At 39.8% G+C, this 52935-nt stretch carries 42 protein-coding genes and 2 pseudogenes; 16 read left to right on the forward strand and 28 right to left on the reverse strand.

What is annotated here, in order from left to right; genetic code table 11:
- Positions 1–108: 108 nt before the first annotated feature.
- From B5F77_RS11115 to B5F77_RS11140, 6 genes and pseudogenes are all read right to left on the reverse strand, one after another.
- Positions 109–294, reverse strand: a pseudogene (locus B5F77_RS11115) (helicase); the annotation flags it as partial.
- The gene (locus tag B5F77_RS16000; RefSeq protein WP_239446327.1) at positions 294–620 is read right to left on the reverse strand and encodes a hypothetical protein; all 327 of its coding nucleotides are present in this window, start codon (positions 618–620) and stop codon (positions 294–296) included. The gene B5F77_RS16000 and the pseudogene B5F77_RS11115, both read right to left, overlap by 1 nt.
- 47 nt (positions 621–667) lie before the next feature.
- Positions 668–970 carry a DNA-binding protein gene (locus tag B5F77_RS11125; RefSeq protein WP_087330772.1) on the reverse strand — a complete coding sequence of 101 codons (303 nt, stop codon included), beginning with the start codon at positions 968–970 and terminating at the stop codon, positions 668–670.
- 157 nt (positions 971–1127) lie between these two features.
- Entirely contained in the window at positions 1128–2066 is a 939-nt protein-coding gene (locus B5F77_RS11130; RefSeq protein WP_087330774.1) for a hypothetical protein, read from the reverse strand.
- Between the two features lie 10 nt (positions 2067–2076).
- Positions 2077–3273 carry a site-specific integrase gene (locus B5F77_RS11135; RefSeq protein ID WP_087330776.1) on the reverse strand — a complete coding sequence of 399 codons (1197 nt, stop codon included), beginning with the start codon at positions 3271–3273 and terminating at the stop codon, positions 2077–2079.
- A complete protein-coding gene (locus tag B5F77_RS11140) occupies positions 3270–4016 on the reverse strand; it encodes a helix-turn-helix domain-containing protein (protein WP_087330778.1) in 747 nt (248 codons plus the stop codon). Before B5F77_RS11140 ends, B5F77_RS11135 begins: the two co-directional genes overlap by 4 nt.
- Positions 4017–4929: 913 nt before the next feature.
- Between B5F77_RS11140 and B5F77_RS11150 the strand changes: the two genes are divergently transcribed.
- Genes B5F77_RS11150 through B5F77_RS11160 form a run of 3 tightly spaced genes read left to right on the forward strand, consistent with a single transcriptional unit; the run spans position 4930 to position 10479 of the window.
- On the forward strand, positions 4930–5556 hold the full coding sequence (locus B5F77_RS11150) for a hypothetical protein (protein ID WP_044231030.1): 627 nt from the start codon (positions 4930–4932) through the stop codon (positions 5554–5556).
- Positions 5553–6380, forward strand: coding sequence for a nucleotidyl transferase AbiEii/AbiGii toxin family protein (locus tag B5F77_RS11155; protein ID WP_087330780.1), 828 nt, complete (start codon positions 5553–5555; stop codon positions 6378–6380). The genes B5F77_RS11150 and B5F77_RS11155 overlap by 4 nt, the downstream gene beginning before the upstream one ends.
- A 46-nt stretch (positions 6381–6426) precedes the next feature.
- Positions 6427–10479 (forward strand): metallophosphoesterase, encoded by a 4053-nt coding sequence (locus tag B5F77_RS11160; RefSeq protein ID WP_162607990.1) that lies wholly within the window; start codon positions 6427–6429, stop codon positions 10477–10479.
- A gap of 249 nt (positions 10480–10728) precedes the next feature.
- Here B5F77_RS11160 and B5F77_RS11165 read toward each other — a convergent pair whose 3' ends face one another.
- The 6 genes from B5F77_RS11165 to B5F77_RS11190 form a co-directional block, all read right to left on the reverse strand.
- The gene (locus B5F77_RS11165; RefSeq protein ID WP_087330785.1) at positions 10729–11898 is read right to left on the reverse strand and encodes an IS4 family transposase; all 1170 of its coding nucleotides are present in this window, start codon (positions 11896–11898) and stop codon (positions 10729–10731) included.
- Positions 11899–12052: 154 nt separating this feature from the next.
- Complete coding sequence (locus B5F77_RS11170; protein WP_087330786.1) at positions 12053–13048, reverse strand: hypothetical protein; 996 nt, start codon at positions 13046–13048, stop codon at positions 12053–12055.
- 86 nt (positions 13049–13134) lie between these two features.
- A complete protein-coding gene (locus B5F77_RS11175; protein WP_087330788.1) occupies positions 13135–15096 on the reverse strand; it encodes a DUF262 domain-containing protein in 1962 nt (653 codons plus the stop codon).
- Between the two features lie 5 nt (positions 15097–15101).
- A complete protein-coding gene (locus B5F77_RS11180; protein WP_087330790.1) occupies positions 15102–16892 on the reverse strand; it encodes a DUF262 domain-containing protein in 1791 nt (596 codons plus the stop codon).
- A gap of 100 nt (positions 16893–16992) precedes the next feature.
- Positions 16993–18156, reverse strand: a complete 1164-nt coding sequence (locus B5F77_RS11185) for an IS4 family transposase (protein ID WP_087330828.1) — start codon at positions 18154–18156, stop codon at positions 16993–16995.
- A gap of 429 nt (positions 18157–18585) precedes the next feature.
- Positions 18586–19758: an IS4 family transposase gene (locus tag B5F77_RS11190; protein ID WP_087330792.1), complete on the reverse strand. Its 1173-nt coding sequence runs from the start codon at positions 19756–19758 to the stop codon at positions 18586–18588.
- A gap of 759 nt (positions 19759–20517) precedes the next feature.
- On the opposite strand from B5F77_RS11190, the pseudogene B5F77_RS16005 reads away from it, so the two are divergent.
- The 12 genes and pseudogenes from B5F77_RS16005 to B5F77_RS11255 all read left to right on the forward strand — a co-directional run bounded on the left by B5F77_RS16005 (position 20518) and on the right by B5F77_RS11255 (position 33056).
- Positions 20518–20783 (forward strand): annotated as a pseudogene (locus tag B5F77_RS16005) (transcriptional regulator).
- A gap of 90 nt (positions 20784–20873) precedes the next feature.
- Positions 20874–21068 carry a helix-turn-helix transcriptional regulator gene (locus B5F77_RS11205; RefSeq protein WP_087330793.1) on the forward strand — a complete coding sequence of 65 codons (195 nt, stop codon included), beginning with the start codon at positions 20874–20876 and terminating at the stop codon, positions 21066–21068.
- A gap of 6 nt (positions 21069–21074) precedes the next feature.
- Positions 21075–22406 (forward strand): DNA phosphorothioation system sulfurtransferase DndC, encoded by a 1332-nt coding sequence (gene dndC / locus B5F77_RS11210; protein ID WP_087251527.1) that lies wholly within the window; start codon positions 21075–21077, stop codon positions 22404–22406.
- Positions 22407–22409: 3 nt separating this feature from the next.
- Positions 22410–24551, forward strand: coding sequence for an AAA family ATPase (locus B5F77_RS11215; RefSeq protein WP_087330795.1), 2142 nt, complete (start codon positions 22410–22412; stop codon positions 24549–24551).
- Positions 24552–24553: 2 nt separating this feature from the next.
- Positions 24554–24952, forward strand: coding sequence for a DndE family protein (locus B5F77_RS11220; RefSeq protein ID WP_087251529.1), 399 nt, complete (start codon positions 24554–24556; stop codon positions 24950–24952).
- A complete protein-coding gene (locus B5F77_RS11225; RefSeq protein ID WP_087251530.1) occupies positions 24946–27144 on the forward strand; it encodes a DEAD/DEAH box helicase family protein in 2199 nt (732 codons plus the stop codon). The genes B5F77_RS11220 and B5F77_RS11225 overlap by 7 nt, the downstream gene beginning before the upstream one ends.
- 7 nt (positions 27145–27151) lie before the next feature.
- Positions 27152–27355: a hypothetical protein gene (locus B5F77_RS11230; RefSeq protein WP_087251531.1), complete on the forward strand. Its 204-nt coding sequence runs from the start codon at positions 27152–27154 to the stop codon at positions 27353–27355.
- Between the two features lie 11 nt (positions 27356–27366).
- Positions 27367–29520 (forward strand): DNA sulfur modification protein DndD, encoded by a 2154-nt coding sequence (locus B5F77_RS11235; RefSeq protein ID WP_087330797.1) that lies wholly within the window; start codon positions 27367–27369, stop codon positions 29518–29520.
- A gap of 6 nt (positions 29521–29526) precedes the next feature.
- A complete protein-coding gene (locus tag B5F77_RS11240) occupies positions 29527–29958 on the forward strand; it encodes a hypothetical protein (RefSeq protein WP_015532021.1) in 432 nt (143 codons plus the stop codon).
- On the forward strand, positions 29955–30746 hold the full coding sequence (locus tag B5F77_RS11245) for a restriction endonuclease (protein ID WP_015532022.1): 792 nt from the start codon (positions 29955–29957) through the stop codon (positions 30744–30746). Before B5F77_RS11240 ends, B5F77_RS11245 begins: the two co-directional genes overlap by 4 nt.
- Positions 30747–30760: 14 nt before the next feature.
- Positions 30761–32122: an ATP-binding protein gene (locus tag B5F77_RS11250; protein WP_087330799.1), complete on the forward strand. Its 1362-nt coding sequence runs from the start codon at positions 30761–30763 to the stop codon at positions 32120–32122.
- 1 nt (position 32123) lies between these two features.
- On the forward strand, positions 32124–33056 hold the full coding sequence (locus B5F77_RS11255) for an O-methyltransferase (protein WP_087330801.1): 933 nt from the start codon (positions 32124–32126) through the stop codon (positions 33054–33056).
- A 148-nt stretch (positions 33057–33204) separates the two neighbouring features.
- On the opposite strand, the gene B5F77_RS11260 is transcribed toward B5F77_RS11255, so the two are convergent.
- The 6 genes from B5F77_RS11260 to B5F77_RS11285 all read right to left on the reverse strand — a co-directional run bounded on the left by B5F77_RS11260 (position 33205) and on the right by B5F77_RS11285 (position 37924).
- On the reverse strand, positions 33205–33609 hold the full coding sequence (locus B5F77_RS11260; RefSeq protein WP_087330803.1) for a hypothetical protein: 405 nt from the start codon (positions 33607–33609) through the stop codon (positions 33205–33207).
- A gap of 35 nt (positions 33610–33644) precedes the next feature.
- Positions 33645–34583, reverse strand: coding sequence for a relaxase/mobilization nuclease domain-containing protein (locus tag B5F77_RS11265; protein ID WP_087330805.1), 939 nt, complete (start codon positions 34581–34583; stop codon positions 33645–33647).
- Positions 34573–34881 (reverse strand): MobC family plasmid mobilization relaxosome protein, encoded by a 309-nt coding sequence (locus tag B5F77_RS11270; RefSeq protein WP_005646264.1) that lies wholly within the window; start codon positions 34879–34881, stop codon positions 34573–34575. Before B5F77_RS11270 ends, B5F77_RS11265 begins: the two co-directional genes overlap by 11 nt.
- Before the next feature lie 168 nt (positions 34882–35049).
- Positions 35050–36093, reverse strand: coding sequence for a DUF6371 domain-containing protein (locus tag B5F77_RS11275; protein ID WP_087330830.1), 1044 nt, complete (start codon positions 36091–36093; stop codon positions 35050–35052).
- An 83-nt stretch (positions 36094–36176) separates the two neighbouring features.
- The gene (locus B5F77_RS11280; protein WP_087330832.1) at positions 36177–37544 is read right to left on the reverse strand and encodes a DUF3987 domain-containing protein; all 1368 of its coding nucleotides are present in this window, start codon (positions 37542–37544) and stop codon (positions 36177–36179) included.
- A gap of 11 nt (positions 37545–37555) precedes the next feature.
- A complete protein-coding gene (locus B5F77_RS11285) occupies positions 37556–37924 on the reverse strand; it encodes a helix-turn-helix domain-containing protein (protein WP_087330807.1) in 369 nt (122 codons plus the stop codon).
- Between the two features lie 240 nt (positions 37925–38164).
- Between B5F77_RS11285 and B5F77_RS11290 the strand changes: the two genes are divergently transcribed.
- Positions 38165–39100, forward strand: a complete 936-nt coding sequence (locus B5F77_RS11290) for a restriction endonuclease (protein ID WP_087330809.1) — start codon at positions 38165–38167, stop codon at positions 39098–39100.
- Between the two features lie 6 nt (positions 39101–39106).
- Here the strand turns inward: B5F77_RS11290 and B5F77_RS11295 are convergent, their stop codons facing one another.
- From B5F77_RS11295 to B5F77_RS11340, 10 genes are all read right to left on the reverse strand, one after another.
- Positions 39107–39874: a mobilization protein gene (locus B5F77_RS11295; RefSeq protein WP_087330811.1), complete on the reverse strand. Its 768-nt coding sequence runs from the start codon at positions 39872–39874 to the stop codon at positions 39107–39109.
- A 196-nt stretch (positions 39875–40070) separates the two neighbouring features.
- Complete coding sequence (locus tag B5F77_RS11300; RefSeq protein WP_087330813.1) at positions 40071–41177, reverse strand: site-specific integrase; 1107 nt, start codon at positions 41175–41177, stop codon at positions 40071–40073.
- A 92-nt stretch (positions 41178–41269) separates the two neighbouring features.
- Positions 41270–42166: a helix-turn-helix domain-containing protein gene (locus B5F77_RS11305; protein WP_087330834.1), complete on the reverse strand. Its 897-nt coding sequence runs from the start codon at positions 42164–42166 to the stop codon at positions 41270–41272.
- Positions 42167–42416: 250 nt separating this feature from the next.
- Positions 42417–43799 carry a tRNA uridine-5-carboxymethylaminomethyl(34) synthesis GTPase MnmE gene (mnmE, locus tag B5F77_RS11310; RefSeq protein WP_087330815.1) on the reverse strand — a complete coding sequence of 461 codons (1383 nt, stop codon included), beginning with the start codon at positions 43797–43799 and terminating at the stop codon, positions 42417–42419.
- Positions 43800–44921, reverse strand: a complete 1122-nt coding sequence (locus B5F77_RS11315; protein WP_087330817.1) for a DUF362 domain-containing protein — start codon at positions 44919–44921, stop codon at positions 43800–43802. It lies immediately after the preceding gene.
- A 204-nt stretch (positions 44922–45125) separates the two neighbouring features.
- Positions 45126–46148: a metallophosphoesterase gene (locus tag B5F77_RS11320; RefSeq protein ID WP_087330819.1), complete on the reverse strand. Its 1023-nt coding sequence runs from the start codon at positions 46146–46148 to the stop codon at positions 45126–45128.
- Between the two features lie 367 nt (positions 46149–46515).
- Positions 46516–47934, reverse strand: coding sequence for a hypothetical protein (locus B5F77_RS11325; protein ID WP_087330821.1), 1419 nt, complete (start codon positions 47932–47934; stop codon positions 46516–46518).
- Positions 47935–47970: 36 nt separating this feature from the next.
- Positions 47971–50586, reverse strand: coding sequence for a TonB-dependent receptor (locus B5F77_RS11330; RefSeq protein WP_087330836.1), 2616 nt, complete (start codon positions 50584–50586; stop codon positions 47971–47973).
- Between the two features lie 190 nt (positions 50587–50776).
- Positions 50777–51685, reverse strand: a complete 909-nt coding sequence (miaA, locus tag B5F77_RS11335) for a tRNA (adenosine(37)-N6)-dimethylallyltransferase MiaA (protein ID WP_087330838.1) — start codon at positions 51683–51685, stop codon at positions 50777–50779.
- Positions 51686–51796: 111 nt separating this feature from the next.
- Positions 51797–52360 (reverse strand): hypothetical protein, encoded by a 564-nt coding sequence (locus B5F77_RS11340; protein WP_087330823.1) that lies wholly within the window; start codon positions 52358–52360, stop codon positions 51797–51799.
- Positions 52361–52935 lie beyond the last annotated feature (575 nt).

Raw genomic sequence — 52935 nt, forward strand, 5'->3', positions numbered from 1 at the left:
AAATCAAACTATTCAGAGCAAACCTCAGAGGGGTTGCAGACAAGAAGTTCTTCTTATTCCGTATTGCAAAACTATATGCATATCCCCACTAAATTTCTACTGAGCCCAAACTTCGCCTTCATACCAAAGCGACAACCAAAGAGCATCCGGATTTGGTCTTAATGCCGCCTCTTTAATAGTTCGGTTAGCTGTCTTAATTGTCAGCATCCCTATTTGCTCTGGCACAGATGCCGCCAATTGGTCTGCTTTCTGGAGTTCTGCGCCGATTGCTTGATAAATGTTGAATCCACCCATCATCTATCCTCCCATAAATTATATTGTTTATCTTTGACTTTTCGGAACAAGGCTTTGTCCGTTGTATAATAACCAGCTCTAAATTTCGTATGCGAATCCTCTTTCTTGTAAAGCAATTGGATAATCCCTCTATCTTCCATATCCGCCACATACCTGCAAATGTTAGCTCTCAAAATCCCGGTTTGCAGGAACACGTCAAGCATTGTTTTCGGCCTTTCCAAAAAAGATTGATAAACTATTTGGTATTGCGTGCGAAAATCCATATCTTTGCCCTTGTCTTTAGGGGGATTGGTAGTCGATGAGGCTACCTTTTTTCTTATAGTCATATTTCAGTTGATTTTATGCGTTTTCAAATATTTGTTTGCTTCATCCCTCAGCTCGCTTCCACTTCTGCGTTTACCGTTTGATAACCATTTATCAATGTCGGATTGAAGGAAACGTAATTTTTCCCGCCCTTGTGATAGGGGATTTCCCGCCTGCTTACCCATCCATAAATGGTTGCTTTCGCGGGGTGATCGGGTAGGTAAGCTTTCAGTTCGTCAATGTTCAGCCACCTATCCATCGGAGCGGCTGGTGCTTCGCTCTTTTCCATTAACACTTTCTCCAAAGCCTCTACTTTGGTGATGAGGTATGCCATCGCTTTAGGCATGGTCTCGAAAGTAATCGTTTCGTTCATTTTGCTATCCTGCTGGCTGCGTTCAGGCTTTCAATTCCCGCCATGAAAGAAAAAGAAAACCGCTACCTCAAATGAGATAACGGTGCAAAAGAATAAATAAACCAAAAAGTTATCGCATAACCTATATTTAGCCTAAATAAGAAAATAGAGAGAACTATTACTTATTATAGTATTCTTCCCCTTTTCTCTTTAATTTGTCGAATATATCTAAGAAATTCGCATTACGTTTAGCCGTTGCGAGGAGTGGACTGTAATCATCGATTTTTACATTAAAGAATTGACCTAATGATTTGATGAGTTCTTTTTTATTTGTTGCAGTTCTCCCATCTGTTGTATTGAATATACGGCAATCATACATTGCACTAATGATTTTGATAAAATCAGTTTTTTTATCTTCTGATATTGTATAATTGCTAAAACCATCATTTACCTTTGTTTGCGTCGATTCTTCCCATTTCTTAAATAGAGTATTGATTCTTTCTCCAATTGAGCCAAGTTCCATAGCTATCCAGTCTAAACGAGACAGAACTATGTCTATTTCTGCGAAATCAAGGATACTATTATCTTCGACTTCGTGTATTACTTTGTATAACGGATGTTCCTTATTGTTATACGCTTCTTGGAAATAGCCAAATTTAACCGTAATATTCGGGATATGTCCTTTCCATTGTGCACGATAAATGTTGATTAAATTGATGATACTATCGGGATTATAACTTGATAGATTTTGAATAAATTCTTGCTCAATATGATCCATTCGTGGATTTTGTTCTCTTGCGATATCGAGCAACATTCTTTTATACGAATCGCTATAACCGCCATAGTTATTTTCTATTACATTGGGCAATTCTTCATCTGTACAATGAAAAATAATAGGAAAAGATAATCTCCATAAAATTCCAAGTAAATAATCACCTATTGATTGACTTGTATATTCATTAAAAGCAAGTTGTTTCCCATCTTCTACCCATTTACCCAAATCGTTTTTCGTGTATTTACTTTTAATTTTAAGCCAATATTCTATGTGGTTTAAAGCATCAACCGCATTATAGATGTTCTTTTGCAATCTTTTTGTCTGTTCAAAATTAATGGTCATAATATTATGTTTATAGGATTTTTATTTTCTCTGCCGCTTCTCTCTTTGCTTCCTCCAATGTCTTGGCATACACCAACGTAGTGCCGATGTTCTTATGTCCCAACATTTTCTGTATAGTGGTTATCTGCGTACCGCTGGCAAGTTGCAGGGTCGCAAAGGTGTGCCGAAAGCAATGGAATGTGGCGTTACGGGTGATTCCTGCCGCCCCAAGCCATTGAGCCAAAGCCTTGTTCGCGTATGCGGAATAAACCAAGCCCTCAAATACAAGGTCATCCGGCTTGCGTCTTTCCCCACATAGTTGCATGGCTTGTTCGGATATAGGAAGCTCATCGTATTTACTTGTCTTTTGGATGGTATATTTCAAAGTGAACTTGCCATCCTTTTCTTCGATTTCTCCCCACTTCATTTTGCGTATATCCGAATGTCTCAGACCTGTGAGCGCTGAAAAGAGAGCGGCACGTTTCAACACCGGGTTTGTACATGGAGTTTCTACCAGCCGTTTAAGCTCGTCAAGGCTTAGGAACTCCCTGCGGGTTTCCTTTTCTTTGATACCTTTCAAGTCCTCGTTGATGTTCTTAGGCAGATACCCGTACTTATAAGCCGATTTCAAAGCTATCTTGAATTTGAGAAAATAGGCAGCAGCCGTGTTGTTGGATAATACAACCTTGTCGCTTCTGTGCGTCCTTACGTTCAGGAGATAATCCCGAAATCGCTCGCACCAAAGCAAATCAATGTCGCAAAAACGCTTTATCGTTGCGTTGTCCGATTTCTTGGTGTAGTCCTGTAAATGCTTTAGCGCACTCATCCAGTTATTGTAATTGGATTCTTTCTTATCCTTAGCCAAATTGCGGAAGTAGGCAATAAAATCCCCCTTGCTGCGTTCTTTGGCTTTCAGCATCTCTGCTTCTGCATCCGTGTAGATTTCCGCTTTGCTTAGTTCGTTCTGCCTGTTGGCTCGTATGATTTCAGCAAGGCGTATCTTTTCCTCATCCGCTTCGCTGTACTTGTGTGAGCCGTCTTTGTTGGTTTGCAGTTCCCCGTTTCTTTTCTTCAAGGGAACAACGTACATGCCCAAATATTCCCGGCGCATCGTTTCGCCTGTCTTGGGGTTCGGAATGCCGGGATAATAATCAAGGTAAAGCGTTTCCTTTCCGGTGTTGAGCATCCGGAAGCGTAGCGTTACTTTTGTTGTCTTTGATTTCCTCATGATTCCTTATTTTTAAGTTTGTCAATATGCTGTTTACTGTAATAGAGCTTACCATTAAGCCGCTTCTTCGGGATTGAGTACCGGGAAACAAATACCCTGACAGCTTGCTCTGTCATACCGTAGATTTCCATTACTTCGGATGTCGTTATCCAATCTGCAAGGTTGGAGAGGGTGTAGTCAAATCCTCGTTTCTTGAAATACGCATCCATCCTGCTTTTGGCTATCAATGTCCGTGTACCTGCTTTCTTGGTAGGTACGTTCTCCGCATTGATAATCTTTCTTATCCGATGCCGGAGCAAACCGTATTTCTCCGTAACCTCGTCAATAGTGTACCATTCATCTATTGGCTTGCGTTCCCCGGTTGTCAGCACTTCGTAAGGTTCTACCTCATCGAACAAGGCTTCTATGTCCTTTTTGCGTATCAAAGTCGTGCGCTGCGATAGACGCTTTGCCGGGATGATACCTCTTACTACATTGCGATAAATAGTCCATCGGCTTACTCCCATAAGTGTAGCAGCTTCGGAGATAGAAATATAATCCTGTCTGGATAAGTCCACCTTTGCCCGTTCCCGTTTCGTCTTGGATGCCATAGAAGCGGATAAGGAAATAACCTCTTTGCGTTTGATAGCCCGGTATGCTTTACAATTACATTCATGTGAGCAATAACGGGCTGTTTGCGTGTACGCTTCAAACTCGCGTCCGCAAAACTCGCATACTTTCTTTATCGGTTCTTTCGCTTTCATATCCGTATCTTTTCACACCTATTTATGTTGCTCTACGTTGCTACACGTTGCAGTAAGTAGCAAATGGAGATTTTATATCTTATGTGCTATGTTGCAAACGGTGATTAAATACGCTTAAATGTGGTACAAATAATCCTCATTTTGCATCGTGGTACATAAGTGGTACAAATATACAATAAATAAATGGATAATAAAACGAAGTAACAATAAATTTACAGACAAAGAAAACCGCTATAATAGATAATATTATAACGGTTTTATGATAGATGCTATTTCTTTGTTTATTACCAATTACTTTCCGACGCAGTATGTGTACATTGTTGATTATCAATAGTATAGCGCTCTAAAAGGTACAACCAATAGGCTGGCAAGTATCTGAGAATGTGTAAGTTAGTGATTTTTAGCACCATTCTCGGCATGTACCTCCATTTTGGAAAGTAAAAGTAAGTGTAATTTCTTGAATATCAAAATGTGCGGTACAAAAACTTGTGAAAAATGCCGATTTTTGATGAGAAAAGGTACAAAAATAGCTCTAACCCGAGGGCCACATTATGATTATTTTGCGAAGTACTCACTCTTCATTAATAGGCATAAATCGGTCCTGTAACGAGATTTCACCAGCTTTATTATCCAATATATCATTCTTGATAAAGGCAATCTTTGAGCGGGATATTGAGGTCGTTGAAGAGATTTGATAGCGATGCATCACTTCGGTCGAACTGATGGCCTTTTCTCCAGCTATAAGAGCCTTGAGGTAGTTCAGTTGTAAGTGGTCAGTGTTTCGGTGATTGTTACAAACAACAGACCTATGTGACAGCGGTCGCTATTTTTAAGATTGCCTTAGTAGTAATATTCTGAATAGAAAAGGAAGTATTATTTCTTTTTCTGTTCAAATTATTGCTATATTTGCAGTATGGATAGAAAATTAACTGAAATAGGAACCATTCCAGTAACGACTTCAATCATTGAATCGTTGTATCCGGAACTTAAGTCTGCTGACAAGAAAGTAACCTGGCTCGAAAAGCAAGGGATTATCATCAGATTGAAGCGGGGACTTTATGTGATCAACCCCGAATATTCAGGAAAGACTCTATCGAGTGAGTTGATTGCCAATCATCTCTATGCACCTTCGTATATTTCAATGTCTACTGCACTACGATATTATGGACTTATCCCCGAGGCTGTATATGTTCATCAATCAATGACGGTAAAGCACTCGCGTAGCTTTCAAACTCCGGTCGGCTGTTATGACTACAAACATATCTCAAAAATGGCATTTCCAATAGGAGTAAGGAGTATGTATAAGGATAATTATGCTTTTCTTATTGCATCACCGGAAAAGGCTTTGTGTGATTTGATTGCCAATTCCTCGCAGGTCAATCTTCGCTATATGAAAGATGTGGAAACATATCTTGAACAGGATATTCGTATGGATATGGATGAGTTCAATAAGATGGATAAAACCATATTCGAAGACTACATAAAAGTTGGCAAAAAGGCCGATTCAATTTCGACACTTTTAAAATTCTTAAGACGATGAAAAATGAAATATTCGACAATATGCTCTCCCGTTATGATTTAACAACAGAGCAACAGAAGAGAAACGCTATATTTGAAGTGAACCAACAAGTGATACTTGCTGGCTTGTATGCCGGAGGCTTTTTTGAGTCGGCGGCTTTCTATGGTGGAACTTGCTTGAGAATCTTTCATGGCTTACAGCGTTTCAGTGAGGATATGGATTTTTCATTGCTTACGCAAGATGATAAGTTCGATTTTACGAAATACTTTCCTGCTATCGTTGATGCTTTTACAATGGTAGGCCGTGAGGTTGAAATAAAGAAAAAAGACAAGAGGAATTTCGGAAAGGTCGAATCGGCATTTCTTAAAGATAATACCAATGTGTATGATGTGACTTTCCAAACAGAGAAATCTATAAAGATAAAGATAGAAGTAGATACTTGCCCACCGTTGAACTTCAAGACGGAACAGAAGCTATTGCTTCAGCCATATTCATTTATGACCCGTTGTTTTACACTTCCCGACTTGTTTGCAGGCAAGATGCACGCCTTAGTATATCGTGCGTGGAAGAACAGAGTAAAAGGTCGTGATTGGTACGACTTTGAATGGTATGTACGCCATAATATCCCACTTGATTTTGCTCATTTGGCAGAACGATGCAAGCAGTTCAACAATGAGAATATCACTCCAGAGTTATTCAAGGAGAAACTCATTGAGCGTCTCTCTTCAGCTGATATAAAACAAGTGAAAGAAGATGTATTGCCTTTCGTGCGCAATCCAAAAGAACTTGATATTTGGTCAAATGATTATTTCGTACAGTTGGCTGGAATGATGAGAATGGGATAATCTTATATTTATGTAATGCATTTAGCGGTAAATAAAAATGACAAATATGATTAATTGGCTGCATATATCTGATTTACATTTAGGTAGTGAAGGTGCAATAACGAACATGATGCGCGATGAGTTGCCTGAATACTTAAAAGAACTAGGAGTAAAATGTGATTATGTATTCTGTACTGGTGACATTCGAACAGCAAATGTAAGTTCTAACGTATTTACGGATGAAATGGCCGATTATTTGAAATCTATATGCGATGCAGTCCAGACATCAGTGGATAGATTGTATATAGTTGCCGGTAATCATGATGTGGATAGAGATGTTGATGGTCGTCATGATGTTATCAGGAAAGTATTCCATGATAGCGAAAGGTACTATCACCCGGATAATGGCATTATAGAGCCGGAAGACCTGTCGGTCATTATGACAGGAGAGAAAGATTTTCTTTCTTTTCTTAGCAAAATATACGACGCAGACCGACTCAAATTATATGGCAATCCCAAAATGCCGCATTTTAATATAGAGACAGAACATTTCAATATTCTGCATGTAGATACCAATTTAGCATACACCAGCGGACAAGAACATAACGACTTGTTCGTTGGTACAAAGTTATTATATGACGCAGTACGTACGCTTAATAAGAATAAACCGACTATATTGCTTAGCCATTATCCGGTTACTTCGCTTATGCAAGGAGAGAAGAAAGTGCTCTCGACGATGCTGCAACATAATAGAGTGCGTCTATGGCTGGCTGGGCACGAACATGACCAAGTGCTACAGAAAGTTCATTATATCTATTCTTTACAAGCTGGTGTTTTGCGTAATGAACAAGATGTACGGTCTTCGGTCCTTTTAGGACGATACGACCCGACAACCTGTGCGTGTTTTGTAAATGCGCATACATGGTTTGAAGAAGGTTGGGCTAAGTATCCTTATGTTGATTTGGAGAACACGCCTCAAGATGTTTTTTCCATAAATTTAAGTCCTAAATTAAATGATAAGGTTGCTATTCCACAAGATCTGGAACAGGCGATGAACGGCCTTACATTAAGAGATGTTAATGTAGATTTAATTCAGCGGGAGCCGTTGCTCCCTGCAATTCAGAGCGATAATATCGTAGAACGTACAGCTTTGTTGGATCGTTGCCTTAATGCACTGGATGATGGTAAAATACTCGTGATTTTTGGTTCTTTGAAAATAGGAAAATCGACTTTAGCAGCACAAATACATCAGCACAGGCCAAAAACTGCCATATACGATTCTGTTTTGCAGACAGATCTGGAAAATAAGATAAAAATACTGCTAAAGGAAGGAAAGGGCGGTGAAAGTGTGTTGGTAAGCACGGGGGCATTAAATCTGAATATAGCAGGACTTGATGATAGTAGAGTTTGTCAGATTGAAGTACCTTTATTGACAGTCGCTGAAACCAAAGAACTTGTTGATACGTATAGACCAGAGCAGAACCCACATATGTTCATTTATGCACATAGTTGTGGACATCCTGTTCTTGTGCGAACACTTTGCGAATATTTGAAAGCTAATCATTGGCGATTAGATGAAAAACATTTTTCCAATCTTTTAGCATATAGTTTTGACTATAATCTGAGTAGAACAATGGCTGATTTGATGCGGACATTGTTAGCTGATACGACTGATCGCGCTTTGCTAAATCGTCTGTTGATTGTGAATGGTACTTTCACTGAAGAAGATGCCTGCAAATTAGCCGGAATTGATCCATCTATTGACGAACCAAGAATGCGTTTAAATGGATTAGTTCCTACATGGGTAATGCCATTAGATAATTGTTTTAAAGCGAACCCACTTATCAGTAAATTATGGAAGCCTGATGTGCCAGAACAAACTTTCAAAGATGCCAATTTATTATTAGCAGAAGGTATTTTGACTAAGAAAAAAGTACTTGGAGAACATGATGTACTGAATTATATCCTATACAGTATTAAAGGTGGTGCGGATAACAATGCTGGAAGAATGTACATCACAACCTTAATGAAATTGGATGATATTGGAGAATTGCCACATGGAAGCCTCCTTTGTAAATTATGGATAAATGTCCCCTTACCCAAAGGAATGTCTATTGATGTCAAGATAGGAATACGTTATCTTCAAATTGCACTTATCAAAGATCTGAGTGCAACTCAACGATCATTCTTGATAAAAGATTTAAAAGACAATGTCTCTAAATGTACTGATGCTGAAAAAATACCGTTCTATAGCAGCATGATTACAATGATTTGTTGGATGGAAGGTGACATTGAGGGTGGGTTGTCACATTATCATCGATACCTGGAAAGTAAAGGTGATGATAATAAACTATTAAAGACTATTGGAGATGCAAAACCATTTTTTGATAATAACATTTGGTTTTTCCTTCTGCGTTTGTCTAATGAACAAGATTTCATTAACTGGCTTGATGTATTCAAGGCAGATGATATTGAATACTCACATAACGACCATGTAATTTGCGAGTGTTGTTATCTTGCAATAGAACGACTTTGGAGGTATCATTTAGGGGGTAAACCCGTTAATGATCGTGTGAAGATATTATTCAGAATTTTGGAAAAAGCAGAACTTAAGCGCTGTTCAGAACTTGCTATCGCTTGTGTTTTTGCAATTATGGAGATTTTTAATTCTGAACACCGTTATGAAGAAGCTCGATCGCTATATGAAAGCAAGTATTCTAAGTATGAAGAATTGCCATTTGCGCAGTTGATTTTGAATGGTTCAATGGGGAATAGCTACTTCCGAGATGTTGCTGAAGTACATGGTCATGCTCTTGATTACTTTAAAAGGTCACTTTCGATTGCAGATACCGAGTTGATTCCTAATATTATGTTGCATGTTAAGCAAATGATGGCATACGTTCTGGCTGAGACTAATATTAATGTGGCAGTAAAAGAACTTGAAGAGGCACTACAATATGTTTCTGATGTTAAACATCGTATAGATATATATGAATACTATCAGTGCATAGGAGAGTTGTCATATGCATATTGGTGTGCGGGCAATAAACAGAAAGCTGTTGAAAAACTATCAGAATGTGTGCGTTTTGTCACGAATGACCTTCAAGATGGCAAAGAAAAATTTGCCAAGAGCTTTATCTGTTTATTAGGGTGTCTAATAATAAAGTATCAGTGCGACTTGGATAACAAACCTATGCCTAAAGATCAAGCAATTCCTCATCATGGGATGTTCACTGAAAATGACTTAAGTTCATTTGATGATTTATATAGCGAAGACCGTATCTATACATCCTGTTATCAGATGTGTCAACTGTGTAAAATGGTCAGCTTAATGGATTTTGCTCGCGAATGGGCGCATAGAACACTGGATGCATGTAAGAAAAGAGGCGAAGTTCGCGAGATTCATTATATACTCTTCCTGTTATTACCATATTTTATTGAGGATAATGATAAAGATGCCATACTTTTTGTAATTAATCATACATGTGAAGCGCAGCGTATTAGTTATGAGAATCACCCTGAACTGCATAAAGAAAATGCAGACTTTGAGTTTGTTGAGTTTCGTATAGTACCTCTTCTAATGGTGTCGCTTAGTCAGAATCTTCGTGGAGATGATAGTGGTTTGAAACTCATTAAGAAGGTATTGGACAATTATCATCCAGTGAATAATCCTGAAAAATTTGAACTAGTGAAATCTGTGTTTGATAGACCTTCGTATGATAAAGACTATATAGCGGAAATTAATAAGTTGGACATGAATGATAACTATGTTGTTTATATTTGTGCTTATCTGATGACAGCTTATCAAAGTGAGGCAGATTATGCATTTTCACTTCTAATTGCACTTTTGCCTATGTTGGAGAAACAATTGATTCAAATCTTGGGTGAAGATATAAAACCTATTATTAATCATTTTGTGACTGATTTTTGGAAGGCTAAAATTCTAACAGCTCCTAACGAATTCAAAGATTACGAGTTCCTTCGAGAAAAGGGGCTTCCACTTATTGAAAAGTATGAAGGAAAAATAAATCAGGCAAATCATACGATGCTTATCGTGAGCAATCATATAAATAAACTAATTAAGCTTAATGGCTTACAGGAGGATTGGATGGATAAGTGATCTTTTTTGCTTATCAATATTCCTACACTAAATGCAGAAAACCGAATCAGGCTTGAAAGTAAACCTACCAGGGTTATTATATATTTATAGACTATAGTCTTGCTAGCCCAATAATAGGAATTGTTATTTTGGCTTATCCCCAAGTCAACGCTTAGGGGGGTAAGCCGTTTATCGTTTATTTAAGTCTGCCCCATTTTTCCTGCAAGCTCTATAAATACATCTCGTACAACACTGCTGTCCGGAGAAATTTTACCATAAAGTAGGTTGCTCGACAGAACCCGCCTCCGGAACACAAACGGGAGTTGTCGGCTGATTATAAATTTCACGGATATCCGCCCTCTGGAAGAGGACTTGTCCGATTGAGTTAGAGATAGAATGAAGACTTGGATCCAACCCGTATCGCTTCTTCGCAATGATGAGCAGAAGATAGTCCCAAATGGCTATCCATATCTGCGTGTACACGGCGTTCTTGGAAGTGCCGTAGAAAGTCTTGATGTGAAGATGCTGCTTGATCCATTTGAAGAACAGTTCTATCTGCCAGCGTTCACGGTAGAGTTCCGCAATAGTCAGCGGATCGTCAATCGCAAAGTTGTTGGTCAGAAATCGATATACTCTTCCAGTCTCAAAGTCTTCATACACAACAAGTCTCAATGTGTCTGGATACTTTCTGGTAGAGTAATATCCAGCAAGTCTGATAGTCTCATCCGAAAGAACGCCCGAGTCTTTGTTGACAGGTCTGGACTCAATAACCTCATAAGACATATTGTCCTTGGCGCGTGTAACAAAGTAGGCGCCCTTTTGCTGGAAATGTTTGTAAAGTTTCTCAAAGGCAACATACCCCCTATCCATCAGGTAGAAAGCACCTGCTTCAACAGGAATCTTGTCCATCATCCTGGCATCGTTAACCTTGCCTGGCGTGAGCATGACAAATGTGGGAATCGAGCCTCGCAGATCCATCAGTGTATGTATCTTGAACGCGCCCTTACCATGATGAAACTCGGCCCATGGACACAACTTAAGACACAGTTCAATGGTACTGCTGTCAAACGCATATATCATCTCCTCAAGACCAATTCGCAGCTTTTCATCCTTGTAAAGCATCGTGGCTTCCTTTACCAAAGTCATCGCAAAGTCTTGATATATACGCCAATCCTTCTTCTCGTTGGCCTCCGCAAGCGTGGATCGAGGTATTGCCTTGATTCCGGAGCGATAGAGGTCGCCGCAGAGGTTAAGTGTAGTCTCTATATCTCTCAAACCATCTCTGTCAGTGAACTGTGCAAAACTCATCACCATGAACTGGTCACGACAATTGAATTTGATAGCATGCCGGTCACCTTTGTAGCGGTCGACACATTTCTTGAACTCGTATTCGTTAATGAGAGACATAATCTGAGCGAAGATTGTTTTTCCTTTGTTCATGGCTTGCGGATAACCTCTTGATGGCTACCGCAAAGTTACTGATGTTCTAATCGAAAAATTTTCTGATGCTTGTAACTTATTGATGTTTAATAATTAAAACATTGTCGGAGAATTTTTCTCCGGACACTAGTGCTCGTACAATTAAAAATAGTACTTAGAGAAGTTTCTCGCTCTTTCTAAGTGTTCCATCATTAATGCATGTGAACGTCTCGATATCTGGACAGAAGATTTCCTTGGCCTTAATATATCGTGAACATATCTCTTCGGAAAGATTCTCTTCTTCTCCTACTATGACCCATGATTTAATCTTTCCGGAAAGAGATTTAGGGATAGATCGTCCCTCTGGTATAGTTACAAGACCAAGACTAACTTTCTGTTTCAACATGCTAGCGATATTCTTGTATAGATCAGGATAATCCTCCAACACTTGGGTCAGAAGACGTTGATAAAATCCTACTTGAATTGGTGATGTGAATATTTTCTGTGGATCGTCTCCCTTCAATTCAATAATTATTAAATCACCATCCCAAGTCAGACCGAGAAAGTCCACTTCTCCGTAAGTTGTTGCTACATTCTTCCTCAGGCTCTTCAATGACGGCCTGAACTCGTTTTCTAAAAGATTTTTGAGCTCGGCATCTATTTTGTCAAGTATTCTCTTCTTGGTTACTTCATTTCTGATCCCAATCACAAATTCCTTGTCAATTATAATGAAGTCATCATCCGGTTTGTTCAAGAAAGTGTACCTACGGGCAATCAGATTCTGGTAATATCCTTCTGCCTTTTTCCCTGTCGATTCATTCCCATAATATCTGGAAAGATTTGGATCTGCTTTCAGTTTGTCCAAAAGAGTATTCAAATAAACGGATTTAGTTATGTCTTCATAATATTCCGGGCAGAGGTCATAATACTTTTTCTCATATGAAATTTTGCTTTTCCCACTCTTCTCTATTTTTATGATTTTACTTGTTCCGCGGTAAACGGAAAACCAAGAGTTGTTTTTATTGCTTCCTGTTTGGAAATCTAGCTCAGGATGGTCCTTGACATACTGTATCATCCAATGGTATTGTCCACCTTCCTTGAATTGATTATAAATTACTGGATCCATTGTCCTGTTATAATAGAAGTCTGATGTTATGTTCTGCTTCGCCATGTATTGAAATTTTGATTATAAATATAACCTTTTTTGATGTCATTATACACTTGGCAGTGTAGGTGATTTCTCGTTTAATATAAAAATCATTCCAATTGTTTTTCTGAAAACAAAGCCTTACTGATTAATTCTTTTGCTTCTTGTTCTTTTTGTGCAATTTTCGTTTCGTCCCACCTTTCTCCTTTCTTAATAGTATTCATCATAGATTTTAATTTGAGACTATAGGTTTTCATAGCCTTAGCGTCACCAAAGTTTTCATATTTTGCTCCCGGGAGATTATTGGTAAACTTTGAATTCATACCTCTACTGACAAGACACAGATTTCCAAAACTATGTAGATGGTTAAAATCCATTGGATCTTTATCCGTTGGATGTTGTGGGTAGAAATGTTCTACAGAAGTTCTGTACGAAAACTCAAAATCTGTATCCTTTGTCTCTTTCAATAACAGGTAATCGTAAAAGTTAAATACAAAATTCTCCACATGTTCTCCTTTTTGTGGATACTCGTCTATATTGATATTTGACCATAGGATATCTTTATCATGATTTACACTCTTTCCATTATTCTCGAATATAATAGTCTCAAATGGAACCTTATTTTCAGGGATTGCTAGGTATCTATCTAACATATATACTTTTGACAAATTCCATAAATATTCCGCATATTCAGTGGCATTTGTATTCCTATGATTATAGACATAGTATAAACTGGCATTCATCCAATGCTTATATATCTGAGTCGGTGCTGACACATGAAACATCGATAGGAGCATAATTATATTACGGTTTTGTCCAGATCCATCATCTTCGTATTCTGTTTGTGAGAAGGTGTCTTTGTAATAATATTTATCTTTATCTGCTTTTTGAGGTAATAATTTCTTCAGACTCCATTTATCTTGTTTTCTTTTAATGATGTATTTATCAAAGAGAAGACGTAAATCAAGGAGTTTCATAATAAATTCTATGCTGAAACTAGCAGTATCTTTTTCACTTTTGATTACGCTTTTGAAAATCTTTGTCAACCTTTTGTCATCCAACACAACTTCTTTATTGTCAGGACGGATTATTTTTAGAACATGAAGCAGGAAGTTGGAAAAAGTAATCAATGAATGGTAAGTTTCTGATTGGTCTTTGTCGGTACTTTCTTCCCATGGCTTTCTATAAGGTGTGTTGTTAGCAGCATCTACGAATAACCGCTCTAAAGAATGATTTTTTTCTTCGTCACCAAGATCGGAATTTTTATTGTATAATGCAGCTAAATCATTGAATGAAATTTTAATATTTTCAGTGCCATAGTTGTCAAACATTTGTTCTCTTATGTCTTTTGAGAAATTTAGCTGAACATATCTATCCATATTTGAACAGGCTTCCCAAATCAGATTAAATGCAGCCATGGCAGACTGATTTTCCTTAATTGGAGACATAAGATGTGCTTTCACAATTTCGTGTTGTTCAAGTTGCTCTCCCCTGGAGTTCATTATCTCAAAATAGTGATTAAGGTTTGTGTCTTTCGGAACACTTATCCGAAGAATGATTACCTTATTAAGTAGATAATCAATAAAAGTAGAAACGGAAATCTCTTTATCCTGACAAATCTTATCAATTATACTCCACGCTTTGTTATACACAGCCATAATATTAGCATCAACAACTCCATGATTAACAGTTTCAGGATTGTTGTACAATGCAAATAACGTGAGGTTTGATTTTTCTCTATGATCAAAAGAGAGATTTACCTTAGAATACCATGATAAGTCATATTTTAAATAATTGTGTTTAAGCGCACATAGGAGAATTGTTATGGTTGTTGTTCTCTGTTGTCCATCAATTGTCTCGAAATACAAACTATTGTCCTTATGCCTTGGAAATACAATAAGATTTCCTATGTAATAGTTATTTGTGGGAGAATCTTTCGCATAGTCAGCTATATCCTGAATAAGTTGGGTTGTTTCGTCCAGTCCCCAGGCATAGTTTCTTTGATAAATAGGTATGCGGTATTCATTACTGTTAAGCAATTCTTTTATGGTAAGTTCTTGTATATCGTTCATAATAATCAGAAATAGAGTTGTTTGATTTGAGTGTCTGCATTTGAAGCTAATGATCCGATTTGTGGAGTCATGAGATTTATAATGTCATACGGAGATTGAGCATCACGAATAGTTTTAAACATGATTCCGCTAGTGGCACTATTATCTATAGTTGGAAGCTGAACACTGTAATGTATCAGGCGAATTTGATATGCATATCTAAAGATCTTTCTCACTACCTTATTTATTTCAGCGAAGCCAAATCTATCAACATAATAAATCAAGAGGCAATTAAATAACTGTCGGACATAGGTATCACCAGTACGATTTCTATTAGAATAATTATTTAACATCCGAATGATTTTATATGCTGATTTTTCATCTTCTGTTGAGTCATAATTTTTGTATTCATTTTCGTCTATGATTTTATTGTACAAGGCATCATAGTAGCGAATCATATCAAAAAAACGGCTTCCGTTAATACATATTTGATCTATCTGGAAAGGAAATTCCATTTTTGACTGGTCGATTTTTCTATATGGTTCATTAGCATAAAAAGATGAGAAGAAATGACATATAATTTGCTGCATATAAAAAGGATACCGTTTATCCTCCAAGGATATACCCTTAAAAGCATCAATATTGTCTTTCGTAAATTCCTTTCCACTATTATTTTTGGCCCATCTTTTGACTCTATATAAAGTCAAAAACAATTCAACTAATCTTTGTGGATCAAGATCCTGCCATTTAGTGATGTTATCGCTGTCCTTCTCAGAGAGTTTTTTGATTTCTCTAAGATGAAAAGCCTTCAATAGATCATGTGGCTCCAAATCTTTTCCTCTTGCATTTTGTGAGTCAAAGAATTGGAAAGCTTCAGATATTTCGGGTAGGCGAACTACAACAAACTGACATTTGTTTAAAAGAAAATCTAAAAAATTATCATCCAAATCATCTAATCTATCTTCAATTGCTGTAAGGTTTTCTCTCACATGTCCAATTGAATGCTCGTTTGTAAATTCCGTACGTTTACAAAATGTTTTAATTCTATCTTGTACTTCCTGATAAGGATTCTTGGCCCTTATTTCTTTTTTGTTGAAAAGTTCGTATAAAAGCAAAGAAAGAGTGACTATACGTTGTTGTCCATCTACTATATTGTTCTCATGAAGAACAAGAGTTCCTAGTCTATACTCTTCGCTGTCCTTGAAATACAAAAGGTCATTTATTAATTGGTTGACATTCTTTACACCCCATTTATATGGACGTTGATATTCTGGAATTATGAAGTTATTGAAAGGTAAATCTTTAATTTTTAGAATACCATAAGTAAGTTTTTCTACTTGCATACTATCAGCTGGTGGAAGACTTTCCAGATTTTCCATTTGCTGCATTATGATTTCCGCGTCTCCATGCTCTGCTGACAAAGGAGATAGCACAGGGTCGAATATTTTGGATATTTTTTCAAAGCATTTGATGATATCGTCTGCAGATTGAATAGTAATATTTATTCTACATCGGCCTTGATTACGATTACCCCATCTATGCCAACTTAGCTCTTGATGCTGATAAGATTCTTCAACTAACTCTCTCCAAATAGTATTATATTCATAACCGCTAAATTTCCCTTCAAGGTGCAACTCAACGTATCCTTGATAGTATTCGTAATGTATATCGATATCGTGGAGAATAGTCTCCAATTGGATGAAACGATTATCGTGATAATGATTTGTTTCAGTCTTGTAGTATCTTCCAGGAAAGTAATCCTTTAGCTTGGGTTCAACTTCCTTTTTTAAGCTATCGGTAATTTTCAAATAGTTCATAATTATTAATATATTCTGTAATACATGAGCAAATGCTGTACATCATAATCTTAATAGAGATTATCATTAGTGTCCCGTTAAAATGGGACGAGTTAAACAATTAATCAAATAGCCCCGGAATAATGGGATTATATAGATCTTTGACATCATTGAAATTAGTCTTGTCGAACAGGTCACGCAAGTGGGTTTTGTCAGTCAATGATATGCTGAGAATTTGCAAAACTTCATAGGTTGAACGTTTCAACTTCATATCATGTTGGACAATAGCCACAAGACAGTACGTGATAATAGCCACACTGATTTGTATGCGAACAGCGTTCTCTGTTGTGCCCCAGAATTTCTTTATCTTGAGATGCTGCTTGATCCATTTGAAGAACAGCTCGATTAACCATCTTTTCTTATAAAGATTGGCGACATCCAGTGCAGAAAGTTGTTTTGCATTCGTCAAAAAAGTGAACTCACGGTCATCCTCTTCGTCGTAATATCGGACGAGTCTGAATGACTCAGGATATTTTTTCTCGGAGAGATATCCGGTCAGTTTCACTTCCGCATCTGTCATTATGTTCTTTGGCATTCTTCGCTTCCATTTGACTGTCTTATACTTTAAGTTCGTCTTGGCTCTGACAACAAAGAAAGAGTCTGTAAGATGTATCCTATAGAGTTCTTTAAAGGAGTCATAAGCCCTGTCGAATATATAATAAGCATTTGGTTCATAATGGATTGAAGACATTGCTGTGGAATCATGCTTTGAAGCAGTGGTTACGGTATAGAAAGCAGGAACTTGTGCTTCAATGTCGTATAAGACATGAGCTTTCACCCCTCCTTTCTTGCTTCGGAACTTTGCCCATGGAAATGTTGCAAGACACAACGGAATCGTTGTTGAATCAAACGCATATTTCTTTCCGGAAATGTCAAGGATGTTGGTCGTCCGCTTCTCGCAGGCTTCCTTCATCATATAGAATGCAAAGTCTTCGAAGATTCTGTAATCACGGTTCTGGTTGGCTGTCGCAAGAGTTGTCTTGGCTATCGGTTCACGACCTAAACCAAGATGATATTGCTTGGCCCTATGCGCCTCGAAAGTAACGATTAAGTCTCGCAGGCTCTCACGGTTACTCAGTTGTCCAAACATCATCGCGAGCATCTGATTCCAGCAAGTGAAATGTTTCACATATCTGTTGTCATCATACTTGCGAACATAGTTGTTGAACTGAGTCCTGTTCAGAAAAGCGGTTAATTGAGAGAACACGTATTTGTCTTGGAACATAGCAGCCATTTGTATTAGACTGCAAAGTTGCAAAATCAAGTCCGTTTCATTTCAAAAAACCGTGTAATTGACTATATTTCAATAATTTCAAAGAACTATTTATCCACTTTTACGGGACAGTAGTGAGAGATTATACATATTCCTTTTGTTCACGAAACAACATATTATATATTATTTTTTCACTATATTTGTATATTGTTGATTATCATTAACATAATACTCAAAAAGGTATAACCAGCAGGTTGACAAGTGTCTGAGAATGTGTAAGTTGATGATTTTTAGCACTATTCTCGGATTGTACCTTCATTTTGGAAAGTAAAAGTAAGTGTAATTCGCAGAATATCAAAATGAGCATTACAAATACTTACGAAAAATGCCGATTATATATGATAAAAGCTCACTAGTGTCCACTAAAAATTAGAGGACGAGTTAAAAATTATAATTACTAAATAAATTTGGTCCATCAAGACCGCTTTGTTCTTTGACATCATTGAATTTAGTTTTGCTGAAGAGATCCCTTAATGGAGTCTTGTCCGTAAGAGAAATGCCAAGAATTTGTAGAACCTCGTATGTCGATCTGTCCAGTTTCATATCATGTTGCATGATAGCTACAAGACAGTAGGCAATGATTGCTGAGTAGACTTGTATCTTTACAGCGTTCTCGGAAGTACCCCAAAATTTCTTTATTTTAAGGTGTTGCTTGAGCCATTTAAAGAACAGTTCCACTTGCCAACGATTCTTGTAAAGTTCCGCGACCTGTAAGGCTTGAATATGTTTTGCATTTGTAAGATAAATGAACTCCCTTTCGTCTTCTTCATCCCAAAACCTCACCAAACGAATCGTTTCAGGGTATGATTTTTGGGTATAGAAACCGGTAAGTTCAATCTCACAGTCGGACTGTATATTCTTAGGTAAACGTCGTTTCCATTTGAGTACTTTCGCCTTAATATTTGTTTTAGCCCGTACAACAAAAAACGAATCCATCATATGTATCTTATAGAGACGATGATAATCGTTATATGCACGGTCGAAAACATAGAAAGAGCCAGACTCATAAGGTATTACATCCATTGCCTTGACATCGTTTATCTTTGCTTCGGTTATATGGATAAAGGCAGGTACTTGAGTCTCTACATCATACAACGTATGGATTCTGATACCTCCCTTATGTGTACGAAAGTTTGCCCAAGGAAACAGTTTCAGACACAAGTCAATCGTTGTAGAATCGAAGGCATATACATTTCCGTTTAGTTTGAATATGTCATTTATTCTTTTCTTTCTGGCCTCGCTTATCATATAGAATGCGAAGTCCTCAAAGATACGGTAGTCCCGGTTCTCATTTGCTTTTGCAAGGTTACTCCGAGTGACATGTTTCCCAACCCCAAGATGGTAGCATTTCTCTTGATGTGCATTCAGCGCAACAATCAGATCACGAAGACTTTCGCGGTTACACAATTGTCCGAATATCAAAGTAAGAAGTTGATTCCAGCAAGTAAAATGCTTAACATACTTGTTGCCATCATACTTCTTTACGATACGGAGAAACTTGTAGTTGCCTAAAAACTCAACCATTTGGGCGAAAACGTATTTGTCTTTATTCATATACAGCCTAAGTTAAGGCTGCAAAGTTATGATTTCAAATCGTTGCGCAAGAAAATCTCTTGTAACAAACTGTAATTCAATTATTTCAAAGAACTATTTGCGATTTTTAGTGGACAGTAATGATAAAAGCTATAAAAATAGCTCTGAAACAAATTTGGAAGTTTCTGTTATCCATAAAGTACTCAGTCCTCAACCAATGGGCATAAATCGGATTTGGAACGAGATTTTACTAGCCTTATTATCCAATATATCATTCTTGATAAGGGCAGCCTTTGAGCGGGACTTTGATGTCGTTGAAGAGATTTAAGCGATGCATCACTTCAGTCGAACTGATGTTTTTTTCTCCAACTATAAGAGCTTTGAGATAGTTCAGTTGCTGTGTGGTCAGTGTTTCGGTGATGGTTACAAACAACAGACTTATGTGACTCGCTATTTTTTAAGATTGCCTTAGCAGTAATATTCTGAACAGAAAAAGAAGTATTATTTCTTTTATTGTTCAAATTATTGCCATCTTTCGATAAACAATATATTATTTGTTATCTGTAAAATATCAGCCTTATGAATAATATAATTGCATTTAATATCCCAACGCCCAATAATGTGGTTAAGCAGGTTGCGGCAAGAAAAAATTCGAAAAATAGATTTCCGTAACCTATCATAAAATAAAGTAAAACTATCATATTTATATATTATATGATATGTTGAGCTATGGTAAAAAGCACAATGGATACCAAGTAGCCAAGAGAGTTAAAGCAGAAGATGCAGATAGTGGATAAGCAGCTCAGGCAGGCTTGACTACGTACAAATCTCAGTATTGCTCAGATTTATTGAACGTGCCATCTGTTCGCCTTACGGTTTCCCACATAGAGAAAGATGTCAACAGAGGTAATAGGCATTTATCTTAGAGTACTTTATGTGTTTCAACTGGATGATGATATTTTTTTCTCGCAAAAGAAGGTGCAATGGGAAATGCCTTGCAGGATTTGAGTCTCAAAAAACGTGAAAGTGTATCCCAAAAAGAATAAGTTATGTAAATGACTATTATAATCGAACGAAAATGTCCTTCTGTACAAAAAATAAGTGTATCTTTGTAGATATTTTATCAATAAATAGTGATGAATAGAATTAAAGTTACACTTGTTGAGAAACAGAAAACCAATAGATGGTTAGCTGAACAAATGGGGAAATCAGAGAATACCATTTCGAGGTGGTGTTCTAATAAATCTCAACCATCAATCGCTCAATTACAAGAAATTGCGATCTTGTTAGATGTTGATGTTCGTATACTATTAAAATCACAGAAAGAGTAATATAAAATGTCGAAACGCATTGAATATATAATTGATGATATTAAGGAACAATATCTTGAAAAAGATAACAATATACCTTGGATTATCGGTTTTAGTGGAGGAAAAGATAGTACGGTTGTACTAACATTAGTGTGGAGAGCCTTGCTATCTATACGAGAAGAGTTAGGCGATACGGCTCTTGTTCGACAGGTGTATGTTGTAAATAATGACACCCTAGTGGAAAATCCTATTATTACAGACTATATCGTTGAGGTATTGGATTGTATCCGTATTGCTGCTATTGAACAAAAACTACCTATCAATGTCCAAATAACAGTGCCAAAATTAGAGGATAGTTTCTGGATTAGCTTCCTAGGTAAGGGATATCCTGTTCCAAATAATACCTTTAGATGGTGTACTGATCGATTAAAGATTAAGCCTACTACGCAGTTCATTCTTGATAAGGTAGATGCTATGGGAGAGGCTATTGTTCTTATTGGTACTCGTCTTTCCGAGAGTGCTACTCGTGCGAAATCGATTCGTCGTCACGAAATCAAGGGAAAACGTTTAACCAAACATCCATTGAACCCCAATACATACACATATCCTCCAATTAAAGATTTATATCTGGAAGAGGTATGGTATATACTCAACAATGAGCCATCACCTTGGGGCTATGACAATAAGAAGTTGTTCCAAATATATGCTGATGCCACAGCAGATGATTATGAGTGTCCTACTGTAATTACGGATAAGACACAGCCTTCATGTGGGCAGAGTCGATTTGGTTGTTGGGTTTGCACCGTAGTAAAGGAAGACAAGTCAATGATGGCCCTTATTAACAATGGCAATCAATGGATGGCTCCTTTATTAAAATATCGAGACGAAATGGTTGCAGGGCGAAATATTTCAGAAAATAGGTATGCAACCCGCAGAAACGGTCAAGCTGCTCAAGATGCTGATGGTCATAATCAAGGTAATTACACTTTTGAGTATCGCTGTGAGATGCTCCGTAAATTATTGGAATTGCAGCGCGATATGCAGAAAATAAAGCCGCATATGGAGTTGATTTCAAATCAAGAACTTGTTGCGATTCAAATTAACTGGTATCGAGATGGATTCTTTGCACCAAAAGTAACAGATATTTACAATGAGGTGTATAAACGAAATATGCCTCTTGAAAATATGCAGTACCAAGAGCGATTAATCCTTGAAAAGGTATGTGCAGAACATCCTGAAGATTACCACTTGATAAATGATTTGGTATCGCTTCAAAAGAGCAAGACTATTTTGATGAATAATAATGGCCTACAAGGCGATATTGAGAAACGATTAGATAACTACCTCAACCAGCAGTAAGCAATGTTTATAGAGTCAATAATATTACATAATTACAGAGCATACAAGGGGCATAACAAAACCTCTTTTAAGCAGGATGCCAAGAATATCTTTCTTGTCGCCGGCAACAATGGTTTTGGTAAAACTACATTTCTCACATCCCTCGTATGGTGTCTATATGGAAAATTAATGGTCGATGTTGATGAAAAGTTTAGACGCGATATCAATGATGCTCAAGGATATAAGAACTATGCCCGCCAAAGCTTGCATAAAGAGTTAGCAAGTGTTGTAAATACATATGAAGCAAGCCCTGAAGTGCGAAAACGGATTATAAAGCACGGTTATTCTTCGGAAAGCGAATATATTAAGAATGATGCGCAGTATTATGTTGAGATAAGTATTTCGGATATATTTATTCCATCTATCCCTTGTCGTACAATTACAATTCGACGAACCTATGACTACTTCTTAGATACTGAATTCGTTGAGGTGTTAATTGATGGACAGGTAAATGAATTAGCAAAAGACGTTGGCTACGACATCTTTATCAATGACTTTATTCTTTCAAAGGATATTGCAAAGTTCTTCTTCTTTGATGCTGAAAAGATTGTAAACCTTGCAGAAGTAAAATCAATTGATGAAAAACGTCGATTGAGTACGGCTTATAGCGAGGTTTTAGGTATAAAGAAGTATGAAGACATCAAGAGAAATCTTGAGAATCTTCGTCTCAAATTCCGAAAGAGTGCAGGCTCTACAGCAAGTAAAGCTAAATTGGATAGGCTTCAAGCTGGAGTTGATAATTTGGAGGCGCAAATTAGAACAAAAGAAGAGGAACGAGAAAGAGTTGATAATCAGATTCAGCAGTATAGAGCAGAGGCAGTTCAGTTGCAAGAGCGACTTATTCGTGAAGGTAATGCTATTAGTGTAGAGGACCTCAAGAAACAAAAAGAGTTGCTTATTGCATTGAAAGAGAAGGACTCTAAATTAAAGAGTCAATTACGCGAGATGTTAGATGTTGCTCCATTTGCTATTTCTGGTAAATTGTTCACAGACCTAATGACGCAGGTTATTGCCGAGAAGAAAATTAAAACGACTGTTGCCAGTCGTGCTGCCATAAATGCTGCCCTTCAATTAACACAGACTCAAATTACAGAAGGAGTATCTGAACTTAAGCTTACAGAACTTCAAAAGCAAGCTGTTGAGAGGATTATCGCAGACGCCTTTGCAAATAATATCGTTGAAACATCAGTGGAAGATGCGGCAGCTATTAAGGTGTTAGTTGACTTTAATGATAGTGAATCAAATGAGTTTCAGGCTTTGTTTGACAATATCAGATACTCTTTCAACACCTTATTCAAGCAGCTAGTAAAAGATATAAAGAACAATGCTCTATTCATGGCAAAAACTCAGCGAAAGATTGTCGAGGCAGAGTATGATGATGGAAATGCCGATATCAAGGAGATACGAATGCGTAAAGCAGAAGTTGATGAGTTATTGGTTCAGTTAGATATCCAAACCCGCCATCTCTCGGAGCAAATAGGAACATTGAACAAGGATATTAAAGTCCTAAAAAAACAGTTGTCAGAAGTTGCGAAACATGTTCGCGTTGATAAGGCTGATAAAGAGAAGGATTTAATAGCGGAGCGACTTATCAGTGAGTTAACGACATTCTTGTTTGAGTTAAGAGCTAAGCGCAAGTTTTCTCTTGAGAAGAAGATTATGGCTGGCATAGATGTGTTGATGCACAAGGCGGATTTTATACACAGTGTGCGTATTGACCTACAAAATGATATTATTGAGATAGAGCTTTTGGATAAGGCCGGAGAGATTATTAGTAAGGAGAAATTATCAAAGGGAGAGCAGCAGTTGTATGCAACGGCTATTCTTAACGCTTTGGTTGAAGAGTCTGGAATAGAATTCCCTGTATTTATTGATAGTCCTCTACAAAAATTTGATAGTATTCACTCACGAAATGTTATCACAAAGTTCTATCCGAGTGTGTCGAAGCAGGTAGTTATTTTCCCATTACTTGGAAAAGAGTTGTCGGAGGATGAGTACAATGTACTATTACCTAATGTTAATGAAGTTTATATAATCGAAAATGAGAATGGATGTTCTTCATTTAAAAAGATTACTCCAAATAAATTGTTTGAAACACTATCATAGTTATGTTTACATCGATAAAAACATCAAAGATTAATAAGGATATTGTTACAGACTTAAGTCGTAAATTTAACTTGGGCGCAGAGAATATTATTGCGCGTATAGCTTTGACTTATTCCTTATCAAAAGATCGTAAATTATCATTATCAGACATTGCTGATTCACAAGGTAAGGAGTATAGTAAGAATGTTTTATTTGGAAGCAATTTGCCTTACTATATAGGCCTTATATGCGTAAAGTACGGTTTATATAAGACAGATAAAGATATTCCTAAATATATTAAGTTGCATATTGATGATGGATTGCAACTAATGAATAAGGAGTTGAGAGATAATCCAAACTTGAATGGATATGATTATTTGATTGATAAAATAACTTATGGATTAGAAGATATCTTATGTTGAAAGATGTGAAATTTAAACATAGTTATTCTTCTGGATATGATGAGCCAAAAGAATTCTTTACTGAAGCACTAATTGAAAGCTCAGCTTTTGATTTAGGCTTGGGATTCTTTTCATCTAGTGGAATAAGAAGCCTTGCATATGGTTTTGCCCTGTTCATAGCGAATGGAGGCAAAATGCGTGTTATCATAAACCATATATTAAGCAAGGAAGATAAACAGGCTATCGAAAATGGACAAAAACATTTGATTGAGGACTTCGAGTGCCGTGTTCTATCTGATATAGATAAGTTAACAAAGACACTTTCCAAAGAAGATGAACATTTCTTTCGCTGTTTGTCATATTTGATTTCTATTAACAGAATTGAATTTATCGCGACTATCTCAACTAAAGGTGGATTAGGTCATGACAAGTATGGGGTATTTACAGATGAAAAAGGCTGCAAGGTGGCATTTATTGGATCTGCGAACTTCTCACAATCAGCATTAGAATTAAATGGTGAGACAATCACTGTATTTACATCTCCAGATGACAATAAAAGAATAGCAGAATATCAAACATTATTTGATAGATCATGGGAAAATGATACTCCCCATTTGCTCCATATACCAATTGACAATGTTAAAACCATAATTTGTGAAAAGTTCCCCAAAATAGCTATTGAAGAACTTTTAGACAATAGCGTAAATTTGCGAACTGATAATTCGTATAGTAATACTTATATCAAACCACTATCTCAAAGGCTTTTAGATAAGATTGAATTAAAAGAACAGGAACCCCGTTTCCCATTCCCAGAAGAAAGATCAATCCAAATTAATGCATATAATGCTTGGATTAACAATGGGAAAAAAGGTGTTTTTGCTATGGCAACAGGTTCTGGCAAGACAGTTACAGCTCTCAATTGTTTGAGAAAGCAATATAAAGAGAATGGTTATTATAAAGCAATAATTGTCGTACCCACTCAAGCATTAGCAGTTCAATGGGAAAAAGAGGCAAAAGCTTTTAACTTCCAAAATATTATATCCACACATACGGATAAAGATTGGAAGAACACTTTGAGTCGATATACAACAAGAAGTTTATTAGATCAATCAAAGAGTATTATTATCATAACGACATATGCGACATTTAACCGCAAGGATATACAACAGTTTATTAATAAGGTTAAGGGACTAGAAACCTTTATGTATGTAGCTGACGAAGCACACAATATAGGTTCTCCAAGTTCATTAAAACATTTACCCCATAATATACAGTGGCGTATAGGCTTGTCCGCAACACCTGAACGTATATATGATGATATAGGCTCTGAAAAATTATATGAGTTCTTCAATTCTAGACCACCAGAGTATACATATAGATATACAATGAAACAAGCAATAGAAGAAAACATATTATGCCATTATGATTATTACCCCATATTCGTTGAGTTAACAGACTCTGAAATGGAAGAGTATGAATATATCTCAACTCAGTTAAGGAAGTTTATAGATCCTGATACAGGAAAATATCGACCCGAAGCCGAGAAATTATTGCTGAAGCGTAAAAGAATTATACATAAGGCTGGAAATAAGAAAGTAGCGATTTCTAATTTACTAGAAGACCTAAAACAAAAGCGTAAACTTGATTATACTTTTGTTTTTGTGCCTGAGGGATATGAGCCTGATTACTCCGAAAGAGATTCGTATAACATTGATCAAGAAGATATTCATATAATAGACGAGTATGCACAGATGTTTAAGGATCAAGGGTACAGTTATCATAAATACATTAGTGGACTTGATGATGCTCCAAGCATATTGAAAAGTTTCGCAGAAGGAGATATTCAAATTTTGCTTTCAATGAAGTGTTTGGATGAAGGTGTTGATATTCCACGTGCGGAACATGCGATATTCTGTTCAAGTACAGGTAATCCTCGTCAATTTGTTCAACGTCGTGGACGCGTACTAAGAAAAAGTAAAGGAAAAGATAAGGCGAAAATATGGGATTTGATTGTTACGCCACCAAATGTGATGAATGATTCTATCGGTATAGAACGCAATATGTTCATTAGTGAAGTTAAACGTATTGTAAACTTTGCTGCCCTCGCTGACAATCAAATAGATATTTTGTATGGAGATTTAAAAAATTACTGTGAGGCTTTGAGAATAGATTTATTTGAGATGCTTGAAGAAGAAAATAATAACTATAAATAATAATACTATGGCTATACAAGACGAAATGTATAAGGCAATAGAGAAAGAAATTAATCAAACAGTTGAATCTGGTGCTGAAAAAGTTACTGTGAACTTTGAAAAAGCAAAAGAAGTTGCCAAAATGCTGACAGAACTATCAACAAGTGTTGGAGATGCAGATGCATTAACAAATCAGTATATTGCCAATATTAAGAATATATGTAACTCATAATACGAAAAGTTATGATTATCAGAAATATTACTATCGAAAATTTTCAATCATACTATGAGAGTCAAACAATAGAGTTTTCTAAAGGCTTGAATCTAATCATAGGTAATGGAGGAAAAGGTAAGTCCAAACTGTTCAATGCCTTTTACTGGGTATTGTTCGGTAAAATATATATCACGGGTATCGGTTGGTGTACTACAGATAACTTGCCTCAGTCTGCCAAATTTGCAATGCAACGTTATGAGTTCATTAATAAAAGAGCTCTATTCAAAGCACAAATTAACGATAAAATTAGAGCCTCAGTACAAATTGAAATTGAGGACGATAAGGATAATGATTATATAATAGAGCGCTCTGTCAGTGCATTAAGACTTGAAGGAGAAGAATGGGACTCTAATGATGCTTGGCAAGTAGGAGGTAATATGCTGAAGGTTTCTTTTGATTCCACCACAGGAACAAAAGTGCTTAATGATTTATTAGCTGAAGATAAAATTAATGAGTTATTCCCAGATGGTATTAGAAACTATATATGGTTTCAAGGAGAGTCACTCGAAAGTCTTATAAACTTCAGAAATAAAGAAACATTAAAAGCTGCTGTTAAGCATATTTCATATTTTCCTTATTACGAAAAACTTTCTGAAATAATCAGCAAGTCTAAATTGAAGATTACAGGAATTGAAAGTCGTAAATTAAAAGAGGTTAATAAACATAATTCAAGCGTTAAGGGGTTATTATCAACCATTGACAACTTAAACTATAAGATTTCCAGAGAAGAAGAGAACAAAAAGCAACTTGAGACTCACATTGAGACTATTAAGATAGCTTTAGCAGATGGAGAAACAAAGATTTCTGGATTAGCGAGCTATTCAATGTTAGTAAAGAAATACAAGGATTGTGAAAACGAGATAAATAAATTATTGTCAGAAACGACTCGTATAGATGAGTTTCAAAGAGAGAAACTTCCTTCTTTGTGGGTCCTTCGTGGGATTGAACCAATGATTCAACAATGTAAAGAAATTATTGAAAAGCACAAGGAGGAAGAGTATACTGTTCCAGAAAAGAAATATCTAGATAATCCTAGTCGCTCAAAGTTAGAAGAGATACTTAAAGATAAGAAATGCTTTGTATGTGGCACTGAATTCTCTGAAGATGATGCCCCATACCACTACATCACCGAACGATTAAGATTACAGGAAGAGTACTTAAAAGAAATGGAAGAGTATACCAGCAATATGCAGCTTTCTAAACAGTTTAACATGTTTGTTGGTAAGATTCAAGATTATCCAGATTCATTACTGATTTCTTTGTCAAAAATTGACAAACAATGGAAAGATAGTGAAGATGAATTGGAAAGATATATGGCTCAGCGAAGAAGAAAGCAAGATGAAAAACGTAAATTGGATGAGCAAATAGAAGATATAAAGAAAAAGCATGGCGTAGATCCTGTAACCCAAGCAGAGACAGCCGGTATTATCAATTCTTCAATTCGAGCAAGCAGAAGTAATTTGGAAACTCTACAACGAAAGTTGGATGTTTCCAAGCAGACACTTAGTAATTACAGGAGTGAATTACGTATTGCTGAACGAGAATTGGAAAAATTAGGAGCAAAAGATACTACTGTTGCAAAAGTTCCAGAGACAGAATGGAAACACATTTCAACATTCCTAGAAGATATCTGCAAAAGAGTCCAGGAAAGTGCAAGAAAAGATTTGCTTCATAAAATTGAAGAAAGAGCAAATCTCTTTTATGCGAAGTTTACAGAGCATGATAACGGATACAAAGGTAATGTAAAAATAGGTGAAGACTACTCTATAGAATTTGATGCGGGTCTTAATACTAGCCATGAGGATAGAAAGAAGATGAGTATTATAAATGCTTTACTATCGTTGAATCAAGAGGCTATGGGCATTTATTATCCATTTATAAGTGATGCTCCAACATCTAGTTTCGATTTGGAAACGACTCATAAATATCTGCTTGGTATTAAAGATATATTTGGTCAATCCATTGTGCTAACTAAAGATGTGGATTTGGAAAGTGATAAATATATTGATTTGCAGAATCAAAGTAATGTGTCGAGAATTTACAATTTAGAGAGCAAGATATATAGTGGAGATTCTAATCGTGGACAACACGAAGTTTCTACGCAAATAACAATCTTAAAATAAGGCAACATGGAAAATATATTTGAAATTAGATTTTCATTTGAACAATATGTTAAGGATAATGTAATCCTTAAATTCTCAAATAAGCAAGGTGGTGCCTATAATGTATTTTCTTATCATTGGCAATGTTTTGTTTGGGCTGCGGTTGTTGGTTTTATACACAATGAACGTAGACCTCTTCAGTCTCCTATTGCTGATCGCCCTTTTAGTTTGAATACAATGTGTAATGGTGGTGGTGAAAAAGATGCGGAGGCATTATTGTGTATGTGTATAGCCAAAGCTGGTTCACTTGACATTATGAAAGAGCCAACAAAAGCTATTGATTTAATAAATGAATATGCTAATGGTGGGTTTTATTATATAATGAAAATGATGCAAGATCAGCCAATTACTAATGATTTGGAATGGGTTAAGCAAGAAATATTTGGAAGATCATTATGAGCAAGAAGTATACCATATTAGAGGCTGCAAAGGAGGTGTTGTTATCTTTTGACAACCAACCTATGTCTGTAGCAGAAATTTATGCAAAGATTCTTGAACGATCTTTATATACATTTCGAGCCCAAGCCCCTGTATCTGTATTAAGAAGTGAACTTAGAAGTCATTCATTAGGTATAGATTTTCCAACTGCATCATCGAAGAAGTATTTCATATATGATGAATCTAGCAGAAAATTCCGTGTCAATGAGGAAAATAAAGAGCGAGTAAAGAATACTGCAAAGGAGATGGCTTCTCTACGGACTGTTCGAGAGTTATATCATGAGTATGTAGAAGCATTCCAGCAAAAGATCCTTCGTCAATTGAAGAGTCTCAATCCATACGAATTTGAGAAGTTCTGCATGAATCTTTTGGACGTCTATGGTTTCTCTGATTTATCAGTTACTCAAAAGAGTAAGGATGGAGGTATTGATGGATTTGGCAAATTAAAAATAGGGTTGGCGCATATGAGTGTAGCGTTCCAATGTAAAAGATGGAATGTTGGCTCTGTTGGGAGAAAAGAAATAGATGCGTTTAGAGGCGCCATTCAAGGGGAGTATGAACAAGGAATATTCTTCACTACATCGTCGTTTACCAAAGATGCTATGGGCTGCTCTATTAAACATGGGGCAGTACCTATAATTCTGATTGATGGCGAAATGATTGTAAAGTTTATGATTGAGAAACAATTTGGAATCGAACATGAAAATATGCCTATCTACATAAATGCACTAGATCAAGTATTATCATAAAAAATAATAATATTATGAATACCAATGTAATAGAAGGAAATCCAACGAAAAAATTCTTTATTGAGATGATAACTCGGGATATATCCATCGAAGATGCCATTGTTGATTTATTGGATAATTCGATTGATGGTGCAAATCGGATTAATTCCGCGATATACGATGGATTGTGGATTAAGTTAACAATAAATGATAAGGAGTTTTCCATAGAGGATAACTGTGGAGGTTTTTCTCTGGAGACAGCTAAAAAGTATGCTTTTAGATTTGGTCGGCCAGAGGATGCCCCCAAAATGCGAAATAATACAGTAGGCCGATTTGGAATCGGCATGAAACGTTCTCTATTTAAAATAGGTAAGCACTTCTCTGTTGAGTCGTTATGTGGTTCTGATCATTTTTTAGTAGATGTAAATGTTGAAGAATGGGAAAAGAAAACAAAGACTGTGACATTGCCAGGTGAAGATACTCCAACCATGATCGATGATTGGAGTTTCAATTATCACGAGCTTGATAGGGGCGGCGCTTTACAGAACGATGGAACCTTGATCAAGGTGACAAGCCTGAACCCCGAAGTTCAAGACCTTTTCTCTGACACTCGCTTTATTAGTGAGTTAGCGGAGGATATTCAGCGTTTATTAAATTTCAGCCTTTTGCGTGGACTCCAAATATATTTAAATGGCACAGCTTTAGAAGGTAAAAAGGTTGAGTTATTAATATCTGATGAATGTATGCCTTATTACGATGAAGGCGAAGTAAGAGATGTTAAATATAAAATCGTTGCAGGTTTGGGAGAAATAGGCGAGCCTAAAAAATCTGGATGGTATATATACTGCAATGATCGGCTTGTTGTAGAGGCAGATGAAACAACAATGACGGGCTGGGGACTTTCTTCGATTCCTAAATGGCACGTAAATCATGTGATGTTTAGAGGTATCCTATATTTGGATTCCCAAGAGACCATGAATCTCCCATTGACAACAACAAAAAAAGGCATTGATACAACTTCAGAGATATATAAGGCCATATTGCCGAGGATGAAAGATGCCATGATTAATATATTGGATTATCTGAAAAAGATATCATTAATGGGAGATCAAGCTAACAGCTATCGTCGTATGTTATGCGATACGACGGAGAGAGCCTCAGCCGTTGAGTTGAAGTCTCTATCTTTCGCTGTTAATGGAGAGCCTTTAGTGCATAAAAACTTCATATCTCCTCCGCTTGATGAAGATGTTATTGCACAAAAAAAGAATACAGTAAGAATAGCATATGATGTTAATAAGTCTAAGGCAAATGACGCAAAACATCATGCTGAAGCAAGTAGTTATAAAGAGCTTGGGAGTATAACATTTGATTATTATTTACGAATGGAGGACATCTAGTATGAAAAGTCCAACAGTTTTAAATTATGAAGTAAGACCCTGCAAATTTGTCGAGAGACGGATGTTACTATCTGTGCTCTCTCGCATTATACCATTATTTCAACAGGAGTATCAATATATTGGTTTTGGAGGATTGTCTTTTACAGATTTTAAGATGTTTCATCGAGAACTCCATATCAACCAAATGTTCAGTATAGAATACGGATATCCCAAGGAAAAATTAGAATTCAATAAACCGTATTCTTGTATACAGATCCACCCTGGTAGAAGTATTGATGAATTGAGTAAAATAGATCTAACGAAGCCAAGTATTATATGGCTTGATTATGATGGATGCTTAAATAGCGACATATTTGAAGATTTGGAAATTATTTTCAATCGAATTCCACATGGCAGCATATATTTAATGTCTTGCAATCGTCAAATGAGGAATGGAGACAATCAAGAATATACCAAAAGCGAACTTAAAGAGGTATTTGGGCCGCTTGTTCCATGGGATATAGAAGATAAATGCTGCGTAGATTCTAAAGCTCCGTATACAATTCGAAGAATGCTAGAACTCGATTGCATAAATACTATTAAGGATAGGAATAGGATGTTGGAACATAGGTTGAAATTTGAGCCTATCTTTAATATTACATATGAGGAATATAGAGGAGCCAGAATGTTTACATACGGAGGTGTTGTTTTGAATGAAAGTTTCAATGAAAAGTTATTGCATTTCGAAGAATTTGATTTTGTAGGGACACCAGATCCTTATAAAATAGAGATTCCTAATCTCACTTACAGAGAAGCAATGGCTTTAAATCAAGCATTAAATATTGAAGATGAAGAAACACTTTTAATCTCAAAGAAGATACTCAAAGAAGAAGACATTAGAAAATATAAGAAATGCTATAAGTACCTACCTAATTTCTATGATGTTAGAATTTAGTAAAAGGCTATGAATATGGAAAATATGGCATGGGAAATAAATAGTAGTTTCAGGGCATATAGAAGTAAGAACATTCTGAAAACAATAAAAAATAGAGAGACTGTTTCAAGGTCCTATTTGAAACAGCCTCTTTATTAAGAAGTCTACATTACACCTCCAGCTCCTTCAACGGCAATCCATAATTATATTGTCTGAAAAATCCTCTGTGGATAAGTTTCAGACCAAGAGTCTGATAATACTTGTAGTCATCATCCTCGGTACAGAGGTATTTGTAACCGTAACGTGGGGCGTACTCCTTGAAGAATCGGGCAAGGTCCTTCAGGTTTTCCTGCTGGTTTCGTTTGAAGTTGCTGCGTACAATGATGATGCTCCAGTCGGGGATACTGCCAACGCCGCAACTGTATTCCCAGAAACGGATATATAAATCCATTTCGCTTACATGGACAGAAACACAAATGCCGTTGGCGTTGTGCATAACGGAACAGCAGTTTCTGTAACCGAATCTCTCACACAAATAGAGATTGAAATCGTAAATAAAATCGGAATAGTTCATAATAATTTGAATTTTGATGGTTAATAAAAAAATGATTATAGACTGAAACCTCGCTTACGTTTCGGTTTCTTTTTCTTCTTTTTAAGCCGGTTGACCTGTATCGCTTCCTCCGTATCATAATCCGTAGGAGAGGGCGTGAACAATCCCACACTGATGCTAGAATGATTCTCCTGCTGGTATTCATGACGAGGTTCCTCGCGTATGGTTTCTGCCTGTGTCTGACGCTGGCTCACGGTAGCAGAAAGAGCGTTATATCTCAATTCCTGGTCGATGTTCAGGAAACTGAACTGGCGGTCAATCTTGGAACCGCTAAAGGTCAGTTGGTCACATGTGAACTTGACACCTTGCATCTCTCCGGTCGTGCGACTTTGCTTCCATTGCGTATCAATTCCATATCTCCGCAAGGCCAGTCTCAGCTCACTCCAGCTTCGGGCGTTCGGAACCTCTCGTTTTAAGGTATGATAGATAAAATACTTTACCTTGTCATGATGACGTAACCGCATGAAATTGACATGCTCTTTTCCTTCGGCAAAATGCAAACGGTAACGGGCTGTCAGCATCTTGCAGACCTTTTCGTTTCGATAACGGTCGTTCTTGTCGCTGATGGTGCGGCCGTCATTATCCACCCGGTTGTAAACGATGTGACAATGCGGATGGTCACGGTCGGTATGCCGGGCGATGATGAACTGCGTGTTCGCAATTCCCATCAGCTTCATATAGTCGTGGGCGATCCTCAACATCAGCCCATCATCGTCACGGACGCGGTCCCCGTCCTCTGCAGAGAAGCTCAATGATATATGGCCGACAGTGTTCTTGACCTTGTCATTCAGTAAAGTCTGCAACTTGAATTGCTCCGCTATTTCTTCAGGCGAACCATAGACACCAACCGCTTTCAGCAGGCGCGATTTATCTTCTTTCAGCACATAGTTTACGCACCCGGAAAACGATGTACCCTTGACAATTTTACCGATCATCCTTGAGCTGTTTTATGAGTTGTGAAATCTGTTGAACGGCGGTACTGCACTCATCGGCCACACGATAAAAACCGTAAGCATTGGCTCGTCTGGCAAGCTGGTTCAGATTTGTGCTTTCGCCAATCAGTTTTCGGATGATGTCAAGATTTTCTCTTGTAATCCGTTCGCGCACCGTACCGTGTTCGATGAGTGAACGCACTACTTCGCTTTGACTGCGTTTACTGCGTCGGCTGAGTGCTCTGAGCCAGCCGAATTGTTCGTCTGTAAGACGGATTGTAACTGTATTTTTCTTGTCCATAATATTCGCTTTTGAGATTAATAATTGTGACCATCGGGAGCTGTCTCACCTTCTTTTGAGGTGAGCAAGTGGCCGGGAAGTGTAATACACCGGCATAAACTTGCTCCAGTGAAAAGGAGTGAATCAGACATCTGACAATCATCGTTTGAAAAGTCCTTTCCGAGTATGTTAAACCGTTGCTGAAAGCGGTGCTTTCTCCACATTGACAAGCTGTAAATCGAAAGTTTCGACCAGCGTTTTCAAGGCCGGATTCAACGTGATAAGACGATTGAAAATTGCGTCCTTTGTCTCTTCTCTCAGCAGAAAATCGGCAATGTCATAACCTGCATCACGTTCTTCTTTTGTTGCGTTTCTTTCCATAAAATCGAAAAGAGAAACCTCTATTCCCAGGCTCCGGATCATCTCCATTTTACTGTTCCAATAGTCGGTCGCCCCCAGGTCGGGGAAGAGCAGAACACGTCGGTTTCTCAATACGCTCATGGCATCCCGATTGAACGCTCCGTTCTTTCCGCCCGAAGCAATCCAGAGATATTGCGGCAGATAGAAGCTGGATATCAAAGCACTTTTCTCACTCTCCACAAGGGCAACCGGACGCTGCTGGTCGGAGGCCAAAAGATGTTCACCAAACAAACATTGCCGAAGGTGAAAATTCTCTTTCTTCAGAAGGGAATGTACCCATGTGATGTAGTTGTGCGGCTCTTTAATCCGTCTCCCGTTTTCGGGATTGTAGAGCATCACTTTTCCGGTTCGTACCCGTCCGGAAATATCTACCTGCCAGAAGACTGTTGCTCCCGGCCAATGTTTCGAGGTTCCCACATGGTAGCGCAACATCAGCTCTTCGGTAGCCTCCTGTCCGAAATGAAAGCTCAGGAACTGAAACAGCTTGTTCGTGTGATATAGCTTCAGGGACTGCCTCATGATTTCCGGCTCAATGAAGGATGGTGCAGGAGGCAGACTGATGCGTGGCTTTGACATCGGCACAAACTCTTCGTTCAATCGCTCTTTGGCAATCGGATTCTCGTCAAAATACATTTTGGGCGTATAGTTATAGCCGCACTTTTGTTCATGGTTGCATCGCCCTACATAATTGGGAAAACTGATTTGCTTTTCCGTATCAATGTATTTGGCGAAACAACTTTTGCGGTGGCAGTTCGGGCATGTATGCCGGGTGCTGACACCTTTGTATGGTTCTAATGTAAATCTGTAGTTCATTTTTCTTTCTGTTTGGATGTTACTCTGCACATTTTCGCAACTTCACAAACCCCTCGGTTGCGAAAATGTGCATAGTAACAGGTTTATTTACTGTATTCTCCATGATTCTCTTTTCTGAATAATGTTCCGATGTGGCGTTTTAGAAACATCTTGAAAGCATGTTCCTTCATCCCGTAACTTTCAGCAATGCTGATACCTTCTGCCGTTGTAAATCTGTGAGGCAGATTCAGGTATATGTTGCGGTGCAATTCGCTCAACTGTTCCTGACTGACGGCAGTCTGCACTTTTACGGCTGTTGTCCGAAAATACTCTGCCAGCAGGATGGCACGATTCACGCTTTCAAGGTCAATCGTAGTCTTATCGCACTCTCCGCAGGTCCATCGGGCAAGCTGGATAATCAGACAAAACCGGATAATGTAGATTTCCAGTTTGCAGTAAATACCGACCAAAGTATCATTGGTTTCCATATCACATTGGCGGGCATTTTCATGCTGCCAACCGTAAAGCCGTTGCTTGGCATCTTCATCGAATGGCAGGCATTGAGGCTGCAACTCATTATTCTCGTCATGCGGACAATCCTGTGCGATCAGCTTGTCGATAACCTGTTGCCACTGGATTTCCAGTTCTTCTGGAGTTTCCCGGTCGTTCCATCTGCTTTTCAAGACAGATTCAGGCATCACGAAAAGAATACGGTCTATGAAACCGTTACTCGAACGCTCGCCCTTGACCAGTTCGCCCAGAATTTTCTTTTGGATGGTACCGATAACGGAGATATAGGGACGTCTGATAAAAATGGAACTTTGCGTACTCTTGCGGTCGGAAATCGTGGGCTTGGCATTGAACACCGAAAGCCAGAACTGTTCTTCCGAACCGTTATTGTAACGGTTGAAGTTCTTGAACCAGGCCGACAGCTCGTCCGACCAAAGGCAGAGTCCTCTGGGATTTTGGGCATGTATCAGGCTCAATCCTTCGGGAGTAATATCCGAAACAAGAAAGCGTCTGCGCACGGGAGCCTGCGGAAATTCATCCAAACCAGCTTCCATGCGTTCCTTTTTGCTCATGGACATAGTGCGTTCATACTCGGCATACAGCTTCTGATATTCCTGATTCTGACAATAGTCGTATTCAATGAATGGCTGGAAAGCGAAACTCAGCGGGTGACTCTTATTAGCTCCGGGGCGTCCAATCAGTGCCATGTACAGGATGGGGCTTTCCAGCCAGTTGCGCTTCACCTGCACCAGATGGGAGTTGCCAATCCCCACGGCAATGGCTGCAAGGATAGCCGCAGCAACATAATCCACGGGATAGCCCTGACAATCGTGCAAACTGCTGATGATACGCTGAATCCTGATAGGAAAGACTTCTATCGGGAACTCACCACCGGACATCTTGACTCCGATGCGCACAGCCTCGCCGATAATACCTTCTGCTGTTAATTTGGAGGTTTCCATATCCATGCAGATCAAAAGTTATAACCTCCCTTTGGTTTGCGTTTCGCTCCATGTACTATCTCCGCAGCCTGTTCCTGAAGTGAGATGGCCTGCATCTGCTTGCGTCCTGACTCAATCCATTGCAGCAATTCATCTTCATAGAAGTAGAGTTTCTTACCTTTTTTATAAGCTGGAATCAGTCCTTTACGCGCAAGCGTGTAAATGGTAGGCTTCGCCTTTCGTGTGATTTTACAGGCTTCTTCAATTTCAATAAGACGATGCTTGTCGGAAGAAGCCTGCGGTTGCAATGCCGCCACCATTTGCCGGATTTGTTCCATCTGTTCTGTGAGATAACCTACCGCCTGCGGTAGCTTATCAAAAGTGATTTGTTCGTTTGCCATACGTACTCGTTTTTAATTGTTCGCTGGCAAAGGAAATTGGTGTTTTGATGGTGGAAAACATCACCGGAATATAACTGTGAGATAACTTTTGATGATGATTGTTGACGGTAAATAATTAAATATCAATATAGAAAGCGATTGGATACACAGAGTTCGTGTATAAAAGAAATATATTATTAGAATATATGAGGAAAAAGCAGTAACTTTGTTTGTTATCAATTTAATTTAGTGAATACCAAAATGATACCGCAATTTGATCAAATTAGGATACAAGCGTTGAAAACACTAAAGTCGGGGGCCGTTATGAGAGCCAAAGATTTTAGAGTTCCTTTAGCAGAACATTTTCATTTGACAGATGAAGAGATGAATGCATGGTATCCATCAGGTAATGGAGAAATATTTTTAGATCGTATTTCCTGGGCTTTGTCTTATCTATTCATTGCTGGCTTAGTTGAAAAGCCTAAAAGAGGAGACTATAAAATTAGTGATAAAGGATTGTCTATGCTTGAATCATGTTCTGATGAACAGATAAGTGAGTATATTAAGACAACTGTCAACGCACGAACTCCGAAGAAAGAATCTAAAATTAAAGACACATTAGAAGAAGCATCAGAAACAACCGGAGAGAATGAACCGACTCCTCAAGAAAGTTTATATAATTCGTATGATAATATAAAACAATCCATTCAATCAGAAATTCTCACGACAATACTTAGTAAAAAGCCCCAAGAATTCGAACGATTAGTTGTGAGATTACTTCAAGCAATGGGATATGGAGGTGAAGTAAAGAACTCAGGATTTATTACAAAATTTTCAAATGATGGAGGTATTGATGGCATTATAAAAGAAGATATTCTTGGCTTTAATCATATTTCTATTCAAGCTAAACGATATGCATTAGGTAATAATGTTGGACGTAATGAAGTTCAGAGTTTTGTGGGAGCTGTAGCAGGAACTCCATCTAAAAAGGGGGTTTTTATCACTACTTCAGATTTTACAAAAGGAGCTATGGATTATGTAGATAGCTTAAATGGTTCGCCTACTGTTATTTTGATTAATGGCCATCAATTAACAGAATATATATATGATTTTGGATTGGGGCTTCAGACAGAAATGACTTTTAAGGTGATGAAAATGGATAGTGATTATTGGGACTCAATGGAAGATGATAAATGACATATATTACTCTTTTAATTGTTGTAGTTTAATGTAACATTCAGATTCCGTATGTGACATTTTACGTTCAATCGTTGAGATCTCCAAGTCACGGAGGGTATGGGCAAAAACATTCTTGATGAATGTGGCTGTGTGAATGCGCTTTATACCAAAAGCCTTGCCAATGTTCCAACCAAAATGCATAATATCAATGCTTTTAAGTTGTGAATCCACCTTTACGGGCGTTATCTTTTGCAAGGTATCGCCTGAACTATATTCAGCAACGTATGTACATAGACGGTTGAGATCCTCTTCACTCATATAGGCAACCATTGTTTGCTTCGTATAGCTAATGACCTTTTCCAATTTGGTTTGAATAGCACGATTCTTTTTTGCGATAGAATTGGTTCGCATAACTTCATATTCTGAAGGTCCAGAGATTGCTTCTTCAGTGGTAGGAGCAGGCTCAATGACATCAGGCGTAGCCTGGTTTGATTCTTTGATTGTAGTGGCTTCCGGCTCAGAAACGGTATCATTGTGATTTTTCATCGTTCGAAAAGCAGAGAAACGCAATAAAAAAGCTTCTATGCGTGGCAGCAGAAACTGATTGAAAGTTGTCTGTAAGCTGGCATAGATCGCCATTAAGACAATTACTGTCGCAAAAAATGCAACACTACTACTGAAATCGTCAACACCTTTGGATAAAACAAACTGACGAACTAAAACGCCAACAACAAGAGTACCTACCAATACAAGGGAATAGAGTGCTATATGTTCTATACTTTTCTGATTCATAGTGATATTTGCTAATTGTTTGTGCGCAAATATATGTCATTTCATAGATACCATGTTATAAATCCAAGAAAGTGGCAGCATTTGTCCTCGATATGGTACTTATTTCTATGCCATCTATGCCACAATAGAATAAAAAAGAAGAGTCCGACATGGGGTTAAAACCTAGTCGGACTCTTCTCATGTTACAGAACCAATGCTATTTTAGCGAAATTTTATTCGCCGTCTCTCTCTTCTTGGAATTGACCAAATCTGCATAGATTTGTGTCGTGGTGACATTCTTATGCGTTAGCATCTTCGACACTGTGTAAATGTCTGTACCTAAAGAAATTTGGATGACGGCGTATGAATGACGAAAGCAGTGGAAGGTTATGTGCTTTCTGATTCCGGCTTCGGCAATCCACTGTTTCAAGGGATGATGGGTCATGGAGCGGGTTAAGCCTTTGAAGACTTTTCCGGTACCCCATTCGCCACACAACTCCAGTGCTTCCTGACTGATGGGAAGGGTGGCCTCGGTTTCTGTCTTTTCGGTGCAAATACGGATGTAGTAGCCTTGGTCCGGGCCAACCTCAAAATCACGCCAGTCCAGTTTCAGAATATCACTGATACGGAGGCCTGTCATGCAGGCAAACAGGGAGGCCTGTTTCAAGACTGGAATCTTGCATGGCGTAGCTGCCAATTTCTTGACTTCATCAAGTGTCAGATACTCTTTCTTGACCTCTTTCCATTCTATCTTTTCCAAAAAGTCGTTCAAGTTCTCGCGCAACATCTTTTCTTTATAGGCTATTTTCAACAGGGCACGGAAGGTAGAATAATAGCCAGCGGCCGAATTGCGTGAGATGTAAGCATTGGGATGATTGATTTGTTTGCATTTGAGCAGGTAATCCCTGAACTTCTCGCACAGTCCCACGGTGACATCGCCAAAGGTGCATTTGCCGCCGACAAATTTCTCGAAGTGGTTGTAAACACAATCCCATTTCTCATACTTTTCCCGTGCCTTAGTCCGGAAGTAGGCAAGGAAATCGACTTTTTGCTTGTTCTTGTCCAGGAACCCGAATTCTTCATTGATAAGCGACTGGACACGGATACAGCGGATTGCCTCTGCCTTGTTCAGCATATCCTGATTGAACATTCTTTGCTGCTCGTTCTTTGGCTTGGCATAGATGTAGATGCCAAGGAATTCCCGGCGACTCATCTTCATCGTATAAGGATTGCGGATGGCCGGATAATAATCCAGATAAAGAGATATGCGGTCGTTACGCAATGGCTTTTGTCTCAGTGTTACGTTGGTGCATGTAAGTGTCATAGCTATATTGTTTTTTGATTAATACTTGTTTTTGTTGCAAATAAAATAGGTGTTCTAATGGTGGTATTTATCACCAGAAAATAACTTTTGCCTCATTCTATCTTTGGAGGCTCAAAGAACTTGTCCAGCTCTGCCCGCAGGATCTTGGTATATTTACCGACCTTGATACGGGGAATATTATGGTATTTTACATAATGGTAGAGTTGATCCCGCGTCAAATTGAATCGCTCCATCGCTTCGGCAATGGTGTAGTATTTGGGCTCTTCTGGAGCTATGAGACCTTTGACAATGTCCACATGCTTTTTGGAATAATACACCATGATGCCGACTTTCTTTTTGGGAATGGCATTCTTTGATACAAAAGAATAAATGGCCGTTAGTGTCATGCCGAACTTCTCCTGCATGTCTTGCGTGCTGTACCATTCCTTGATCTCAGGGTCTGGAGCTTTTTTTGCGAAGTAGTCATCAATATGCTTTTTGCTCCAATAGGTTTTTCCACGATGAAAGGTTCGTGGAATATTATGTTCCTTAGCGATATGAAATATCCAGGAATCCTTTATGCCATACTTTTCCTTAACTTCAGCTGTGGTGTAGAAATCTGATATTGGAGTTTTCTCTTTGGGCTTATTCTCATTATTGGAAGCAATAATGTAGTCGAACATTTTATCAATATCCGAACGCCGTACAAGAGTTTTCCCATCAAATCTGACTGCTTTGATTTTCGCGTTTTTGATATACCGATAAATTGAGGTACGGCCTACACCTAAAAATGCGGCAACTTCAGTAGGGGTTAAGAACTCTTTTTCAGAATTAGGTTTTAATTCTGTATCATGTTTCAAGTGGAATTCTTGAATTCGTTTTTTTCTAACTCGATCTTTGTATGCGAGGTTTGCGCACCTGTGTGAACAGTATGCGGTAGTGATCTTGTGGGCGGTAAAAATAGTGCCACACCACTCGCATTTCTTTTGAATTTCAATGTTACTAGCCATTTTAATTATCTTTTTAGTTCGCCAAATCTGTTTCATTGCGTACCACAGCGTTCCAAGGCGTTCCAGGTTGTCCACCATCTGGCAGACAGTAAACCCGGCTTTTGGCTTGTGAGGTACACAGGAGGTACAAAAAATGGCGTAAAAAGGCTTAGCAACGATTATCAACGATACTTGTGCAACAAAAAAGGCGCCCGTAAAGAGCGCCATATTAATCGATTATAATCAATTTAACTATTTGATAATCAAGTATTTACTTGCCGATGCAAAAATTCCTAAATATATTTCCCAGTACTTCGTCCGTGGTCACTTCGCCCATTATATCTGAGAGGTGATAGATACATTCACGCAAATCTTGAGAAATGAAATCTCCTGAAAGTCCTGATGATAACCCTTCCTCGACGCGTTGAATAGCATGAAGTGCTGAAGTTAGAGCTTCGTAATGTCGAGCGTTGGTGATGATGATGTCTGCTTGGCTTATTTGGGGTAGATGGGTAGCTTCTATCAACATCGTTTGGAGTTGGTTCAATCCTTCATGTTGTTTAGCTGAGATGGAAATTGTATGTGTATTTTCAGGGAGACCTGCAATGTCGGAATGCACAACAGAGGGCAAGTCTGATTTGTTGAATACGACGATAAGTTCTTTTTCTTGGCAACGAGGGAGAATGCGGGGAGAGAGATTTGTTATTTGTTCAAGGGCATTAGTACTATCAATGACCCATAAAATAATCTGAGCTTGGTCAAGGGCATGGAAACTCCGTTCGATACCCATGACTTCGATAGTATCATGTGTATCGCGTATGCCTGCCGTGTCGATAAAACGGAATATTTGCCCTTGAATGCTTACGGTATCTTCAATTATATCCCGGGTAGTCCCGTGTATGTCGCTGACAATTGCTTTTTCTTCGTTGAGTAGAGCATTCAGCAACGTCGATTTACCTGCATTGGTTTCTCCTACAATCGCTACGGGTATACCGTTTTTTATGGCATTACCGGCTTTAAAGGAGTGAATCAATTTAGACATGGTTTGCTCTATTTGAGCTGCTATTTCTTTTAGTTCATGCCGGTCTGCAAATTCCAACTCTTCATGGTCTGCAAAATCCAATTCCAATTCCATCAGGGAGGTGATATGCAGTAGCTTCTCACGCAAGATTTTTAGTTCCCGGCTAAATCCTCCGCGCATTTGGCTCATCGCTAGTCGATGTTGTCCGGCCGAGGTAGAGGCTATCAAATCAGCTACAGCTTCTGCTTGGCTTAAATCCATTTTTCCATTCAGGAAAGCACGTTGGGTAAACTCTCCGGGCTTGGCTAACTCGCATCCATTTTGAATCAAAAGTTGTAGTATTTGTTGTTGTATGTAGATGGAACCATGGCAAGATATCTCGACGGTATCTTCTCCGGTAAATGAGTGGGGCGCGCGGAATACGGCGATTACCACATTATCGACGGTCTCTCCTCGTTCGTTTTCAATGGTTCCATATTGTAAAGTGTAGGCTTTCTGCGATTGGATGGTATGGCCTTCCCGATGCGCATGGAATATCTTGTCACATAAAGCAAAGGCATCCGTGCCCGACACACGGATGACTGCAATACCGCCCACGCCCGGAGCGGTGGATATCGCACAGATTGTACTCATTTAAACGGTTATTAATTCATATTGACGGGTTCCGATGCCTCTTTTCTCTGCGTGGTCGAGGGCTGCTTCCCATTTCGTATCCGGATGCATGAGGTGGAACTTGTCTGTATGTTCCAAATGCCCTTCATGCGGTTTTTCGGCGAGGCGGTTGTTCGTCTCGAGGATAGCGGCTTCGTTGACCATGTCGGCACAAGCTTGGTCGAGCGCGACGGGGTCGAAAGAAGCGAGGATACCTAAATCCGGAATGATGGCGGCATCATTGTGGTTCCAGCAATCGCACTCGGGCGATACGTTCATGATGAAACTTACATGGAAATGGGGTTTCCCTTTTAATACGGCTTCCGTATATTCGGCAATCTTGTAGTTCAAGCGTTCCGACGTAGTCCATGAAGCCAATACGGCGCCTTCATATTGGCACAGGGCGACACATTGTCCGCATCCTACGCACTTCGTGTAGTCTATTTCTGCCTTATGATTGGCATTGAGATGGATGGCATCGTGGCGGCAATGTTTCACACAAATGTTGCATCCTTTGCAATTATCCAAGTTGACGGTGGGTTGCGCGTCGCTATGCAATTCCAATTTCCCGGCTACGCTGGCTGCTCCCATGCCGAGGTTCTTCAACACGCCTCCGAAACCGGTTTGCTCATGTCCTTTGAAGTGTGTCATCGAGATGATGATGTCGGCATCCGCTACGGCCGAACCAATCTTCGGGGCTTTGCAATATTCTCCATCTATTTCAATTTCGCGGCATTCGGTACCCTTCAGTCCGTCGGCGATGATGACTTCGCATCGTGCCGAGATAGGGTTGAAGCCGTTTTCCATCGCGCTATGCAAATGGTCCACCGCATTCGAGCGTCCGCCCGAATATAAGGTATTGCTGTCTGTCAAGAAAGGCTTTCCGCCCAGGCTCCGGATAATGTCGGCCATCCGTGCGGCGTAGTTCGGACGGATATAGGCCAGATTGCCCGGTTCGCCGAAATGTATTTTAATGGCCACAAATTGCTTGTTGAAGTCGATGTTGGCGATTCCTGCGCGTCGCACCAATCGTTCCAACTTATCCAACAGGTTGGTTTTTGAATTCGTACGCAAATTGGTAAAGTAAACTTTAGATGATTCCATACTTCGTTTGTCTTTTATGAATTATTGGTTATATCGCTTATAGCGCTGCAAAGATAGGCATTTTGCCTTGAATTTAGTACGATAACGGTTCGCTTTTATCGAGGTGGATGGACGCATTTATCATTATAAACAGAAGCAGAAAGAGGCTGCACCGCGCTGGGTACAACCTCTCGGAAAGTAGCATCTCTATGTCTGACAAGAGATTTATTTAGAACGAGTATATTCGTAAAGGATTTTCCCTTGGCCGTTTATCATGTAGAATGTGATGGCTTGGTCGTTCATCGAAAAGAGGGTGAACCCGGCGTTGTCGTTGCAGAACTTCGTCCCTTCGATGGGCTGTACTTTCCGTGCCAGCGAACCGGCCGAGTTGACGATGTAATCCACTTGGCTACCGGCCGGCTGGATATGCTGGAAGTTGTGAATATGGCCACAGAGGTACATGTCTACCTTATATTTATTGAGCAACGGTTCGACATGGCGGCGCATATCTTCGCATTCGCTTTTCGACTTTTCCGTTTGTGCATAGAGCGGATGGTGCCCGGTGACGATTTTCCATTTGGCTTTCGAGCCGGCCAAGGCGCTTTCCAGCCAGCGCATCTGTTCGTCGATATTTTGCAATCCGGCGTCGGGATATTTGTCTTCGTTTGTGCGGTAACGTTCGATGAGCGGCGTCGTATCGATGAAGAATATCTCGGCCATCTCTTTGTCCAGTTCAAACAGTTTGCTGTAATAGCGTCCGTTTATCATCCAGCGGCGGCTGACGCGGCCGTAGTCCAAGACGGCTTGCGTGTTGCCCCGGTATTCATGGTTGCCACAGAGGGTGAACCAATTAATCATCAGGTCGGGGTGGCTGTATATCAATTCGAAGTTGGTCATCCAGAGCGGGTCGTCCGTGCTGGCCACGCCGTTAAAATGGTGGATGTCTCCTGGTGCTACCACAAACTCGATGTCTACCTGTTCAGCTATCTTTCCCATCAGTTCGGCGATGGTTTTTTGTTCGTAATATCCATTGCGCCCCAAGTCGTTCGCGAGGAAGAAATTGAGGTTGTCTTCCGGAATGTCGGGAAGGGCGATGCCCGTGGGGGCTTCGTTATATAAGGTAGCGGCACGGTCGGCGCGGTCGGCTGCTTTCTCCGAACGGCTGTTGGCGGCCACGGCGGTGGTGCCTCCCAATGCGCCGGTAGCGAAAAGTGCGCCTAATGCTTGTAAATACTTTCGTCTGTTCATATGGGATTGAAAAAAATTTAAATGTTATTGTTTGCTTTTCGTGTTGCGATCAAGAAATATCTTTTTCTTTGTTATCTGGAAGTGCAGTGTTCAAAGATTTTTTAATTCTTTGCTCTCTGGAAATCCAATATTCAAAGATTTTTTAATTCTTTGTTCCCTGGAAATGCAGTGTTCAAAGAACCTGGATTTCTTTGTTCTCTGGAAATGCGGTGTTCAAAGAACTCGGATTTCTTTGTTCTCTGGAAACGCAGTGTTCAAGGAGCCTGGATTTCTTTGTTCTTCTGAAATGCAGTGTTCAAAAATTTTCGGTTTCTTTGTTCCCTGGCATTCCAGGGAACAAAGATTACCTGAGATAGGGCATGTCTGCTTATTCCGCATACGCTCCAAACTGTGCTGCTACGGCTGGCGAAGTGTAGGTCTGTCCGTTTACCGTCAATCCTGTCGTGGAGAAATACGGAGCGGCAAATTCTTCTGAGCCCGTGCATGCACCTGTCAAGACGGGAGAGCCCGCATTCACGTGGAAGTCCCAGGCTTCGTCGTAGGTGTATTGCGTAAGCGGAACGGCGTTGATGTCGAAGTTCACAAACTGCGGATTCTGTCCATTCTCTTCGGTTGCGATGATGCTGTGCGCGTCTACCACGCCTACGTTATAGTCTTCGTGCTCGTAATTATAACCTTGCCAAGCGTAAGCCACGCCCGATTCTTCATCGAAGACAATGTCGCTTTCCTGGCTACCCGACGCATAGAAGTTATAGTCGATGACAGAGCTATCGTCGTAACCCTCTTCCGGGTCGTTCGGAATCGTGAAGCTCGGCGTCATAGCACGGAACTTACAGTTTACAATCAAGTTGTTGAACACATTGGCCAAGATGTTTTTCTCGACATAGATGCAACCTCCCTTTTCGCCGTCGCGACGCCAACCGGCATTGATGATGGTGTTGTTATACGCTTGAACCAGTGCCTGCGCACGCGTTTCGCTCTGTCCGGAGCTGGAGAGTTTCAAGCCGTTGGTATTCGGACTGAACATCACGTTGCCTGCCACGTCCACTTTGCATCCGGCTTTCACGTTGACAGCTTCCGCACCGTCGTATCCATTCGCCGCAAAGAAGTTGTTGGCGATGATAGCCTCGCCGCCCATGAGGTAAATACCATCCGACCATCCGTTGCGGATGATGTTGTTCGTGATGACATACCGTCCGTTGATGTTGTTCGTCGTAATCTGCGGATAAGCGTCGTCGCCCGCCGTGTAAACACCCGAAGTGGCAGCCGGAGAACCCTCTACGACTTGTCCGCCGGTGTATTCGATAATGGTATGGTCAATCAACATCTCCTCACACGTTTCCGAAGCGACGATACCGCCCCAAAGTCCGGCAAAAATGTTAGCCTCCGTGCGGTCCGCTTCCGGAACCGAGAACAATACCGGTGCCTCTTCCGTTCCTTCGCAATAGAGATTACCATCCACGGTAAATTCAATCGGCGTATGGTTGACGCCTACACCCGCTGTATTGAAAATGACCTGCGCACCAGCCTCAATCACCAACGATTTGCCTTCGGGAACCACGAAATGGTCGTCCAGATTGACTACCGTATCGCCCGGCCACGTTACCACGTCGGCATTAGCCCAAGGGTCGGTCGGTTCTTCCGGCGTATCTGGGGTATCCGGCGTGTCAGGTGTATCCGGTTGTTCGGTTCCATTGTTTACAGGGTCATCTTCATCACATGCGGTAAAGCAAGTGGCTGTGGCGAGCATAGCTGCGCCCATCAATAAGTAATTCTTGAAATTCATAATTTGATGTATTTAAAATGTTATTGGTTGTTGTGTTTATTTCAATTTGTAGCGAACGCCAATCATAATGGATTGCCCATGCCATTCTTTGCGTTCAATCACATTGCCATCGTGCCGTTCATAATCGATGTTGGCCGTGCGCGGTCCGTTTTGGATGTAGCGGAGCAAAGGCACGTCGAGCAGGTTCGATGCTTTGGCGAAGATGCTGATGCCGCAATCGAAGCTCTTCTCTACGGAAGCATCTAATTGGAAATAGCCTGCTTCCCAGATATCATCGTCATACCAGTTGGAAATATCGCTTAAACGTTTGCCGGTATAACTGCCTGCCAATTGGCCTTCCCAACCGTGATTCGTATCTTTAAAGAGGAGCGAGAGGTTGGCCACGTGTGCCGCCTGCCCAAACAACGGGCGCGACTGTTCGATGCTCCGTACCTCGGAACCTTCCATGATGCGCTTGTCTGTCGTGACCTTGGAATGCGTATAGGTATAGTTCGCCTTGATGCCAAACCAGTTGAAGTACTTCATGATGTCTACTTCCAAGCCGAGATTGGTAGCATCGCCGAAGTTCATCGGTTGGTAATAGGTGTCTTGTCCTTCGTTAATCAAACCATATTCAATCGGGTCTTGAATATTTTTATAAAACAACCCTACCATAAACTGTTCGGACGATTTCGGAAAGAACTCGTAGCGGAGGTCTATATTGTCGGCCACCGTATGTTTCAGGTCCGGATTACCCTTTTCCTTGTAATCTTCATTGATAATGCTATACGGTACAATCTCGAAGAAACTCGGCCGGTTGATGGCACGGGCATACGAGAGGCGAAGGTTCGCGTTTTTGTGTACATTGTATTTGGCATGGAAACTCGGTAAGACGTCGGTATATTTCTGATGCCCTTCCGGGTCTACATCGCGCGGGAACTTCAAGACATAACCTTGGTCTGTATGTTCGACGCGGATACCGGCGATGAACTCCCATAGGTTGAACGTATATTTCGCCATGCCATACCCGGCGCCTACCTTTTCAGATGCATCGTAGTTCAATGGGTCTCCGATATTGCCGTAGCGGCGTGGCGTGAGCAGGATTTCATCGAAATTATTCCAATCTTCGCCTAAATATTGTGGGTCACGTGCACCGGTTGCCGAATCGAATGTATATTCGTTGAAGAAGCTGTCGCGTTTCTTGTCCCGATACATACCACCGACTGAGAAATCGAACGCCGACGCATTAGGCAATACCCATTTATAACTTAAATCAATGTATCCAGCCTTATCGCGATCCGAATTATGTTCCCAACGACGTGTAGCGGCTCCTGAAGTGGAAACGTGCGTTCCTTGCAGGAAGATTTCCGCATTGTCCGGCGTTTCGCTATAAGCTTTCGAAAGGACTGCCGACCAATTCAACTTCAACGCATTGTCTTCTAAGAAATGATGTTCGCCTTTCAGCGTGGAGTTGATGATGTATTGGTGGTTGTATTTCATGCGGACAGCCCGTTCCTTGTCGTCTTCTCCGTCGCGCACTTCGGCTTCGCTCATGTCCATGTATCCATTATACCAAGTGAGTTTGTGTTGTGGGGTAATATGGTAATCCAATTTCGCATGGGCTCCGATGCGTTGCTGTTGGGCCGAATAGTTTCGGTATTCGATTCCATTGTGGGAGGTACCGGGTTGATAATAGAGTTGACTTTCCTTTCCTCGATAAGTATTCAGATAGCTGGCTGCCAACATGACGCCTAATTTGTTGCCAAAGAAACGGTCGCCATACGAAAGACCGGCGGTCAAATCCGGTGCGGGGCGTTTCCATTTCATGCGGAGGTTGTCGTTCCGGAAATTGTCTGCCGTGACTTGATAATCTTCCGGTTTACCCATGGCTTCGTAGGGCGATTCCTTGACAATAGCTCCGTGGTTGAACGATTGGAAATCACGTCCGAAATACATCGCGTTGTAGCCTGTCGATATATTGGCGGTAAACTGTCGTTCCGTTGGAGCATCCTTCATAATCAGATTGACGGCACCGCCGATGCCATCTCCCTCCATGTTGGCAGTAAGGGATTTCGTCACTTCCAAGCGGTCCAACATTTCAGATGGGAATATATCCAAAGGAACGAAGCGGTTCTTGTTGTCCGGGCTGGGGATTTTCACGCCATTTATTAACGTATAGTTATAGCGTTTGTCCATGCCACGGAGGATGGCGTATTGCCCTTCGCCGCTACTGTTTCGCTCAATTGTCACGCCAGACATGCGCTGGATGACGTTCGCCACGGTGATATCCGGCGACAACTCGATAGCCTTCGCACTCATGACGTTCACCACATTCATGGCTTGCTTCTCGATACCCCGCGCACCGGCTTCCGTACGGCCCGGATTATGCGCTATGACCGTCACCTCGTCCAGCATTTGCGTGTCTGCTGGTAAATCGAACAAGATGGGGTCGGTGGTGGAAGCCGATATCGTCTTTTCAATCGTTTTATAGCTGATATAGCTGCATACAATAGTGATTTTCTCTGCGTTGGGGACATTGTCGATTACAAACGAACCGTCCAATCCCGTGGTAGAACCAATATTTGGATATTCTTTGATGTAGATAGTCGCGCCAATAAGTTCTTCTCCTGTTTTCGCGTCCTTCACATAACCTTTATAAGTGGCTGCACCCATTTCCGTCAAACCTAAAATGACAGATGCCGCCGTCAAAACAAACCGTCTCATGTATTACCTTCTCTTGTTTTTCTGGGTGCAAAGGTAGACGGATGTTGTAACAGGATTTTGAAGAAAATGATACAATGCCATTGCCAAAAGGTTGCAAACGGGTTACATGCTTTCGGTGCAACAGGTTAGCATCCCATAGTCAATGCGGCTTATCTAATTGTTGTTGGATAAAGGCACGAATCTCTGCCTCTTGCGATGGATGGAACCAGCTAATCTCGGCATCGCGTTTGAACCATGTCATTTGCTTGCGGGCATAGACGCGGCTGTTTCGTTTGATTTTCTCGACGGCTTCGTCGAGCGTCCAGTTTCCGTCGAAGTATTGGAACAGTTCCTTGTATCCGACGGTGTTGAGCGAGTTCAACTCGCGAAAGGGATAGACGCGCCGTGCCTCGTCGAGCAATCCGTCGGCCATCATCTGGTTTACGCGGCGATTGATGCGGTCGCACAGTTCTTCGCGGTCGCGCGTCAGGCCGATTTGTAGGATGCGGAAGGGGCGTTCCTTGCGTGTCCGCGTCCGGAAAGAGGAATAGGGGAGTCCGGTTTGCCGGCAGATTTCAATCGCATGGACCACCCGCTTGTAATTATTCCGGTCTACCTCCTCGTAATGCGCAGGGTCTACCTTTTGCAGCTCCTCCAAGAGGGGTGCGAGTCCTTTGGCGTGGTAATCGGCCCATACCTGCTCGCGGATATCAGGCCGGACGGTCGGGATGTCGTCGATGCCCTTCGTCACGGCGTCGATATACATCATGCTTCCGCCGGTCATCACCACCGCGTCGTGCTCCTTATATAATATAGGTAGGAGAGAGAGGACGTCCGTCTCGAATTGGCTCGCGCTGTAGTAATCTGTGAGGCCGAGCGTGCCGACGAAGTAATGCCGCACGCGCGCTAATTGTTCCGGTGTCGGGGCGGCCGTCCCGATGGGAAGGTCGCGGTAGAGCTGCCTCGAGTCGGCCGAGAGGATGGGCGTACCCAACCATTCGGCGATGCGCAAGCTCAGTTCCGTCTTCCCGACTCCTGTCGGTCCCAGCAAAATTACCAATGTATTCACGTGCAACCATTAAAAATGAAAAGGCAAAAATGAAAAACGCATCCGGACCGACTCCTTTGGAGAGACATCCACCCGGAAAACGTTTTTCATTTTTACCGTTTCATTATTCATTTAATACCGGTCGTCGTCGTAGGGGTTGTCAAACGATTCGTTGTCCAGCCCTTCGAAGCCCTCTTTGTCCAATTCATCGATGTCGTACTCCGTATCGCCGTAGAAATCAGAGTCGATGTCGGTCGATGTGTTCATCTTATTGTCAAACTCATCCAACGGCATGATTTGTACCGGAGGCGTACCCTTCGCCTTGGTGCAGACCGGATCCATCAGGGTCTTGTTTGGGATGATTTCGCGCAGTTCCATAAAGAAGGCGCGTTCCGTCATGTAGTCGAACACGTAGAGCAGCTTCTGGTGCTCGTCGGTCAGCAGCTCGTCGAGGTGCGTATCCTCCATGATGTAGTTGTCCTCGTCGGAAGAGGTATCCATCTCTACGAGTGTCACTTCCGTGCGTTTGCTCCAGTCGTCGTCACACACAAAAAAGGATGCCATCTGGTCTTTTGTATAATTCACAGATTCGAGAATCGCGTTATGTAAGTCCAGAAAAGTGGCTTCCGAATCAATTTGGATTTCTCTTTTAAAGTCATCCACTTCGTCTGATAATAATAAGAATCTAAATACCATTGTTGTTTTATTTTTGTTGGCTCAAAAGTAGGAAAAATAATTGAAACGGACGTAAAGTTAAGCACATTTCTTCCTCATGAACGGTACGAATACCTATTTTCCTTTCAAAAAGGGGGGAACAACCTCTCCCTATCTCTTTTTCTTCTAAAAAACGATCGTTTTTATAAAGCGAGAGGCCTCGGTTTTCAATAAGAAAATCGTTTTTTAGAAGGAATAGTACTTGCTATTCATAAAAAAGTATGTTTTTTAGAAGGAAAGATGATTTTTCTTCTTATATGTCTTCATTATTAGAAATATGGATTCATATACTTCTAAAAAACGATTGTTTTTTAGAAGTAAACTATCTATTTTTTCTTCTAATATATATGATTTAGAATGGAAAGATACTTTTCTTCTAAAATATAGTCTTTTTATACAAAACCAAGCACTTGGTTTTCGAAATATAGCTATTTCTTAGAAGAAATAGTGGCTCAGTAGAAATTTAGTGGGGATATGCATATAGTTTTGCAATACGGAATAAGAAGAACTTCTTGTCTGCAACCCCTCTGAGGTTTGCTCTGAATAGTTTGATTTTA

Origin of the sequence: Parabacteroides sp. An277 (assembly GCF_002159645.1) — a bacterium.
Classification (GTDB): Bacteria; Bacteroidota; Bacteroidia; order Bacteroidales; family Tannerellaceae; genus Parabacteroides.

Excerpts from the sequence above, each read along its gene's own strand:
- B5F77_RS11245 (WP_015532022.1), top strand. The coding sequence starts at position 29,955 with ATGAGCAAGAAGTATACCATATTAGAGGCTGCAAAGGAGGTGTTGTTA.
- B5F77_RS11185 (WP_087330828.1), bottom strand. The coding sequence starts at position 18,156 with ATGTTCCAAGACAAATACGTGTTCTCTCAATTAACCGCTTTTCTGAAC.
- B5F77_RS11320 (WP_087330819.1), bottom strand. The coding sequence starts at position 46,148 with ATGAACAGACGAAAGTATTTACAAGCATTAGGCGCACTTTTCGCTACC.
- B5F77_RS11190 (WP_087330792.1), bottom strand. The coding sequence starts at position 19,758 with ATGAATAAAGACAAATACGTTTTCGCCCAAATGGTTGAGTTTTTAGGC.
- B5F77_RS11130 (WP_087330774.1), bottom strand. The coding sequence starts at position 2,066 with ATGACCATTAATTTTGAACAGACAAAAAGATTGCAAAAGAACATCTAT.
- B5F77_RS11340 (WP_087330823.1), bottom strand. The coding sequence starts at position 52,360 with ATGGTATTTAGATTCTTATTATTATCAGACGAAGTGGATGACTTTAAA.
- B5F77_RS11260 (WP_087330803.1), bottom strand. The coding sequence starts at position 33,609 with ATGAACTATTCCGATTTTATTTACGATTTCAATCTCTATTTGTGTGAG.
- B5F77_RS11175 (WP_087330788.1), bottom strand. The coding sequence starts at position 15,096 with ATGAACGATATACAAGAACTTACCATAAAAGAATTGCTTAACAGTAAT.
- B5F77_RS11235 (WP_087330797.1), top strand. The coding sequence starts at position 27,367 with ATGATTATCAGAAATATTACTATCGAAAATTTTCAATCATACTATGAG.
- dndC (WP_087251527.1), top strand. The coding sequence starts at position 21,075 with ATGTCGAAACGCATTGAATATATAATTGATGATATTAAGGAACAATAT.
- B5F77_RS11220 (WP_087251529.1), top strand. The coding sequence starts at position 24,554 with ATGTTTACATCGATAAAAACATCAAAGATTAATAAGGATATTGTTACA.
- B5F77_RS16000 (WP_239446327.1), bottom strand. The coding sequence starts at position 620 with ATGACTATAAGAAAAAAGGTAGCCTCATCGACTACCAATCCCCCTAAA.
- mnmE (WP_087330815.1), bottom strand. The coding sequence starts at position 43,799 with ATGAGTACAATCTGTGCGATATCCACCGCTCCGGGCGTGGGCGGTATT.
- B5F77_RS11255 (WP_087330801.1), top strand. The coding sequence starts at position 32,124 with ATGAAAAGTCCAACAGTTTTAAATTATGAAGTAAGACCCTGCAAATTT.
- B5F77_RS11140 (WP_087330778.1), bottom strand. The coding sequence starts at position 4,016 with ATGAAAGCGAAAGAACCGATAAAGAAAGTATGCGAGTTTTGCGGACGC.
- B5F77_RS11300 (WP_087330813.1), bottom strand. The coding sequence starts at position 41,177 with ATGACACTTACATGCACCAACGTAACACTGAGACAAAAGCCATTGCGT.
- B5F77_RS11230 (WP_087251531.1), top strand. The coding sequence starts at position 27,152 with ATGGCTATACAAGACGAAATGTATAAGGCAATAGAGAAAGAAATTAAT.
- B5F77_RS11170 (WP_087330786.1), bottom strand. The coding sequence starts at position 13,048 with ATGGCGAAGCAGAACATAACATCAGACTTCTATTATAACAGGACAATG.
- B5F77_RS11240 (WP_015532021.1), top strand. The coding sequence starts at position 29,527 with ATGGAAAATATATTTGAAATTAGATTTTCATTTGAACAATATGTTAAG.
- B5F77_RS11165 (WP_087330785.1), bottom strand. The coding sequence starts at position 11,898 with ATGAACAAAGGAAAAACAATCTTCGCTCAGATTATGTCTCTCATTAAC.
- B5F77_RS11225 (WP_087251530.1), top strand. The coding sequence starts at position 24,946 with ATGTTGAAAGATGTGAAATTTAAACATAGTTATTCTTCTGGATATGAT.
- B5F77_RS11265 (WP_087330805.1), bottom strand. The coding sequence starts at position 34,583 with ATGATCGGTAAAATTGTCAAGGGTACATCGTTTTCCGGGTGCGTAAAC.
- B5F77_RS11330 (WP_087330836.1), bottom strand. The coding sequence starts at position 50,586 with ATGGGTGCAGCCACTTATAAAGGTTATGTGAAGGACGCGAAAACAGGA.
- B5F77_RS11250 (WP_087330799.1), top strand. The coding sequence starts at position 30,761 with ATGAATACCAATGTAATAGAAGGAAATCCAACGAAAAAATTCTTTATT.
- B5F77_RS11125 (WP_087330772.1), bottom strand. The coding sequence starts at position 970 with ATGAACGAAACGATTACTTTCGAGACCATGCCTAAAGCGATGGCATAC.
- B5F77_RS11315 (WP_087330817.1), bottom strand. The coding sequence starts at position 44,921 with ATGGAATCATCTAAAGTTTACTTTACCAATTTGCGTACGAATTCAAAA.
- B5F77_RS11280 (WP_087330832.1), bottom strand. The coding sequence starts at position 37,544 with ATGGAAACCTCCAAATTAACAGCAGAAGGTATTATCGGCGAGGCTGTG.
- B5F77_RS11305 (WP_087330834.1), bottom strand. The coding sequence starts at position 42,166 with ATGGCTAGTAACATTGAAATTCAAAAGAAATGCGAGTGGTGTGGCACT.
- B5F77_RS11215 (WP_087330795.1), top strand. The coding sequence starts at position 22,410 with ATGTTTATAGAGTCAATAATATTACATAATTACAGAGCATACAAGGGG.
- B5F77_RS11285 (WP_087330807.1), bottom strand. The coding sequence starts at position 37,924 with ATGGCAAACGAACAAATCACTTTTGATAAGCTACCGCAGGCGGTAGGT.
- B5F77_RS11160 (WP_162607990.1), top strand. The coding sequence starts at position 6,427 with ATGATTAATTGGCTGCATATATCTGATTTACATTTAGGTAGTGAAGGT.
- B5F77_RS11155 (WP_087330780.1), top strand. The coding sequence starts at position 5,553 with ATGAAAAATGAAATATTCGACAATATGCTCTCCCGTTATGATTTAACA.
- B5F77_RS11135 (WP_087330776.1), bottom strand. The coding sequence starts at position 3,273 with ATGAGGAAATCAAAGACAACAAAAGTAACGCTACGCTTCCGGATGCTC.
- B5F77_RS11290 (WP_087330809.1), top strand. The coding sequence starts at position 38,165 with ATGATACCGCAATTTGATCAAATTAGGATACAAGCGTTGAAAACACTA.
- B5F77_RS11150 (WP_044231030.1), top strand. The coding sequence starts at position 4,930 with ATGGATAGAAAATTAACTGAAATAGGAACCATTCCAGTAACGACTTCA.
- B5F77_RS11295 (WP_087330811.1), bottom strand. The coding sequence starts at position 39,874 with ATGAATCAGAAAAGTATAGAACATATAGCACTCTATTCCCTTGTATTG.
- B5F77_RS11325 (WP_087330821.1), bottom strand. The coding sequence starts at position 47,934 with ATGAATTTCAAGAATTACTTATTGATGGGCGCAGCTATGCTCGCCACA.
- B5F77_RS11205 (WP_087330793.1), top strand. The coding sequence starts at position 20,874 with ATGAATAGAATTAAAGTTACACTTGTTGAGAAACAGAAAACCAATAGA.
- B5F77_RS11270 (WP_005646264.1), bottom strand. The coding sequence starts at position 34,881 with ATGGACAAGAAAAATACAGTTACAATCCGTCTTACAGACGAACAATTC.
- B5F77_RS11180 (WP_087330790.1), bottom strand. The coding sequence starts at position 16,892 with ATGAACTATTTGAAAATTACCGATAGCTTAAAAAAGGAAGTTGAACCC.
- B5F77_RS11275 (WP_087330830.1), bottom strand. The coding sequence starts at position 36,093 with ATGAACTACAGATTTACATTAGAACCATACAAAGGTGTCAGCACCCGG.